The following is a 57,671-nucleotide window of genomic DNA, read 5'->3' as shown; positions in this document are numbered from 1 at the left end:
ACCTATCAAGATTTCTCAGCGCCCACATCACTTTTGGGTCAACTTCAAGGTCCAGGTTTTCATCCTTGCTTTTAAAAAGCTCATCAGCAGAAAAGTTATAAACTCTAATCAACCAATCTGCCTGGTAGAGTCTGTGTTCACGCAAAAGTGGTGGACTTTCAACTTTTAATATTCTTGGGTCGTTATTTACAGGCGTATACGCTGAATAGTATACCCTTTTGAGCTTAAACTTTTTGTAAAGATGCTGGCTTAAGTTGATTATTTTATAATCACTATCATCTGTTGCACCAATTATCATCTGAGTACTCTGACCAGCTGCCACAAAATTTTTCTCTTCCTCAGCTACTTTTGTTATAAACTCCATAGGTTTTAATATACTTTCCTTTGTTTTATTTGGGCAGAGAAGCTTTAAGCTCTTTTCAGATGGAAGCTCAATATTGACGCTCATTCTGTCAGCCAAAAATCCAGTTTTTCTTATTAAATCAAGTGATGCATAGGGAATGGCTTTAACGTGAATATATCCATTGAACTGGTATTTATATCTCAAAAGCCAAACTGTTCGAAAAAGCATTTCCATTGTCCAGTCAGGAGAATTTTTGATAGCAGAGCTCAAAAAAAGACCCTCTATATAGTTTCTTTTATAAAAGTTTATGGTTAAATCAGCAATTTCCTGGGGTGTAAATGTTGCTCTTTTTATATCATTGCTCTTTCTGTTAATACAGTAAGCACAATCAAAAATACATTCATTTGTAAATAAAACTTTCAAAAGAGAGATACAACGTCCATCATCTGTCCAGCTGTGGCAAATACCAGCAGAAAATGTTGAACCAATTCCAAAATGTTTTTCCCTTTTGCTTCCGCTTGACGCACACGAAACATCATACTTTGCAGCAGCACCAAGTACTTCAAGCTTTTCAAGTATATCCATATAAATCACTTCTTTTTTTAAAGACTATGTGTAGTTGATTTATACCTATATAATAACCGAATATATATTCTATTTCAAGAGAAAAATTAAGAGACCCCTTTCTACAGGTATAGAGAGAAAAGGGCCTCTAATATTCTTTGTGGCTTCAACCTCTAAATACTTTAGCAACAATCCATACACGTGATATCTCTATGATAAGTTATCAATGAGAACATCAACAGTTTTCAGCCTTTTAATCTTCTTAGTATCATAACCTCCTTAGGTGCAAGAGTAAATTTTCCACTTAAATTCTTCTGTGTTATAAGCTCATAATATTCATCTTCAAGTTCAATATTAACATCATAATCATTGAAATTCAAAAGAAACACATATTCATTCCCATTCTTTTCTCTTTTTGTTACTTCAATACCTTCTGGTACAGGTAATATTGGTTGTACACCAGCCTTTTCAGCATAGAACTTAACAAGATCTTCTATAAACCTTTGCTCTGGTCTTGTTCCAACATAAATCGCCTTCCCATTTCCATAATCATTTTCAACAACTGCTGGCATTCCCTTGTAATAATCCCTTTCATAGTAAGCAAGCGCCCTTGCACCTTCAAGGTGAATAACGTCGCAGATAAAATCACACTCGTATTTTCCGTCAAGCATACCTATAGGTTTTTCAAGAATAATAGCATTTTTCATATCAGGGAAAAGCGCATCAATCTCCTCAACCCAGATACCACAGAGTTTCCTAAACCAACCCGGATATCCGCCAAGAATTACTCTGTCATTTTCATCAACAAGTCCTGATAGATATGTTGTAATAAATATTCCACCGTTTTTTACATAGTTTTCTATGTTCTTTGTACTTTCTTCGTCAAGAAGATACAAAAGTGGTGCAACAACAAGCTTGTACCTTGTTAAATCTTCTTTCGGGTCAACAACATCCACATTTGTTTTCAACTTATATAGAGCTCTGTAGTACGCGTCTACATGTTCAAGATAAGATATATCATTTCTAAATCCCATATTCTCTTCAAGCGCCCACCAGTTTTCCCAGTCAAATAAAAGTGCAACCTCGCTCTTAGTTGTTGACTCCAAAATCTCATCTTGGCGCAAAAGTTCGTCGCCAATCTTTTTAAGTTCCTTGCTCACTCTGGTCTCAAGGTGTCCAACATGTGGAACCATCGCAGAGTGAAACTTTTCGCACGAAGCAACCGACTGCCTCCACTGGAAATATAGCACAGAATCAGCACCGTGTGCAATTGCTTGATAGCTCAAAAGCCTTATCATACCAGGTCTTTTTGCAGAGTTGTACCACTGCCAGTTTGTCTGGCTTGGTGTTTGTTCCATCAAAATCCATGATTGATCCCTCTTAAGTCCTCTCATAAGGTCATGTTTGAATGCAATGGTTGATGGAACATCCTTTATCGAAGGATAATTGTCCCATGATATAATGTCCATATGTTTTGCCCATTTGTGATAGTCAAGAGGCTTAAATGGTCCCATCAGGTTTGTTGTAACAGGGATATCTGGCATATATTTTTTGATAATCTCAGCTTCCATTTTATAAAGATTTAGAAGACTGTCTGACATAAACCTCTTGTAATCAAGTGAAAGTCCCTGGAATGAGCTTTTCTGCCTTCCAGGCATATATTCGTATTCTTCGTTCAGATACGATGGAACTTCTATCTCATCCCAATCATAAAATGTATGTCCCCAGAAAGCTGTGTTCCACCTCTTGTTGAGCTCATCCAATGTTTTATATCTTTCTTTTAGCCACTGTCTAAAAGCTTTTGCACAATTTTCACAGTAGCAGTAAGGACCATACTCGTTACTGATATGCCACATTATAACTGCAGGATGGTCTTTATACCTTTTTGCCATCTCTTCAACAATTCTTTTTGCTGCATTTTTGAAGTTTGGACTGTTTGGGCAGTAGTTCTGCCTTGCCCCGTGTTTTCTCTTTCTTCCATGAATATCAACAGGCAACACGTCAGGATACTTTTTAGAGAGCCACGCTGGCTGAGAAGCTGTTGGTGTTGCCAAGATGACATGAATACCATTTGAATAGAGTTTATCAATTATTTTATCAAGCCATTCAAATGTAAATTCATCTTCATTTGGCTGAAGTTGTGCCCATGAAAATATTGGCATAGAAACTGCATTTACATTATAGTATTTCATAAACTCAATGTCTTTTTCCCACACATCCTCTGTCCATTGGTCAGGATTGTAATCTCCACCGTACAAAAATTTTTTCAGCTTGATTTTGCCCATTATCAAAGCCTCCTTTTAAAATATAATGTCTACTTACCCTTGCTCAATCGGAAAACCAATAACACTCAAAAGCGCCATATTGCCAAGTCTTGTGTCAAGACGTGACATTTGAACAACAATCTCTTTGTCACTCTCAACAACAAGAGAATATGGAACTTCTTTTGGTATAATTAGACCTCCTATCAGCTCTGGCTTATTTAACCATGCATGAATTGTTCTTCGGGCTTTCACAACAAAATAGTCACTTTCTACCGGTTCTCTGTCTTCAAAAAACACAGTAAGCTTTACTTTTGCGTCGCTATCCCCTGTGTTTACTATACACAAACATTCGTGGCCAGGAATTGACATTGAACCTTCTGATGGAATGTAACCATCTGGTATCACCCAAACTTTTTTCCCCAGATGTTTCAATTTAATTACCTCCTCTAATTTGAAGATTTTATAAATTTCTTGACATAAACTCCAGAGCATCTTTTTGCATATTTAAATTAAACTCATGCCCATTTGGATAAAATTTATATTCAAATTGGGCACCACAATCAAAATTTACAAAGTAACTTTTTATCCTCTCTACAGCAGACTGCATTGCATCTTTTGGAAAGAGACTATCATACTCACACTGCATAATAAAAAGTTTTCTTGGAGCAATCAAAGCTGCAACATCAGGCAGGTCAAGAACCCTTGTAAAACCCGGAATATGAACCATAAAAGTATGTCTTGCAGTTTTGCCAAGCATTTTTTTAAACTCTGACATAAAAGCAATGATGATGCTACATTTTATTTCATCTTTGAGGCTACTTAAAAAAAGTGTCCTAAAACCTCCTAAGGAAAATCCCATGCAACCAATTCTATTTTTGTCTACATCCTCTCTTTTCAAGAGATAGTTAAGCCATGCCAAGTCTTCGTTTAACAAAATACTTGGCCAGTTTGTACCATATAGATTAATATTCTTAAACATCATAGGTTCAAGCTGTGAGGATATTTTATTGAAAATCCGTATGTACTCATACGAACCCTCTTCATAATTCAAAAGCTCATCTATTGAATTGTCATCAGCTAAAAGACCAACTAACTCAGCAGAAAGCCTTCTTTTTCCAAAATAAAATGCATCGGGAGAAAATACAGCAAATCCGTTTTTTACAAACTCTAACGCCCATGGCAATGATGAGTAAAATTTTTTCTGATATTCATTGACATAAGTCTGGGTATTGTCTTGCCTATATATTCTTTCTTTACCATAATAGTAAAATCCACCATGGTCATGCAAAATGACCAACACAGGATAAGGTGGATTCAAATCCCTTGGTTTTAAAAACACAGCTTCTGACTGAACACCATTTAAATTTCCAGCTACAATCTCTTCTTTAAACTCACCATGGTCAATCTCAAACTTTTTATCTTCCTTGAATATTAGGCTTAAATTCAGGTAAAGAAGCGACGACAATTTATCTACAATTTTTCTTTGATCTTCAAAAGCTTTCTGATTTGAAACTTCTTCACCCCACTTGGTATTTTCAGACAAGCTGTTATATTTTCCAAAGTATTTCTCAAAAATTTCTGACATCATTATCCCCTCAGATATCACTTTTTTAGGCTTTACTATTTGCATTAACATTGAACTTGTTCATATTATACTACAACTTTTCTTTGGATTGAATGATTTTTGTGTTTTGCAAATTAAGATTGATATCAATATTTTAAGATATTTAAAAAGGTTGCAAATTCATTGATTTGATTTTATAATTTAAATTGGTGTTATAAAAGGTATGCGCCCGTAGCTCAGAGGATAGAGCGTAGGACTTCGAATCCTGTGGTCGGGGGTTCGACTCCCCCCGGGCGTGCCAGATAAAATTTATATTCACCTTTTGTGAAGCCTTTTCCAGGTTAAATTCTGACAGCTATTTGACACCTGAACATTAAATAAAGATTAAAAGTAAGGAATCCTGTTCTGAATGAACATACAAAGGAATATTTATCCAAGTACTCTTTTACTTTAAATTGATTATACAGGTTTAGCTTTCTTACATAGTCGTGAGAAGTTTTGTGTTCTGATACAACCTCAATTATCATCTCAGGAGCTCCAACGCATCCCCTTTCAATGAGCTTTTTCTTATTTCATTGATTGATATATCAGGCTGGATAACGTTTGTCACTTTTGCTTTCATCCTGCTCTTTTACTATAAGGACAACATCAAATGCAGCTGTGTATACTTTGCACGGTCTATTGTTTTGTTTGATGTATAGTTGAAGATGCAGGGCTTATATTGTAAATAATGCCATCAATAAGCATTACTCTTGCGTCTTCATGAAATCCAAGATAGTCTGCATAGGTTAAAACCTGGGCATCTTGGGTTCCATCTAAATCACCTTTTTTGTAAACTATGCGGGTTATCAATTAATTACAATTAATTATCCTCTTCACTATGCTAACTCTTTATTGATGCCCCTTTTACTTTATTATAATACTAAGCAAAAATGATGGTATACAGTAATAATTAAAGTAAAGAAAAATCATTGTAAATGTATGTCTTTATTCTTAAAGCTCTTCAACCACAATGTCAAAATTTTTTTCATTTATTTTAACTTTAAAATATCTGAGAATAACCAAGTTTCTTTTAATTTCATCAATTTTTCTTTCAAATTCTGCAAGGATCTTATGTGCTTGAGTCAGTTCAACCTCTTTAAATCTTACCCTGTCACCAGGCTTGAGTTGCGCAAGTTTAGATAAGTCGGGAGAAATAACAGTTGCTATTTTAACATAACCTCCTGTTGTTGGTGCATCTTTTAACAGGATAATGGGTTCCCCATTAGGAGGTACTTGAATAGCCTCTGGAACCACCCCATCGGTGATTATGTCATGTTTCTCTTTTGCTCTTAATTCAGGTCCTTCGAGACGATAACCCATTCTGTCTGAATCTTCTGTGATTGTATATACAGAATTTAAAAAAATGTCTATGACCTCTTTACTAAAGAAATTATCTTGTGGACCTAATATAACTCGTATCTGCTCTTCATTAGAATAAGATGGCACAAAATCATCCCGAACTTTTTTATAAAATAATGACTGCTCTGCAAGATTACTCTCCAAAATATCATTTTGTTGAAGCTGCCTTCCATTTATTCCACCTAATCTGCCTCGTACATATGTAGAAACACTACCCATCACAGAGGTACCTTTAAACCCTCCAGCAACTGCTAAATAAGCTCGAAATCCTGCTTTAACGTCACCAAAAGAAATAATATCTCCTTTTTGCACAGGAAATGACGACCAAACCGGGCGAGAAAAGCCATTGACAAAGACTTCTATCTGTGCCCCGGTCACTGCAATTGTGGTATCACTTAAAACTTCAAGTATAGGGCCTATCATAGTAATTTCTAAGCATGGTGCATTTTCTTGGTTTCCTACTAAAATATTTGCAACTCTTAAAGCAAATTCATCCATTGCTCCACTTGGAGGCACACCTTGACTTTCAAATCCCAACCTGCCCATATCCTGAATGGTTGTAAATAGTCCTGGGCTTAATACCCTAAAACATTTCATCTAATCCACCACGCTCTTGAAAAAACTATTTTCAAGATTTGTAGTCATTGTAATCATATATCTTTACATGATAACGATTAAGCTGAACTTCCTTTTCTATTTTGCGATACTCATCTTCTGTTATACGCACAAACTTTATAAAATTTCCTGTCTCAAGAAGAATAGGATTTTCAGCAGTTGGATTGTATATCTTAATTGGTGTTCTTCCTATTATCCTCCAGCCACCAGGACTTGAAATAGGATAAATGCCTGTTTGGTTTCCTGCAATCCCCACAGACCCTGCTTTTACTTCTGTTCTGGGTTTTTCCAAACGCGGAGTTGCAATCTTTTCCGACATACCTCCCAAATATGCAAATCCCATGGTAAACCCAATCATAAATATTCTATATAATGGCTTTGTATGAATACTTATAACCTCCTCTACAGTTAAATTGTTATATCTTGCCACGAAATCCAAATCTAGCCCAAATTCGCCACCATATACAACCGGAATTTCATATACTTTTGCTTTAACTTCTTCTTTCTCTGTATCGTTATTATTGTACAATTCTACTAATTTTATCAATTCATAGTAAGTAATTTTAAAGGGGTCATATTTAATCAGCAATGATCTATACGTTGGAATCATCGAGATAATGCCTTCTATTTTTTTCAGCTTAAACATCCTATAAAGCTTTATTATTACCCTTTTGTTACATTCCTCACTCAATTCATCTCCAAATTCAACTGTAACAGCCTTATCACCGCATATCAGAATTTTTGGTTTTTCATACATTTGAAAGTCAGCTCCCTTTTTATAAAAACTTGCTCATAGGCATTATCCTTACCCCGTTATTTTCCAAAAGTTCTCTTATTTTCTTAGCTAGTTCAACAGCCTGTGGATTGTCTCCGTGCACACATATTGTATCCACTTTGAGTTTCACAATACTACCATCTATTGCTTCACATGTACCTTCTTTAACCATTCGAAGCACTCTTTTACAGGCAAAATCTTGGTCGTGGATTATAGCATTAGGATATTTGCGGGAAACTAAAGTTCCATCCGGATTAATATGTCTGTCAGAAAACACCTCGCAAGCAAACTTCAAACCTACCTTTTCAGCAACCATTTGCATAGCTGTGTTTACCATTCCAACAAGGATAAGATTTTGATCTACTGAAGCGACCGCCTCGGCAATTGCCAGTGCAAGTTTCTCGTCTCTTGCTGCTGCGTTATATAATTCTCCATGGACTTTTACGTGCTGTAACTTGGTTTTAAAAACTTTTGCAAATGATTGTAACGCACCAATTTGATATATGATATAATTTTTTATTTCTGAGGGGGATACATCTAAATATCTTCTACCAAACCCAAGTAAGTCAGGATAACCTGGATGAGCACCTATACTTACTCCTTTTTCAAAACACCTTGCAACAGTATTTGCCATTACACTTGGATCACCAGCATGAAACCCACATGCAATGTTTGCTGATGAAATATATTTAATTATCTCTTCATCCATCCCTATCTTGTAAATACCAAAACTTTCGCCAATATCACTATTAATATCAACCTGCCACCTCATATGGTGGCAAAAATTAATAAACGGTTTTAAACATATTAGAATTTTTAATAAAATATATTTGCCTGGCTTCTAAATTGTGCTATAGTATTTATGGGTGATATAAATATGAAAGCAAAAGAAGTTCTGGAATTATTAAAAATATCAAGACCAACCCTAACTAAGTATGTAAAAGAAGGGAAAATAAGAGTAACGGTTATGCCAAATGGATTTTATGATTACAACTATTTATGCAAGGGTTTCAACTCCAAAACTAAAGAGGGATTTAGAAAATCAAATTGAATTATTAAAACAGTTTTGTTTTAATAGTGGCTATAAAATACACGGAGTATTCTCTGAACAAGCATGGGGAATTAGCTTTGAAAAAAGAAATGAATTTTTTAAAATGCCCGATAGATATTCTTGCAGGTAAGGTACAAAGGGTTGTTATAGCCTATAAAGATTAGGTTGAGCAGAGTGGGATTTGAATTGTTTAAACGCTTATTTAGAAAATTTAGCACTGAAATAGTAGTTGCATCGGAAGTTGGAAGCAAGAAGCTTGATTCTCAGGAAATAATTGAAGAAATTATAAGTTTGCTCTACTGTTACAGTATGAAATTTTATAGCAAAAGAAAAATTCAAAAAATAAGAAAGCTTTTAGAAAGTGAGGTGTTTGAAGATAATACTCAAGAGGACAGAGCAAATACAGATAAACAAGAACCATGAGTTATGGAATTATTGTGATAAAGTGTGTTTTGCAGCAAAGAATTTATACAACTTTGCAAACTACACTGTAAGACAGGAATTTATAAAAAGTGGCAGGTGGATAAGATACAGAGAACTTGACAAAATGTTAAAAGACCATGAGAGTTATAAGAGCCTGCCAGCTCAGACTTCACAGCAAGTGCTAAGACTTCTTGATAAAAACTGGAAGTCATTTTTTAAAGCAATGAAAGAATGGGGCAAAGATAAAAGTAAATTTTTGGGTAGACCTAAATTACCAAAGTATAAGAAAAAAGACGGCAGGGCTATTTCTATTTTTACAAATCAGCAGTGCAAGATTAAAAATGGTTATTTGACTTTTCCGAAGACAGAATTAAAGCTAAAGACAAGGATAACAGACAAATTAAAAGAAGTCAGGATAATACCAAAAGGAAGCATTTATGTAGTTGAAATAGTTTATGAGAAAGAAATAGCCAAGGTAAAAAGACCACCAAAGAGGATAGCAGGAATAGATTTAGGGCTTAATAACTTTGTAACTTTAGTAAATAACATAGGCATAAAGCCTATTGTTATTAATGGCAAAGTTATTAAGTCAATAAATCAGTATTACAACAAGAAAAGAGCACAGCTTATGAGTTATGTAGGCAATAGAGGAAGTAGCAAAAGAATAGAGAAGTTGACTTTAAAGAGGAACAACAGAATTAAGGATTTTATGCACAAAGCAAGCCGTTTTATAGTCAACTGGTGTAAGCAACACGAAATAGACACCCTTGTTGTTGGTTATAATCCAAACTGGAAGCAGGAGATAGAGCTTGGCAAAGTAAATAATCAAAATTTTGTTTCTATACCATTTAATCAGTTTGTAAATATGCTCAAGTATAAGTGTGAAGAAGAAGGGATTAGTGTAATAATTACAGAGGAGAGCTACACAAGTGGCTGCAGTTTTTTAGATGGAGAAGAAATCAAAGAAATAAATTATAATCCACGTCGAAGAATAAAGAGAGGCTTATTTAGGAGCAACAAAGGGATATTAATAAATGCGGATGTAAACAGTGCGTATAATATTATAAGAAAAGTATTCCCCGAAGCATTTGCTGAGGGGATAGAGGGTGTGGGGTTACACCCAGTTAGGTTGAATGTAGCCTAACAAAGAATAGTGTTTAGCAAAATTTTAAATAGTTTTTAATACTTTAAACGCTATTCATAACCTCATTACCTCTAAGTCATCTAAACGGTTTTTAATTTTTCCCGTTTAGAATGCTGGAGTATTTCTTATCCGCCTTACCAATGGTTGTTCCATCCCCAGCAGGCGGTATTTGGAACAACCTTTTTGTTTTTTTTTTAAGATGTGTAGATTAAATTGTTCATCATTTCATTTTAACCTTATTGACAAAAAAGTGTTAATCTTGTATTATATATGAGTGTAGTTGAATATAATCATAGAATGAAGGGGGTAATTATGAATTTATCTGAAATTTTAAAAATTCTTGGTGATGAGTGTAGACTTCGAATAATCAATCTACTTTTGGAACAGAGGCTTTGTGTGTGTGACATAGAAAAAATATTGGGCACAACACAGTCCAACACTTCAAGGCATCTGACCAAATTGAAAATGGCAGGAGTTTTATCAGCTACAAAAAAATCACAGTGGATATATTACAGTATGAACGAAAGATTCTTAAAAGAAAATGAAAAATTAATTGAATTTTTAAAGGAAAAGTTTTTCCAGCAAGAGATTTTCAGAAAGGATTTAATTCGGTTAAAAGAGTTGAAAGAAAAAGGAGAAGAATGTGAGCATGTTTTAACAAAAGTGCAAAGGAGTGATATTTAAAATGAAACCAAGAGTTGCTTTTGTATGTGTTGGTAATTCATGCCGAAGCCAGATAGCAGAAGGTTTTGCCAAGCACTATGGAAAAGATTTGATTGAAGTATATAGTGCGGGAACAGATATTGCAAAAGAGGTAAATCCTCTTGCTATTGAGGTTATGAAAGAAGTTGGAATTGATATATCTTCACATTTCCCAAAGACAATATTTGATATCCCAAAAGAAGTAGACTTTTTAATCACCATGGGCTGTGGTGTTGAGTGTCCGTTTATCCCATGCAAAGTCAAAGAAGATTGGGGACTACCTGACCCAGCAGGAAAGCCTATTGAAGAATTTAGAAAAGTAAGAGACGAAATACAAAAAAAGGTATTGGAGCTACTTGAAAGAATTAAGAAAGAATACTATGGGGAGGGAAAATAAAAATGGAGCAGAAAAAAGGCTTGTCGTTTTTAGATAGATTTCTGACAGTTTGGATTTTGCTTGCTATGATTGTAGGTGTTCTGATAGGGTACTTTTTTCCAAACTTTGCAAATGTGCTAAATAGGCTTAGTATTGGAACAACGTCAATTCCAATTGCTATTGGGTTAATTCTGATGATGTATCCTCCTCTTGCAAAAGTAAGATATGAAGAGATAGGAAAGACAAAAACTGGCAAAAAACCTTTTGGAATAGCAATCTTATATAACTGGTTTATAGGACCTATTGTCATGTTTTTGCTTGCCATCTTGCTTTTGAGAGATTATCCGCATTATATGATAGGAGTAATATTGGTAGGCTTGGCTCGATGCATTGCAATGGTCCTTGTGTGGAATGACCTTGCAGATGGTGACAGGGATTTTGTTGCAGGGCTTGTTGCTCTTAATGCTATCTGGCAGGTTCTCACATATTCTGTACTAGCATATATATTTATAAAGATACTTCCTCCACTTTTTGGAGTAAGCACAACTGCAATTGCTTTGCATATTTCAATGAAAGAAATAGCAATTTCGGTGTTTATTTATCTTGGTATTCCTTTTATAGCTGGAGTATTGACAAGAATTTTCTTGGTCAGAAAAAACGGCAGGGAATGGTACGAAAAGAATTTTGTGCCCAAGATAAGTCCAATAACTTTGGTTGCACTGCTTTTTACAGTCATTGTGATGTTCTCGTTAAAAGGAAAGTATATTGTCACTTTGCCACTTCATGTATTGAGAATAGCAATACCCCTTTCGCTGTATTTTGTTATAATGTTTTTGATAACATTTTTTACTTCATACAAAAGAAAATACAACTATCCTGAAAGTGCCACTGTTGGTCTGACAGCAGCAAGCAATGACTTTGAACTTGCAATTGCAGTTGCTGTTGCAACCTTTGGTTTAGGATCTGGTGAGGCATTTGCAACAGTTATTGGTCCTCTGATTGAGGTTCCAGTTATGCTTCTTTTAGTAAATGTTGCTCTATTTTTGAGAAAGAGACTTTATTTTTATTAGAAATTACTGAGGAATGATAGTATAAAATTTAGCCAATTCCTACATCAAGCAGGAATTGGCTTTTGTTTGGTTTAAAAGAACATATGCAGTTCTTCACTATATCTTTCTTACAATAAACTTTGAAAATTAAATTTTAATGTAAAATCCTGTTCGTTTAAAAAATTCATCTGATATTTTTTCCAAAATTTCTTCATGTATTTGTTCACATACTTTTATTTTTACCTCTCTTGTTGAAGGATAGATGCTTGGATTTTTCAAGATTTCTATCTTATATTTTGATAATATTTCTTTTAGTATATTTATCATCTCAACTTGGTTTATTGACTGGGATATTTTTATATCCCATCCTGTTTTCTCTGAGATTTCTTCAATCTTGTCTTTATACTTTTCACCCACAAAAGGTGTCACAAACGAAAGTTCTATATATTTTCCTCCTTCTTTAATGCTTTTCTTATAAATCTTATCTTTTTCATTTTCAAAATAGAGGTCAATCAAAAGAAGAGCTTTGTTTTGCTCCATCCTGGGCTTTTGCAAATCTACAATTTCCTCTTGCTTTTTGCTCTCTACATCAAATATTAGACTAACTCCAGTTTCTTCTAAAAATTTCTCAGATACACTTTTCATCTCCTCAAAATTTTCTTTTATCCTTATTATAATAGCATTTATTACGGGATTATATGAAAATTTCAAAACCTTAACGTTATAATCTTTGAGAAGATTTTTAACATATTCTGAAGCATACGTCAGGTTAATATTAGGATTTATGTCAACTTTCCAGAGTGTAAACTTTTCAAATTCTCTTATTTTTTCTTCAAGCTTTTTTACAACCTGTGGGAAATTAAAATAAAATGTAACCACTTTGTTTTCAATGTCCATACCAACTTTGTATAGTCCATATTCTTTAAACATTTCAAATGCAAGATCTCGCATTTTGTTCTGCTCCATAGGCTTTGGCTTTAATCTTTCTTCAACCTCCTGGGCAGATAAAATTCTAAACAGGTATGGTTTTTTGTGATTTTGTTCAAAATAAACTGACTTTTTCAAAAGTTCAAATACCCTATTTACTTCATCTTTTTCTAAGAATTCTTTCCCATTCCAAATCAAAATGGCATGTTCAGCTGTTATGTGATTTGACTCTTGTTTATTATCTACAAGATACTGCCACAAAAGTTTCAAATTCTCTTCACTTAAAAGGTCTTGATTGCTTAGTTTCCTAACATTGAAAAATGATAACTGCTTTCTTGGTTTTTCAATTGAAATTGAATTTATCTCGCCATTTTGCGGAACAATTATGTTCGATTCAAGCTCTTTTACTGCCATATCCGAAATTTGTGAGATTGCATCTTCACTGCCATGTGCAAAAATGACCGTCCTTGGTCTGAGCGTTGCCAAAAATCCAAGAATTTTATCTCTGTCACTATGTGCTGAAAGCCCATACTTTTCAACCTTGCACTTTACTTCATATTCTTTGCCATTTAGATCAATCTTCCTTTCGTTTTCTGGAAGTTCGGCAAGTTCAAGAAGTTTTCTTCCCGGTGCTTCTTCGTCCTGATACCCTGTTATTGCAATCAGCGCATTTTGACTTTGCACAATCTTTTCAGCATAAAAAACAGAAGGTCCTCCTGTGAGCATACCAGAACTTGAGATTATAACACATGGGTCTGAAGAACAAATTATCTCCTCTCTCTGTTTTTTATCAACCACAACATTTATATTATCTGCTAAAAATATTTCCTCACCTTTTAAAACTCTCTTGTAATATCGCGAAGATAAATAAGTAGGGTTATTTCTATAAACTCTTATAACTTCTCTTACCATTCCATCAATGAACACATTAAAAGTAACCTTTCTTTTTCTCATATAGTTTCTGAGGATAAGAAGAATCTCCTGAGCTCTTCCAATTGCAAAGGCTGGAATTAAAACCTTTCCACCTTGTGATATAACTTCTGCCACTGTATCAAAAAGCCTTTCTTCTTCAAAATTTCTGTTTGTGTGAAGCCTATCGCCATATGTTGACTCACATATAACAACATCAGGTCTAATCTTGGGAACCGAAGCCTTATCAACAGTCAACTGTTTGTCTGCCGAAAAGTCGCCTGTGTAAAGTATGCTGCCTTCTTGAGTCTGAATAAATATCATGGAAGCACCGAGGATATGGCCTGCAGGGAAGAATGTTACCTTAATCCCTTCAATAGGTTCAAATGTATAGTTAAATCCATAGGTAAGAGTTCTATCAAGCAAATCTTCTACATTCTTTTCAGCATAGATAGGTATTTCATCCTCTGCAATCTCCATTATTCTCAAGCTATCATACAAAAGTACTTTTATCAAATCTTTTGTTGGTTGATTTGCATAAAAGAAAATATGCGGATACTCTCTTGCAATAAGAGGAAGGCTTCCTATATGGTCAAGATGAGCATGCGAAATAAGACAAATATCAACACCGCCAAGCTCGCGAAGAAGTTGTAAGTTTGGGAGCTTGTCTTCTTTCATTCTTATACCAGAGTCAATAAGTATATTTTTGTCGCAAGCCTTTATTAAAACGCACGAGGCCCCAACTTCTTTGGCTCCACCAAGAAATACAATCTCCATCTTTAAAGCTTCACTCCATCTCAAGATTTTTATCGAGGTTTAGCTCAGCTACAATCATCCCAATTAAGATTAAACCACATCCCACATAAGAAATCAAAGGTAAAATCTCAGTTGTGTTGTTTGGCCCAGACGGTATTATGGCAGAAAAAATTGCACCAAAAACAGGCTCAGCAGAAAAAATGAGTGCTGTATGAGTGGGTGTTGTATATTTCTGGACAAAAACTTGAGCAGTAAATGCCAATGCTGTTCCTAAAATACCAGTTACCAAAATAGTTATAATGGCTGTAAGATTTATTTTAACATCTATGGGGTTAATACCAAATATCATTGAAACAATCACATATAAGAATGCTGCGCTCATCAGCTGAAAAATTGCAACGTTTGTTGTGTTTACATTATCTTTTCCTGTAAATATGTCAATAAAGATAATTTGAAACACAAACCCAAGGTCAGCAAGAAGGGTAAGAAAATCACCAAAATTAAAATTTGAAAACTTTGCACCACTTAAAAGCCAAAGCCCAGCAAAAGCCAAAACTACACCGGCAGCAACATTAATTTTGGGTATCTTTTTTTCAATCAGAGCTACAAATACAGGAACCAAGATGACAGTCAACCCAGTTATAAAAGCTGATTTTGATGCGTATGTATATTTTAGTCCTATAACCTGCAATAGCATCCCACTAAATAGAAAAAATCCAATGATACTACCATAAAGAACTTCCCTTAATTTCAACCCTCTTAGATTTTTCCAGAATATTACTAAAACTATCAGCCAGGCAAGTGCAAATCTGACAGCCAAAAATGCCACTGGGTTTATAATTAAAACTGTGTTTTTCATAAGTACAAATGAACTTCCCCATACCATTGTAACAAAAAACAAAATGGCATCTGCTAAAATCTTCCGTTTTTCACTCAAGTTTTTCTCCCCTTTTATATAAAAATCTTCTCTGTCAAGCTAAAAAGGGCTGCCATTAATAATACAAAATAGACAGCCCTTTCTATTACTATCATCAAATTTTATTCTTTTTATCAAAATATATTGCTACAATATCTTTTGCAAAAACTGTCTTGTCCTCTCTTGCTTTGGATTTGTGAAAATCTCTTCAGGCAGACCTTCCTCAACAATCTTCCCCCTGTCCATAAACACAACCCTGTCTGCAACCTCTCTCGCAAATCCCATCTCATGAGTTACAACAAGCATTGTCATACCTTCCCTTGCCAGCTCTTTCATAACGTTTAAAACCTCACCCACAAGTTCAGGGTCAAGCGCAGATGTCGGTTCATCAAACAGCATTACTTTAGGTTTCATAGCCAAAGCTCTGGCAATTGCAACTCTTTGCTGCTGTCCACCAGATAGCTGTGCAGGGTATGAATTTGCCTTGTCCTTGAGCCCTACCTTCTCAAGAAGATTCATTCCAAGCTCGATTGCCTCTTCCTTTTTCATTTTATTCACAACAACAGGTCCTACTATCACATTCTCAAGTGCAGTCATGTGAGGAAAAAGATTAAACCTTTGAAATACCATACCTATTTGTGAACAAAATCTTGCTATCTCTTTTGAACTGTGTTTTTTATGCTTTTCGTGAAATCCTTTGTCTTCAATGACAAACCCGTCTATCTCAATATACCCTGAATTGATTCTTTCTAAATGGTTAAGACAGCGCAAGAAAGTGCTTTTCCCAGATCCAGAAGGACCTATTATAACCACAACTTCTCCTCTGTTTACCTCCAAGGACACCTTGTCCAACACGAGATTGTGCCCGAAATATTTAACAATGTCTTTTGCAATTATTATTTTTCTATTATTCCTACCATTACCGTTGTTCATACCTTCCCAGCCTCTTTTCAAGCCAATTGAATATTGTAGAAAAAACCGTTGTAAGAGCCAAATATATCACAAGCGCAGCTATATAAATCTCTGCATCCCTACCTGTTGCAGACGCTTTTAATTGTGCAGCGCGCATAAGCTCAACCATTCCTATTGTTGATACAAGTGAAGAGTCTTTCAAAAGCGCAATAAACTCATTGCCAATTGGTGGTATTAATCTTTTGTATGTTTGAGGAACAATTACATATCTCATGGTCTGAAGGTATGTCATTCCAAGAGCCTTTGCTGCTTCGTACTGCCCTTTGTCAATTGACAGAATTGCTGCCCTTATTATTTCTGCCGTGTACGCACCTGAGTTAATTATAAGTGCAATTGCACCTGCCAAAAATGCTGGCAGTGTCAGAGCAGGTATAATTTTGGGAAGACCATAGTAAATAAAGAATATCTGCAAAAGCAGTGGTGTTCCTCTAAAAAGCCATACATAAAAGCTTCCAATATAATTCAAAACCTTTATTTTTGAAATTCTAAAAAGAGCTGCAACAAGTCCAAACACCAGCCCGATTGTAACTGCAATCGCTGTAAGTTCAATCGTAACAACGCTTGCTTTCAAAAGAACAGGAAAATATTTTATTATGACTATTTCTGTCAATTCATGCCACCTCTATTTACTTTGTAATGTCTTCACCAAACCATTTTTCAGATATTTTCGCAATAGTCCCGTCCTTCTTTAACTGGTCTAAAATCTTTTGAATTTCATTGTACAGGTCCTTGTCCTCTTTTCTGAGAGCTATTCCCACAGGCTCTCTTTCGAGCTGAGCAGGTGCTATATCAAACTTTTCAGGATTTTGTTTTTTATAGTAGTAAGCAACAACACTGTCAATCACAACTGCTTTTATTCTTCCAATGTCAAGGTCGTTAAAAGCATCAGTTATCCTTTCATATCGTGTAACATCCTTTTCATAGTTTATAAACTTCATCTTTTGAACAGCACTGTCACCTGTTGTGTTTGCCTGAACACCTATCTTAATCCCTTTTAAATCTTCAAAGCTTTTGATTGAGCTGTCACCCTTTTTTACAGCAATAACTTGACGAATGTAAAGGTATGGCCCTGCTAAATTGAAAGCTTTTTTCCTCTCATCTGTGATACTAAAGCACGAAATAATAGCATCAAACTTTTTGGACTTTAAAGCACTCTGGATTCCACTCCAGTCAACAGCAACAATCTTTAGCTTTGCACCAAGCTTTTTAGCTATTTCGTTTGCTAAGTCCACATCAAACCCCACTGTGTTGTTGTTATCATCAGTAAACTCCATTGGCGGAAATGTGTTATCCATGCCAACTACAAACTCTTTTGTCTTTTTTATCTTTTCTAAGGTTGTCATGTTTTGGTCATTTAAAGTACATCCGCTTAAAAATGGGATAATAAGTACTATTAGTAAAACCAACACTATGGCCTTCTTATACATTATAAATATCCCCTTCCGTTGATTTAATTTATAAATATACCTTAATAATTATACACCCATTTTGAATTTTATCAATATCGAAATTAAGTAAAACTGCTGTTACTATTTAAATACTGTCTTGCTCAAAATATATGCAGTCCATTCTCTTGTTGCAAAGCTATTTAATCTTAAGCCTTTTATTTCGTCTGCATTTATAAGTTGATTGTCCACAAAAGCATTTATATACTGATTTGCCCACGATTTATAATCATTTTTTGAGGTAGATTTAAGCTTAAGATACCTTGCCAAAATTGCAAATGCCTGCTCGTAAGTTACCCCATCGTTCGGCTTGAAAACAAGCCTATTTTGTTTATCTTTTACCCCTGTGATAATTCCCATCTTATAAAGGGTTTCTATTTCAGATTTTGCCCAGCAGTTTTGAATGTCTGAAAAAGAATACTTTTTGATGTTGTTTTCTATTTTTATATTAAACACATTTATAAAAAGCTTTACAAACTCCTGACGGGTAACAATATTTTTCGGTCTGAAAGTACCATCTTTATACCCATCAATCTTTCCCATGCTTGCAAGAAATAGAATATGGTCTTTGTACGGTGAATTTTTAATGTCACTAAATAGCAAAGAACCATCTGAAGGCATAAGAATTACTCTAACTGGCAGGATAAACATACTCTGTGGAACCAAAACCGAATTTGATTCAGACGAAAAAGTTTTCTTGTCAGAAAAATAAACTGTCAGTTGTCTGTCTGAATCTCTTGTAAATCCCTTTACATAGTAGGTCTTGTTAGTCTTTGAATATAGCACAACTTGCATATTGTTCGTTCCATTAACGTAGTATTCAACCTTGCAAAACACATCTGCTGCAAACACTTTTTGTTGCCATAAAATGACCGCTGCTAAAATCAAGCAAATAAAAGCTTTTCGAAAACCTTTCATCTTGTTCTGCTCACCTTCTTACCCACAAAATTTATTTCATATATTCGAAACAACATGATAGAAGAATGCTAAAACATATTCTCTTGTTGCTGTCTCTTTGGGATTGAACGTAACATAGTCAAAAAGCCAACCCATCTTGTATGCTTTTTTCAACGACAACAAGTATCTGTCATCAGCAGAAAGCTTTGTCCATGCAACATCGTCTGCTGAGATTTCATTGCCAGTGTAAATCTCATAAAACTTTACCATCATATCTACAGCGGCTTCTTTTGTGAGAATAGAATTGTCCTGGGTATTTTCAATTAGCCCTGCTTTGTATGCTTTTCTAACATAATCTTCAATTATTTCAAACCTGTAGAGTCTTTTCTTCTCTGCAAAATATACCAAAAATGAGGCAAGCTCCTGTTTTGACACACTGTTCTTTATTCCTATTGTATCGCTTGTATCATCGCTGGCAATAGTCTTAAAAAGATAGTAAAGCTTTGTTGCATAGCTACTTGAAATTATATCTTTGTAAAAGCTTTTTCTTACAATCACAATTGCCTGAGGTGTTTGCAAATTAAAAGTTACACTTTTGTTGTCTCTTGTAAACACGGAGCTTTCTGGCTCTTTCCATGAAAGAGAGATCAAATCAAAAACATATGGTATCGCAGCAGACCACGGTTCCCTGTTTATGAGCGAAATTTTAATTGGCATTGAAAAATATGATATTCCTATTTGTTTTGTTGAGCTTGCAGCTGTGTACCTTATATCATAAATTTCAGAAATAGCGTCTTTCACAGCGTATTTATCCGTAGCCTTGAAAAATGTCAGCTCAGTATAGATACTTGAAGGCGACACGCCAGATACCATCAAACTATTTATAGTATCGCTATTTAGCGCAGCAAAATTGAACAGTGAAGATGCTCCATCTAATGTAACAATACAATCTTTATTGAGTTTAACAAGTGCTTTTAAAACATCGTATCTCACTTTTATTATGAATTGATAAATAGATTGGCTTGTTCTTTTTGTAAAGTCAATTAACACAGGCTTTGAATCCAAAGACTCATTGACATATCTATAGGTAATCTCTATTATCATCTTGCCACTTGCAGGGTCTTCTACTATTATAAACGGCTGAGTTGTGTCTTGCACACTATCAAACACACCTGTGTACTCGCTTATATCCTTTTTGGTAACAAAAGAGATAATTTCTGTCGACTGTGATAATTGACCATCTGAAGCCAAAGCAAAAAGTCTTGCCCAGTACCTTGTGTTGGGTTTTAAACCACTCACTTTATACTCCATTGCATCTGTGTCGGTTGTGTACTTCTGAGAGCTTGAAAATGAAATATTGTCAGCTATCTCTATGACATATTTTCTCCCTGTCTCAGCAATCTCCCAAACAAAAATTGCGTAGTCTTTCCCATAGTCTTTTATACCAAAAGCTACTGGAGTTTTCGGTGGAGGAACCTTTTGTGTTCTGCCAAAAACAGGACTGCTAAACTCTGAATACACTTTCTGATTGTCTTTGATTATGTATGCCCTTACTCTAAAATAGTAGAATGTATCAGGCTTTAAGTTTTGAACTGTGAAATAACAAAGTCCAGTGGTATAATCAACCTCTTTTATAGATGGTTTAAAACTGTCAGATGCAATCTGCCATGCATTTGCATTTTTGATATCTTCTGATACCTGAATTTCAAAATACATATTCTCAATGTAGCTCCATGAAAGCAGGGCAGAGTTATACGTTGTTGTCACGACGCTCAAGTTTTCAACAACTGGAACGGTAGAAGGCAGCGGTATTTCATACTTTATTAGCGTTGTCGCCATTACAATATTGGATGGTAGTGAATAATAAACGTTACTGTCAATCTTTCTCATCGATCTCACAAAAAATACATACCTTGTATTTGGTAAGAGATTACTTACCCTGAAAACTATAATGCCTGATTGGTCTATCTGATAGTCAGAAAGTATTACCTTTTGAAAACTTGCTATGTCAAGATTTTCTGGATTCATTATGTCCATTCCATCTTGGTACACTGCAAAATTAACCTCATAGAAAATGCTCCTGTCGACTGTCGGTGGCTGAACACCAGCTATAGTTATAGGTTGCCATGACAAAATTACAGAATTGTAAGTCGTGTAAACAACAGATAAAAGAGTTGGTGTTGTTGGTGGCGTTATATCCCCAGATAGAGTATAAGATATTGTCACAGTAGGGGTTGATTCTTTGTAGATATATGTTCCCTGTTCATAATCGTAGAACTTCTTTTTTACAACAACTTTTAAAACATAAACGGTATTTTTTTCAAGACCTGTAATGTCAAACCTGTAAAATCCTGTTGGGAGATTGTTCTCGTCCTTTTCCTCATCAGAACTTTTCATTTGATAATTGGATACAAAAGAAGTAAAGTCAGCATTGCTATCCGAATATTTTTTGTAATAAAAATCATACACAACATCTTTGTCTGTTGGTATTTTGAATCGCAAAGAGATTGTATCTTGAGACTTAGGTAAAGCTACCAAATTTTCTGCTGCAGGTGGTGCAAAAGGCAGTGTATATGGATGAACATACAAATCTCTTGACCTAATAGACACTTTCCTACCAAAACTGTCAAAAACATCAACCTGTATTCTGAAAAACACATCGTCTGTTATGCTCACAACAGCAAAAAACTCATTAGCTGAAACTGTACCAATCAGAGTGGGTATCTGGTCTTTACTACCTTTGTAAATCTCATACTCGTTTTCAGCAATTGATACCTTTGCCCATCTGAGCCACACAACATTGTCAGCAATTCTCTGAGCCTCTGCCTGAATATATGTTGCAGCTTCACCAATTAGCTTTATATTAGGCGGTGTATATGTCTGCGGGTCACGCCAGATTACCTCTTGTGGCAAATTTCTTGGCAAAACCTTTACATAGTAAAGACTGCTTGGTGAAAGCCCTGCTGCTGTGTATTTAAGTTTCCTACCTGGTAGAATTTCTACCCTTCCACCTGGTTTTTGGCTCTGGAGTAAAGTTATCCTGTCACCATCAATTTGATACTTAATTGGAGTTGTAAAGCTTATATCCTTTGATACATATATGTCATAATCTATTCTCTTGCCAGAATAGTAAACATCGTCCCAGACTATATCAATGGCATCTTCAGTGTTTGTATAACATTCAACAAAGATAGGTGTTAAAAACACAATCGTATTCGAATACGAAGAGTAATAAACAACACTTCCTGTCTGTTCCTGTAAAACTCTTACGCTTCTTACCTTGGCATAAAAAATTGTTCCGCTTGGAATCTTTTGCCCGTTTGGCAGACTTTGAACTTTATATGTATAGCTCCCGTTTGAAACTGTGAGGTTTGGGTCGTTTTTATATATTGTATATCCATAAGGAAATCTTGTAGGGTTATCGCCAAGATATAGCTCAAAGTAGTCAAAGTCAGAATAACTGTATTGCCAAGAAAAATAAAGTGTTATAGTTCCATCTTGACCTACTTCTATTCGAGGAAGACTATTTACAATTGCTATATTCAAACCTTGAGGCGAAGGAAGAATAATTGTCGGTTGTGCTCTTAGATTTTGAAGAAATAAAATGTTTAAAAATAAAAACAAAACAAAAACAACAAATACTTTTCTTCTAAAATTTTTCATTTTACCTCTCACCCATTTTCTAATATTTTAAAATTTTTTCAAGATTAACTATATAGTGAACAAACTCATCAATCTTTATAGTTTCATAGGGGTTTAAATCATTGTCTACAACTCCGAGTGACATCATGCTAAGGATAGACTTTCTGTACCTTCCATCGGGAGTAAAGGTAGTTGACTTTGTAATAAGAACATTGTCAATCGAAGATAATGTCTTTTGTTCATACACTCTTGCCAAAATATATATTGCCTCTTGCCTTGTCAGATTCCCACTTCTGACCTTTTCAGCATCAATACCAAATACTTTTGTTATAATTTCGGATGCATAATCCTGAGAAAGACTTTTATTAAAGTTACTGTAAAGCTCATTTAAGTTGTATTTTTGAGAAACATACGCTATATCGTCTTTGTACTTGCTAAGATTGTAACTTGACACAGTCTGAGTTTTCAGCACTCCAAATGTGCCAGGTCTTTCAACATTAAATGTTATACTGTTTGAAAGACTGTCGATTGAAAAACTGGTTACAAAGCTGCTATTCGAAAAATCATATACATTTCTTGTTTGGTTTGCCTGACCAGCCAAGCTTGAAAGCTTCAATGTAATATTCACAGGTTTTGCAAAGCTTGACACAGCCAGTTCATCATTTAAATAATACCTGGACGTTACCTTCAATGTTATAACATCAGAATCAATATCATAACCATATGAAGGTGGCAAAACAGAAGCTGAGGAAAGTTCTATTAATATCATCACCAATCCTTTGTCAATTCCATATCTTTTTGAAATACTCTCTACCTCAGAAACATTCAAAGCACCCGGTGGAAGTTTTAACATACTACTTTTGTATTTCAAAACAAAACTTTTCTGTAACTTCTCAAGGGCATCTGCTACCCTGTATGAGAACAAAACCTGCCCTTTAGCAGAAGAGTAAAGAGCTTTTGTAAAGTCTATTACAAACTCGTTCGAATTTGTACGCTGTATCTCATCCAAAGCATTCTGGTCATTGATGTAAAGATAATATTTATCTGAGCTATTTTCAAGTATGATAGCAACCTGTTTCTGATTCTGAATATCCCTTATTCTGTTTTGTTCTTCTTCTTTGAGCTTTTGCTGCTGATTTTCAAAATCGCTCTGGTTAAAAACTGTTCGCGCTAAAACCTCTGCAAAAATAGAAACCTTTCCAGTCGGAATATGAAAGCTTCTTACCCTGACGTAATATAGGGTATTTGAACTTAAATTTCCAATGTAATATTTATACACAGCAACTTTTGACGATGCTACAGAAACAGGCGAAATTGAGCCAGAATATACCAAGGTATACACAGTGCTATTTTCTTGCCTTACAAAAATCTGATAACCGTAATTTGGATTGCCGTTCCACTGGATTGTAAGTCCGTGTCCACTTGAATCTCTTGATATTACTGTCAAATTCTCGGGCTTTTCAATTGAAGAAGTTGTTACTGCAATGCTTCCCCAAAGCGATTCTCTGTCATTTTCTATAGCTTTTATGGAAAAATAATATAGTGTGTTTGGAGCAAGGTTCTTAAATGTCACAGGAGATGTAACATCAATATATATCTTTGCGCCAACAGGAGAGTTCTGTGAATATACATCATACACAACCTGTTCTACTATAAAAGCTGAATCAGATACTTGCTTATAGATTTCAACCTTTTGTCTGAGTATTTTAACAAAATAATCCTTCACCTCATCTAAACTGAGGTTATTGCTATCTAAAGCTTTTGAAGTTTGCAAAATGACATATGACTGACCTGGTTTTGTATCCCATCTGAGCTTAACAGAAGTTTGTGTTACTGCATCATCCTCTGGGGCAATCATGAAATTTTTAGGTATCTCAGGCTGGGAGACGATAGGTGGTACTGGCACAGGTTTTGTTAAAGCAACATATGCTCTGCTAAATTCTGAAAGATAGTCTTTGTCAATATAAACTCTTACTTTGAATCTAATATAATAAGGAGTATTACTTTTAAGGTCTGATATATCAATATAATTCGAAATACTTCCTGATGGAAGTTCAAAGTAAATTTTAACATTATTTTCATTCCAAGAAGACTCACAAACGTATACCTGATAGTACACCTTTTCAGAAACTGTCAAGTTTCCAGAAAAGTAAGCTGATTGCGATACATAATCAATTGTGGCTTGATGAATCTTTGAAATCAAATCGTCCTGATACACGTAAATCCTTATACCTGTCTCAGAAGACACAATTTGTCTAACAAAATTGTTATCTACAGGCGGCACGTTTAAAACGGCAACAGGTTTTGTTGTCCCAACAAATACAAGCGAAAAGTCAGACTTTTTCTGGTTAACAGTATTTATTACTCTAATCTTGAAATAATAAACTGTGTTCGGTAGAAGATTTGATACTTTATATCTATACCTTGTTCCATCTAAAATTAAATCACTCGGTAAAAAACCATCTTTGTTTGGATCATACGAAGTAGTACTATAAACAAGTTTGTATACAGTAGGATTTCCGCTTGAGTCAAGAACATCTTTATATTCTGTTGAAAGCCAAATTTGATAAACATAACTTGAGTCGTCTGAAACAGGCTTGTCAAACGAAACCTCTATTTCTGTCTGTGAGATAGTTTCAGCTCTACAGTTTTTAGGTGTTGGTGGAATATCACCAAGTTCTGTCACAGAAACCTTTATAAGTGCTGAAGGAATTCTGGTACCATCTGCAAAAATAGCTTCTACTCTTATGTAATAGTACTTTGTCGTCATAGAAAGGCCGGGAATGTATGCTTCGTTCTGGTTATATGAGGTTGTTGCAAAGATGTTTTGTGGTGGTAGATTATCTCTTGGAAGTTCATTCGCGCTTGTTGCGTAATAAGCTCTATATTTTATCTCATCCTGTTTGTAGTTTCCAGGGTCAACACCACGCCATTGTACTCTTACTAAAGCTAAAGTCTTTCCGTCTTTCTCAATCTCACCTATCTTTGCAGCACTGACCTGTATAAGCGTTGGACAAGCAATGTTTGAAAGAGGCTTGTAAATCACTTTTGTACTATCCATTTTCGGGTTCATAATAATGTAATACATCGTACCTGGCACAAGCTCAAATGTGTCAATTCCATCATATTTGTCATAAACAGTCATGCTTACTGTTTGGTTGATTTCCTGCGCAAACTGCTGAATACCGTCTTTATAAAGTTTTACAGGTATTGTAATATTGTTTTCCTTTTGATACTTGTAAATCTCATTTGTACTACTATCCACATAATACTGGTTAGCATCTGATGCTGTTTGGCTTTTTCCTACAAAAACGTTGTAGCCCCTAAAACCTATGTCTGATTGAAAATCATCTGATACGTTTATTTTGTTAAAAGTTATTAATAACTTGGGATGTTCTCCACCAGAACCAAGTGGAATATCCTCTTCTTTTTCTGGGTCTGGTTCTGGCTGAGCATAAAGCTTAAATTCTGTTATGGCATAAATTGACTGAGATGTTATTATCTGCTCATCTTCGTTTTTGGCAACTACAGTTATTTTATATACTGTGGCACTTTTGAGTCCTGTTACATTGCAGTATGTATTCTGGGTTACCGTTTGAAAATCTATTTGAGAATTTGAAGATGCTGCGTAGACTTCATATAAGATTGCATCTTCAATGGGATTCCATGTTATAGAAATGGAATTTCTTGTTATTTTATAAACTCCACTATTGTCTCTTTGTACAGTTATATTTAAAGAGGTTGAAAGAGTTTGTGAAAATGTCTTAAAGTTTAAGTTGGAAAGTAAAAATGAAATCATAATTAAAATTGAAGTTACTCTTTTTATGTTTTCAAACATTTTTTATCCCACCTTAAAACACGCTTAAAATTTGTGTTTTTCAAAGATATAATCGGCATTAAAGCGCTATTTTTAAACACATTTCTTACACAAACATATCGCTACCATAAAATTCCTCAGGTTTCATACTGCTTTCCCCAAAATAAAATAAAAGTGCTTTTTTTATTCTTTTTGAAGCATTTCCATCCCCGTAAGGGTTCACAGCTTTTGCCATCTTAAGATACTCTTCTTTATTTGTTAAAAGTTTTGTAACAATCTGAACTATCTTATCTTTCTGGGTCCCTGCAATTACAACTGTTCTTGCTAAAACAGCTTCTGGTCTTTCTGTTGTGTCACGCAGAACAACTACGGGTTTGCCCAAAGACGGTGCTTCTTCCTGAAGCCCACCAGAGTCTGTTAAAACCAAATAGCTTCTTGCAATGAGGTTGTGCATATCATCAACGTCAATTGGATTTATCAGTTTTATTCTTGGATGGTTTTTTAAAATCCTGTACGCAACATTCTTGACATTCGGATTTAGATGTACAGGGTATACAAAAACCACATCGTCAAACTCATTTGCAATTTTCAGCACAGCTTCAAATATATTCTCAAGTGGTTTTCCAAAATTTTCTCTCCTGTGAGCAGTGAGAAGAATTATCTTTTTTGAAAAATCTATATTGTTTAGACTTTCTTCTTTGAACACATAGTCTTCTTTCACAGTAAATTTAAGTGTATCAATCACAGTGTTACCTGTCACAAAGATGGTTTCTTCTTTTACCCCTTCTGACATCAAATTTAACTTTGCCCTTTTTGTGGGTGCAAAATGAAGGTCACACAGCGCTGCCGTGAGCTTTCTGTTCATCTCTTCTGGAAAAGGTGAATATTTGTTGTATGTTCTTAAACCCGCCTCAACATGTCCTACTTTTGTTTTAAAATAAAAACTTGCAAGAGCTGCTGCAAATGTGGTTGTGGTATCTCCATGCACAAGGACAATGTCTGGTCTTTCTTTCTCTAAAACCTTTTCAAATCTCAAAAGTACGTCAGATGTTATAGAAAATAAACTTTGGTTATGTTTCATTATATCAAGGTCATAATCAGGCTTTATATCAAAAATCTCTAACACTTGGTCAAGCATCTGTCTGTGCTGTGCTGTGACACATACTTTGACATCAAAATTAGAATCTTTCTGTAATTCCTTCACAAGTGGCGCCATCTTTATTGCCTCAGGTCTTGTTCCAAATACAATGAGTGTCTTTATCATTTAAAAGCCCATCCTCTCTTGTAGTTTTCATATGCCTTCCAAGTCAAAATCAGGCGTGTATTTGTCTGTTGCTGCTTCTTTATCCTGAATGTACCCATAGTCAAGACCATTTTCGAGCACAAAGTTTACAACTTTCTGATATTCTCTTCTTGTAATCCTTCTTGAAATTTCTTTGAATTCCTTCGATCTGTACATAGGATAATACTGGCTCATAAGGCTCAGCATAACCCTGCCTTTTAAGTTGTCTCTTATCCAGCTTAAAATCTTTATAGAATCATTTGTGTGCATTGGAAGTACCAAATGGCGAATTATAACACCTTTTTTCATTATACCATTTTCTATTACAACATCTCCAACAAGTTCAAACATTTTTAATATTGACTTTGATGCAAATTCAAAATACCGAGGAGCATTGGAATACTTTTTTGCAATCTCATCATCAAAATATTTAAAGTCTGGCAAGAATATGTCCACATATCCTCTCAAAAGTTCTATGGTTTCTGGTTTTTCATATGAAGATGTGTTGTACACAATGGGAATTCTAAGACCCTTTCCCCTTGCAATGTCAATTGCCTCAACTATATATGGAACATAAATGGTTGGCGTCACAAGGTTTATATTGTGAGCACCTTTTGACTGAAGGTTCAAAAAGATAGTAGCAAGTTTATTTACATCTATAAACACTCCAAACCTCATTTGACTTATTTCATAATTTTGGCAAAACACGCATCCCATATTGCACCCAGAAAAAAATACCGTGCCAGACCCATTTTCACCCGAGATACATGGCTCTTCCCAGAAATGCAAAAAGGCTTTGGCAACCTTTATACCACCTGCAATTTTGCAAAAACCAGTCTCGCCCTCAATTCGATTTACCCTGCACTCCCGCGGACATATGCTGCAGCTTTTTAAAAGCTGTTGGGAAAGCAAAAAGCCCCTCCCCCTTTTCAAACATCAATATTCAGTATCCTTGAAATGTAGAGTTTTATGTCAGCAGGATTAAAAACCCTTTCAATCCTGTCGCCTTCATACACAAACTTTGATACAGCTTTTGCACCACATGCATAGATATTGTGCTTTTCCTGTATTATCATCACATTGTAAAGCCCTTCAAACCCTCTTTTGCAGTATCCAACATTCTCAAAGTTCCCTATCATATTTTTCTGCCTGTACATGTAGTATGGAATGTAGCCGTGCTCCTCCAAGATATCTTGTGTCCAATCAAGAAGGCTATTTACAGTCTCCTCATCCATAAACTCATATTCATTCCATTTGAATCTCAAAAGGCTTGCCCTTTTTACAGAAAGTGTGTGAACGGTAATTGAAGCAGGAAAAAGCTTTAAAACATCTTCAATTGTTTTTTTATAATCATTCTCACCCTCACCAGGAAGCCCTAGTATCACATCACTGTTTATATTTTTAAAGCCATATTCGTAAGCTTGCGCAAATGCTCTTTTTATGTCCTCAAACGTGTGGTTTCTACCTATTATCTTTAAAGTATTGTCGTTCGAAGTTTGAGGATTTATACAAAGCCTGACATTCAAATCTTGGTTAATCTCTGCTAGATATTGCAAAAGCTTTTCGTCAATTGTATCAGGTCTTCCTGCTTCAAATGTGATCTCTCGAATATAGTCTTTTTCAAGATTCTCAAATAGATTTGTGAAAATCTTTTTTATATTCTCAATCCCCAACACTGCAGGACTTCCACCGCCAAAATAGACTGCAACAATTCTGTTCTTATTTTCATCTATTTTCTGATATGTCTTTTCAAGTTCACAAATGAGACTATCTGTATACATTCCTAATAAACTTTTTACCTGCCTTGTCATCTCATGACATGAAAAAGAACAGTAAAGACACCTAGTTGGGCATATTGGAATACCTATGTACAAACAAGCCGAAGAAGGCTCAAGTTTACTTAAAATGCTCATCTCATTCTTTGCAACCTTTAAAAGAAGTTTTGATTTCTTATCAGAAATATAATATTCTTCTTGCATGAACTTGTATATTTCTTCCTCTTTCAGACTCTGATCCAACAGAGGGTACACAATCTTCGTAGGTCTTATTCCTGTTAAAATCCCCCAGGGAAGCTCTTTTTTTGTTTCTTGCTTTAAAAGATCATAAAGGTTTTTACCAAATATCCTTTTTGACTCGTGCTCATCACTAACTAACACAAAATCTTTTTGAATGGTTTTATCCTGCGTTTGGAGTTTTAAAAATACTTTCATTTCTTCAAAATACGCCTCAAAATGAATGTCTCCGCCATGACCAAACTTTACCTGCGCACCGGGATAAAATGCCCTTATTATATGCTGAAAATCATACAAAAACCTTTGGCTGTTAGAAAAATATGTTATTTTCAAATTGTGCTCTACCCCTTTTTGTAAAAAATGATTTTTCGCACAATATTCGCACAATAAAAATAAAAAACTTATAGCATTATTTTGTGCTATAAGTCAGCAATGTATTTATTAAAAGTTTTTAAGCTCATCACCAATGGTAGTTGGCACACCGTGCCCTGGATACACTTTTGTTATTCTAGGAAGCACCAAAAGTTTTCCCTTTATAGACTCAAATATCTGATTTTCATCTCCAAGCGGAAGGTCACACCTGCCAAAAGAGTCCTTAAACAACGTGTCGCCCGAAAACAAGATGTTATCATACAAAAAACAACTCGAACCAGGTGTGTGCCCAGGGGTATGTAAAACTTTTAATGAAAAATCAGCAAATTCAAATACATCTCCGTCTTCAAAGTACCCATCACAGTTTATCTTTATTTCTGAACCAATCAGATACGAAAGGTTGTATGCTGGATTTGACAATATCTCTTTTTCAGCACTGTGCGCATAAATTGGCAGTTTAAACCTCTGTTTTAGATAAGAGCAACCTAAAAAATGGTCAAAATGTCCGTGCGTCAAAAATATGGCTTTGGGAATAAGGTCATTTTCAACAATAATGCTCTCAATTTTTGTTGCATCATCTCCCGGGTCAATAATGACAACCTCTTTTTTCCCAAACACATAACAATTTGTTACAACATCCCCAACTTCAATACATTTTAAAAACATCAAGTTCTTTACCCCCTCTACTTTCTAGAAAAAACCTTCTCAGAAAACCTTCTTGCTGTCAAGCAAAACTGTTACAGGTCCGTCATTTAAAATAGCTACCTCCATGTGCGCTTGAAAAACTCCACACTCAACCTTTTTAACCTTCTCCTTAAGCCTTTCAACTAAGTAGTTGTACAGCCTTTCTGCCTTTTCCTTTTCTGCTGCAAACATAAAGTTTGGCCTTCTTCCTTTCCTTGCATCGCCCATCACTGTAAAGTTTGAGATAACCAAAACTTCACCACCCACGTCCATCAAAGAAAGATTGAACTTTGAGTTCTCATCCTCAAATATTCTAAGGTTTACAATCTTTTCACAAAGATAATCAGCATCCTCCTCTGTATCATCCTGAGCAATCCCAACAAGCAAACAAAGACCTTTTTGGATTCTTCCAACCTCTTTGCCTTCAACTACAACAAAAGCTTCTTTAACTCTTTGCACAACAGCTCTCAAATTCTTTAGCCTCCTTTTACTCGCTGCACCTCAAATACACTGTCAATCTTTCTCAGCTTTCTTATAATCTTCTCGAGCTGCTCTGTGGAACTTATTTCAACAGTAAGATTGATATTGGCAATCCTGTCTCGCGTGGTCCTTCCCTGTATAGCCTTCACTGAAATCTTATTCTCACCAAGCAAGTTTGTTATGTCCATCAGTATTCCTGTCCTATCGTTTGCAAGAACGTTGATTGTAGCGTCAAACTTTGCATCTTTTGTCACATTCCATTCAGCCTCAACAATCCTCTCTGGCTCTTTTAAATACTGTTCAACATTTGGACAATCACGCCTGTGGATTGAAACACCTCTTCCCCTCGTGATGTATCCTATCACCTCATCGCCAGGTACCGGGTTACAACATTTTGCAAATCTAACAAGAACATTTTCAACACCTTTTACAAGTATTCCGTTACTCGATGAAGCCCTCGCAGGTTTTGGCTTTTCGATCTGAAATTCTTTTTGTTCATCTTCTTTGATATATTTCTTTATCTCATCTTTTATTCTCAGTGCTATTTTAGTAGCTGTGATGCCACCATACCCAAGTGCAGCAAACATGTCTTCAGGAGTTCTGTAGCCATATCTTTGCGAAACTGTCTGCAGCACATCCTCTTTTAGAGCAAATTGTAAAGGTAGATTTAGCTTTTTGAGCTCCTTTTCCAATATGTCTTTGCCTTTTTGAATATTTTCTTCTTTTTTTTCTTTTTTAAACCATGCGTTTATCTTGCTCTTTGCTTGAGGACTCTTGACAATCTTGAGCCAGTCCTGGCTTGGACCATGGACGTTTGGTGATGTAATAATCTCGACAATATCACCATTTTTGAGCTCATAATCAATGGGAACAAGCTTGCCGTTTACTTTTGCGCCTGCCATCTTGTTGCCTATCTCACTGTGAATTGCATATGCAAAGTCTATCGGTGTTGAACCCTGTGGTAAGCTTATAACATCACCTTTCGGAGTAAATACAAACACTTCATCAGAAAACAGATTTATCTTCAAAGATTCCATAAACTCTTTTGCGTCTTTGAGCTCTTTCTGCCACTCGAGAAGTTCTCTGAGCCAAGCAAACTTCTCATCCTCATCAGTGGATTTTATTCTTCCCTCTTTGTACTTCCAGTGCGCAGCAATACCATACTCGGCAGTCTTGTGCATATCAAACGTTCTTATCTGCACCTCAAATGGTTCACCTTCAGGTCCTATCACAGTTGTATGAAGTGACTGGTACATGTTCGGTTTTGGCATCGCAATGTAGTCTTTGAACCTGCCCGGCATGGGCTTGAATAGTGTGTGGATAATTCCAAGTACACCATAACAATCTTTTACTGAATTTACAATGATCCTGATAGCAAAAAGGTCATAAATCTCTTCTAAAGTTTTTCCCTGCTCTTTCATTTTACGATAGATGCTGTAAAAATGTTTTGGTCTTCCGTCTATCTGGCCAACCTCAATATTTGCTTCTTTGAGTTTTTCTGAGATAAGCGAAATAATTTTCTTTATATACTCTTCTCTTTCTACCCTCTTTTTTGCAATTTTTTCAACAAGATCATAATAGCCTTCAGGGTCAAGATAGCGCAAGGACAAATCTTCCAGTTCCCACTTTATTTTTGAAATTCCAAGTCTGTGGGCAAGCGGAGCATATATGTCAATTGTTTCCTGAGCTTTTTGTCTCTGTTTTTCAGGAGGAAGGTACTTTAAGGTTCGCATATTGTGAAGTCTGTCTGCAAGTTTTATCAAGATGACCCTTATATCCTTTGCCATTGCAATAAGCATCTTGCGATAGTTTTCTGCTTGTCTTTCAAGTTTACTTGTAAATTCAAGTTTACCAAGTTTTGTAACACCATCTACAAGCTCGGCTACCTCTTTCCCAAACTCACTTTCTACATCTTCTAAAGATGCAGAAGTATCCTCCACAACATCATGTAACAGTCCAGCAACAATTGATGCAATGTCAAGCTCTAAATCTGCTAAAATTAGTGCAACCTCAAGAGGATGTACTATATACGGTTCGCCAGAGTTTCTTGACTGTCCATCATGATGCTTTTGTGCAAATTCAAATGCTTTTTTTATAAGATTAATATCTTCCTCTGATGCGTACTTTTTTACCCTTTCTATCAACTCATTTAACTTATCACCCAAATCCAATTTCACCTCGATGGACCTCTTTTAGGTCCACTTTTTTATATCAAAGAAGATTCAAACTGGACAACAGACCTGACATCATACCCTTTTAAATTCTCTCTCCCATTGAGGTATGTGAGTTCAACAAGGTATGCAATACCCACAACTTCACCACCAAGTTTCTCAACAAGCTTTATGTTTGAAAGTGTTGTACCTCCTGTTGCTAAAAGGTCATCGATTATTACAACCTTCTGACCAGGTTTTATTGCATCAATATGCATCTCAAGCACATCTTTCCCATACTCAAGCTCGTATTCAACAGACACTGTTTTATATGGAAGCTTTCCTTTCTTTCTGACAAGAACAAGACCTTTGTTAAGCACGTACGCAACAGGCGCCCCAAATATAAACCCTCTTGATTCAGGTCCCACAATGAGTTCAAAGTCAAGGTCTTTGACCAAACCTACTAGAGAGTCTATAGCGTATTTGAAAGCGTCTTTGTCCTGTAAAACTGTTGTTATATCAATAAAATCTATACCCTCTTTGGGAAAATTCAAAACATGTCTGAATTTTTCTTTAAGATTCATCAAATCTTCCTCCTATTACTTTGAGATTTTTTGATTACTACGTTATTAAGTATATCAAAAAAAACTGTATTTTTTAAATACTCTAAATATCAAAAAATAAAAAGCTCTTTCAGCAAGCTAACAAAAAGCTTTGCTAAAAGAGCTTTCTGAGGTACTGACTTAATACTGAATTTGAAGTCTAAATACTCCTAAAAATTCGTTTAAACCATGCTTCTTTGTAAAATTTCGTTTTCAAAATCTCATATATTTTAAGTCTAAGCTTTACAGGTATTTTGTCTACGCTCCCATAGCTTGTTGCAATCAAATATTCTTTTTTGGAAAGTGAACTTTTGAGCTCTTTTTTAGCCTCAGCTGGAAGTTCTAACTTTGTCTCATCTACTATGCAAAGCGGCGGAAATATAACACACCACCAGTTCTTTCCTTTCCCATCACCTATAAAAACTCTAACACAGTCATAAATACCAGATGGGAAAAGAAAATTATTGTAAACTCTGTTTGGGAATAAATCTCTTTGAATACTTACTTTTACATTATAGTTTTTCCCTTTTTCTTTAATAGCCTTCTCAATGTAATCTTCAATCTGAAACTTTTTATTACTGATTTCTTTTATAACTTCATATTTACTCTTTGAAAAATCAATATTTCTCGATAAAAATTCTATTACTTTATCCCGTACATAAATTTTTAGTTTCTGGTCTTCTTTTGAGTTACTATTTGCTAATATATGAAGTCTTAAAACTGATTTTGATAGACTTTTTTGTAAATTATCAATTTGTTCAAAATTTAAATATTCAAAAATTATCGTAAATATTATTATTGAAAAAATTAATGGCAATAAATAAGGTTTAGAAAAGAAATATCTTTTTATCATATATTCTTACCTCTCGTATTTTTATTTCTATTTTTAGCATTTACTCTAAAAACACTTTTTATACATAAAATTTAAAATGCCGTCCCACTTCTACGAATTCTCACATCTGGTATTACTTCTACTTTAATTTTCTTCAGTTCAGTATCCCAGCTTTTTTTTAGTTTTTCCCATTCTTTCGGTCTGTGTTTAGATATAAAGTCTCCTATTCCCAATACATCTGCATTGTACTTTACATTTAATATATAACATAGCTGTTGCGATCTTTGCTTTATTATTCTATTTAGCTCAGTTTGTATAAACCGTCTCATAGGATCATCCAACACTTTATAACCACTTTTGAAAACAAACTCGGTAACCTCACCTTCTATCCGCAAGTTGTATATAATCCTTAATCTATCTTTATCATCCTTTATTTTTTTTCTTACCTGTATTTCTGTTGTCACAAACGGAATATACGAAGATTTGTATTTTAAATCGTCAAAAAATGCATGTTGAGCCTTCCCCATCAGAAGTTTATAAACTTGAAGCTGCTTCTCATCTATCCAACCTACAAATTTAAAATTTTTAAATACAGCAGCACCGGCTATTTTCAATGTTTCAACTCCAGGCTCTACTCTTGATATAACTGCACAATTTGAATTTATAAAACTATTCACAACTTGGCCCAATGGAGTATCAATAACCCTACCATAAATTGAAGCATTTTTGGATATTTCAAAAAGATGAATACCAGTTACAGGTTGGACAAGTGGCATGGTGTTAAGTATGTCTCTTGCAGTTGTTTCAGAAACAAGTAAATATGTGTTCTGTGGAATATCACTTTCTCTGTTAAGTCCATCCAAAACTTCTCTTACAAGTCCAGAGTCTTTAGCAAGGTCCTTTCCAAAAACAACTACTTTTAAATATCCATAATATAGTCTTTTATTTATTTCTCTTTCAAGATAGTTTCTAATTCCAACAACATTGTTTGTAGGTCTTACAAATAAAAATCTCATTTGTTCATCTGACTTTGAATCTTTTCCTATAGTTCTGAGGTTTGGGAAAAGTACTGTCACTGCAAACTTGTATTGATTTTTACTGCTTGGAAGAGGAGGCTTTACTTTTCTTTTTGTTTGGGGATCAATGCCTTTCTGGTTTGTCTTTATATCTGGCTTTTTTTGTTCAGGAGAAAATTTTTGAGTTTTTCTATCAAGATTAATATATTCACTCGTTTCGTACTTCTTCAAATCACTTGGGTCATACTTGTCAACACCAAGTGCAAGAATGTAACCCCTGTCTTCTATCTCAACCCTATCCCAGCAGCCAGATAAATAAAGCATTGAAATTACTATTAAAACGCCTAATACTGCTTTTTTACTATGTTTCATATTTCTTCACCTTCTTTTTTATTGAGACAATAACCAGGGTTACCAAAGGTAATAATAATACAGTGAAAGATGCAAAAAAATAACTAAAATAATCCATAAATTTTTGTGTTTCTGATATATTTTGTGGTATTAATGATAAAATATAAATAAATGGTAACTGAATAAAAACAAAGAAATTATGTTCTTTTGTGTTAAAAATTCTTGCCAAAATCAATCCTGTAGTCATTAAAAATATAATCTCTGTGGTGTAAGTTGTAATCATCCATAGGGCAACAACAATGCTTTCAGGTCTTTCAATAACTATTTCTAAAACTGTTACATCTCTAAAAAGATTTAGTGTCGGCCATACCATGGTTTGTACTACTTTTGAGCCAAAATCAGCTGTCGCAAAAATTACTATAATCTCATATAACAAGATTGTAACAAGAAATCCAAAAAAAGCACTCTTGATTAGTTTATCCTTTCTTCTTACATATGGCATAAAAAATAAAAATACTTCAAAACCAAGAAAGCTAAAAATTGTCGTACCAATTCCTTTAATGAGTTTTGTAAAAGGAATGTTTAAAACAGGAAGAAGATTTGAAAAGTCAAGCTTTTGATACACAAAAAAGCTTAAAACAATAATTATCAGTACAATTCCTGGCATTAAAACTTCGCACATGCGTGCAATCACTTCTATTCCATATCTTGAAATATAAGCACAAGTAAAAAGAAATGTAATAATTAAAACTTCATTTGGTGTGAGTGTAAATAAAAATTCCTTAGCTGTCTCTGTAATTAGTCTTGCTTCAAAAGCAGAAAAGATTATAAAGTAAACTACATATACAAATGAAAAAACAACTCCAAGAATCTTTCCAAATGCCTTATCTAAAAGTTCAATTATAGTCACATCAGGATTTATCATAGTGACTCTAAATATTATAAGAAAAACTAAAAAAGATAATATCCCACCAAGCATCACAACAAACCAGCCATTTTGTTCTGATGCTTTTGCAACAGATGCAGGCATAAACATTATACCAATTCCTATCATAACAGATACCAACAGCACAAAACACTGAAAACTAGAAATTTTGTCATTGTCATTTATTATCATTTTTTATCCTCACCTGCCGATGCATAATCTAGACTTCTTTCATAAAGCATCCTTATTTTCTGCTGGGTTGAAGCAAATATGGGTCTTGCCCAGAGATATCTTGTCGGGAGTCTTACAATAGCGTCCTTGTAATCCATAATCTCAAATGAGACAAATGGTGACAAATATGGTACTCCAAAACTTTTTGTTTTTACTAAATTACCGATAATTATTAGACTTAACAGTATGAATCCATAAAGACCCAAAGCAGCACAGACAAGAATATAAACAAATTTAAAAAGCCTTAGGGAAATTGAAAAATTATATGCTGGGATAGCAAATGATGCAATTGCAGTTGTTGCAACAAGTATGACCATTATTGGCGAAATAATTCCTGCTTGCACAGCAGCCTGCCCTATTATAAGCCCGCCTACAATGCCTATTGTTTGTCCTATTGGTCCTGGAAGTCTCAAGCCTGCTTCTCTTAAAAGCTCAAGCATAAACTCTAAAAAAAGTGCCTCTAAAAATACTGGGATTGGCACACCCTCTCTTGTTGCTGCAATAAACAAACCTAAGTCAGGAGGTATCATACTTGGGGTAAATGAGGATATCGAGATATAAAACCCTTGTAAGGTCATGGCTAAAATTGCTGCAAAAATCCTTAAAATTCGTATAACCGTTGCAATATGCCACCTTTCATAGTAATCCTCTGAGTGTTGTATAAATGTGGTAAATGTTGCGGGAACAATAAGTGCTAAGTTTGTATTATCAGTTAAAATAACAATCCTTCCTTCATAAAGAGCAGCAACTGCTGTATCAACTCTTTCTGTATGTTGAATTGTTGGAAATAAGCAAAATATGTCGTCTTCTATAAATTGTTCTATCATGCCAGACTCCATTATTGCATCAATATCAATTCTTGATAGTCTTTGCTTTACCTCATTTAAAATGTCCTTGTCCACAATGTCATCTACATATATAAGATACACATCAGTTTTTGACCTTCTTCCCAGTTTTAAATTTTTTACTCTAAGCCTTGTGTCCCTTACTCTTCTTCGGATAAGAGCTGTTGAAAATCTCACAACCTCATTAAAGCTATCTCGAGGTCCTCTTACTGCATTTTCTGATATTGGTTGTTGTATTCCTCTATTAGGAAAATTTCGTGTTGAAATTCTAATTATTTTATCAGATTTATCGATAAATAGAAGTGTTTCACCACATAGAAGGTCTAAAATGGCATCCTTAAAACTTGTTAACTCTTTTATATCAGATGTAGCAAGAAGGGTATTTAATATCTTGCTATAGACTTCATTCTGAGAAATATTCTTATCAAATAGTTGTATCTCTACCATAAGATGTTTTATTACATCTCTATCTATAATTTCTCTATTAACAAGCCCATCTACAAATACAGTAGCACATTTTACATCACCTGCTAAAAATTCTCTTATAACAATATCATCATTATCTATGAGTACCTCTTTCAAATAATTTAGATTATTGTCAATAGACGTATAAATTTTCTCTTGAGCACAAATATATTCTTTTGTCTCTTTCTTTTGGCTATTTCTAATTCTTTCTTTTCTTCGTTTTATTATTTCAATAAATCCCATTACTTTCACCACTTTCAGATAAAAACTCTTACTATAAACATTAAAATTCCGATGGTTATCAAAATTACTGCTGTTATTTTTGCAAGTTTGATTTCTCTTTGGAGATTTTTTGATTTCAACTCTTTTAAGTCAAGCAAAAGTATCAAGATTCCGCTGAGCACAAACATCAAAATGCTATATTTTGTTATTATATCTGAAAGCTTTATCATCTTATCCATATTCTCCTTTCTACAAGTTAATATGCAATAGAATTTTTATTTTTATACTTGAATTTTTTAAAAACATATGCTAAAATCCATTCCATAAAAACATTTGTCTTTTACAGGTGAACAGTAGTTATGCTAAAGAAAGATGCCACGTACTATATAGTCGAAGAAAGTGTTCTTCCAGAAGTTTTTTTGAAAGTTGTCAAAGCAAAAGAGTTATTAGAAAAGGGTGAAGTGAAAGCTGTAAACGAAGCTGTAAAGATGGTAGGTATTTCAAGAAGTGCTTTTTATAAATACAAAGACTGTATATTCCCCTTTTTTGAAAGCTCCCGTGGTAAGATTATAACTCTTGCTCTTGTTTTAAAAGATATCCCCGGGATTTTGTCAAAGATATTAAACATTATTTCTGAGACAAATGCCAACATTCTTACAATCAATCAAAACATCCCTCTTGGTGGGATTGCAACAGTTTCAATTTCTATCAGAACATCGGGGATGACAAAGTCTGTTAAAGATTTGATCCTTGAAATTGAAAAGGTTGATGGTGTTAAAAAGATTGAGATTTTGGGAAGAGAAGAGTACTAAAAAGGTTTTGAAAAAGGAGGGAAAAAGAGTTGGCAAAGGTTGCAATAATGGGGTTTGGTGTTGTTGGTTCAGGTGTATGGGAAGTTTTGACAAAAAATGCATCGTCAATTGCAAAAAGAGCAGGGGAAGAAATATCGGTAAAATACATTCTTGACATTCGTGATTTTCCTGACCATCCCGCAAAAGATTTGATGATAAAAGATTTTGATATTATATTGAACGACCCCGAAATTTCAATAGTTGTTGAGACAATAGGCGGGCTTGAACCTGCATACACTTATACAAAAAAGCTACTTTTGAATGGAAAACACGTTGTAACATCCAACAAGGAACTTGTTGCCAAACACGGCCCAGAACTTTTGAAGATTGCAAAAGAGAATAATATAAACTATTTCTTTGAAGCAAGTGTTGGTGGCGGAATACCCATTATAAGACCTCTTCAAAATTGCTTGGCAGGAAACCAAATTACAGAGATTGCAGGAATTTTAAATGGAACGACAAACTATATTTTGACTCAGATGAAAAAGTATTCGCTTTCGTTTGAAGATGCTCTAAAAGAAGCTCAAGAAAGAGGATACGCAGAAAGAAATCCGAGCAATGATATAGAGGGTCATGACGCATGTAGAAAGATTGCAATTCTGTCATCTATTGCATACTCTCATTATGTAAACTATGAAAACATATATACAGAAGGAATATCCAAAATAACAAAAGAGGATATGGAGTATGCTGAAGAGCTTGGCTGTACAATAAAGCTCATTGCAATGAGCAAAAAGATTGACGACAAAAGAGTATTTGCAAGAGTTTCGCCTCTTATGATACCTTACAAAAGTCCATTTGCAAACGTGGACGACGTGTTCAATGCAATTTTAGTAAAAGGGGACGCAATTGGCGATGTGATGTTTTATGGTCAAGGTGCTGGAAAGCTTCCAACAGCAAGTGCTGTTGTTGGTGACATCATAGATATTGTAAAACATATAGATAAATCTTATGTCTACACGTGGGCAATATCTGGGGATATTGAAGTTGTTGACATTGAAAATACATCTTGCAGGTTCTTTGTAAGAGTGAAATATAAAGACTACTCAAAAGCAAAAGACGCTGTGTCTCTCATATTCAATGATTGCATGATAGTAAATACACACAAACCGATAGGCACAAACGAATTTGCTTTTGTAACACATGAAATGAAAGAAAATGAGTTTAAAGAAAAGATTTCTCAATTTGAAAAGATTCCCGTTGTAGAAAAGATTTTATCTATTGTTAGATACGATGAAAACATATAAGCTAAAATGTCTGGGGGTAAGTTGAAAAAATGATTTCTGTAAAGGTCCCGGCATCATCGGCAAACCTTGGTGCCGGATTTGACTGTATGGGTGTTGCTTTAAAGCTTTACAACATCATTGAAGTTGAAGAGATTGAAAAAGGACTTATAATTACTTCATCACCGGATGACCCATCAATTGCAAAGGACGAAAACAACCTTGTGTTCAGAGCTATGAAGATGGTGTTTGATGAAGTTGGCTGGTATCCCAGAGGGCTTAGGATAAACCTTATAAACGAAATTCCTCTGACGCGTGGGCTTGGATCTTCCGCCGCCTGTATCTCAGGTGGAATTTATGCTGCGAATTTACTGTGCGGCGGAAAACTCTCTGAAGAAGAGATGATTTATCTTGCTGCAAAGATGGAAGGACATCCGGACAACTCAACACCGGCAATGATTGGCGGGCTTGTGTTTGCAGTACTGGAAGATAAAAAGGTAAACTATATCAAGTTTGTTGTGCCAGCAAGACTCAAGTTTGCAGTGTTTATTCCTGATTTTCAGCTATCAACAGAATATGCAAGAAATATTCTGCCAAAATACATTGAGTTCAAAGATGCTGTGTTTAACATTGGAAGAGCAACGCTTTTTGCAAGTGCAATCACAACAGGAAATTATGAGCTTTTACCGGCTGCAACACAAGATAGGCTTCACCAGCCATACAGAAAAAAGCTCATTCCTGACTTTGATAAAATTGTTAACCTGTCTTTAGAAGCTGGCGCAAAAGGATCATTTTTGTCTGGCGCAGGACCTTCTATAATCGCTCTTATTGATGAGAATTATGAAATCTTTGAACAAAACGTCAAAAATGCACTTGCCAGCATGAAACTTGCGGCAAACTGGGACTTTATGATTTTGGAAGCTGACAATAGCGGTGCAACAGTTTTTTCTGTTCAGAGCACTAGTTTAAAAAGATAAAGCAAAGTTCTCAAAAGTGTAATATAATAGTATCAAAATGGTCTTATTAAATTTCATTTTAGACCATTGATTTTACAAGGGAGGGAAATATCTTGGGAATAGTTGTCCAAAAGTATGGTGGAACATCTGTTGCAGACAAAGAAAGAATATTTCGAGCAGCAAGGCGGGCAATTAGCGAATATGAGAAAGGAAACAAGGTTGTGGTTGTTGTCTCAGCTCAAGGCGATACGACAGACGAGCTTATTGAAAAGGCAAAAGAGATAAACGAAAATCCTTCAAAAAGAGAGATGGATATGCTTCTTTCCACAGGTGAACAGATTTCAATTGCCCTTATGGCAATGGCAATCGAAAAGCTTGGGTATCCTGTTATTTCGCTAACCGGGTGGCAGGCAGGAATAAAGACAGACAGCCACTATTCAAATGCAAGAATCATTGAAATTGACACAGAAAGGCTTCAAAGAGAGCTTGATAAAAGGAACATAGTTGTTGTTGCAGGTTTTCAGGGAATAAATAAGTATGATGATATAACCACGCTGGGGCGTGGAGGATCTGATACAACAGCTGTAGCTTTAGCTGCCGCTTTGAAAGCTGACAAATGCGAAATATATACAGATGTTGACGGTGTTTATACAGCAGACCCAAGAATTGTTCCAAACGCCTCAAAGCTCAAAGAAATTTCTTATGATGAGATGTTAGAGCTTGCCACACTTGGTGCAAAGGTACTTCATAACAGGTCTGTTGAGCTTGCAAAAAAATACAATATTCCTCTTGTTGTTAGGTCATCTTTCAACGACATTGAAGGAACAATTGTAAAGGAGGTAAACTCGGTGGAAAAGCTTTTAGTATCCGGCGTTGCGTGTGACAAGGATATTGCAAGGGTTGCGGTGATTGGAGTTGAAAATGTTCCGGGCAAGGCATTTCAGATATTTTCACTTTTGGCAAAAGAAAATATAAATGTTGATATAATTTTGCAGTCAATTGGGAGAGAAAAAACAAAGGATATATCCTTTACAGTATCAAAGAGCAATTTAAAGCAGACACTTGATGTTTTGACAAAGAATCTGCACGTAATTGGCGCAAAGGATATAACATATGCAGACAATGTTGCAAAGGTATCTATAGTTGGTGCTGGAATGGTCAACAATCCAGGCGTTGCTGCAAAGATGTTTGAAGCTCTTTATGATGCAGGTATCAACATCGAGATGATTTCGACATCTGAGATAAAGATATCAGTCTTGATTGACGAAAAGGATGCTGAAAAGGCTGTTAGAGCTATACATGACAAGTTCAAACTTCACCTTTTGAACAGTAATGGTAAATAAAATAAGCAAGAGGGGCTGTCCAAAGTTGTTAATTTACCAGTCCCCTCTTCTTTTTTATTTCATCATCTTTTTGATTCTATTGATAAACTCCAAAAACACAATTCCTGGCTCTTCAAGGTCAGAAAACCATCTTTTCACCCACTCAAAAGAAAGATAACCGCTATAGCCTTGCCGCAAAAGAAGATTTATCGCCTTTTCAATAGGCACATCACCCTCGCCTATCATCTTAAATACAAGTTTGCCATTCTCAACTTTTGAGTCTTTCACATGAACATGCTTTATAAAATCTTTCAAGTTGTTAACAGTTTTCTCAACATCTTCATTAAAAAACCTATAAGGATGATGAATGTCCCACACAACACCAACATTTTGATATGGCACCTTTTCAAGCAAATCAGCAAGCCTTTTTGACTCTGCCCAAACGCCATTTGTCTCAATTAAAATGTCAACATCATACTCCTTTGCCATGTCGCACAGCTTGCAAAGCATCTCTTTTACAAATTCTCTATCGACATCCTCCCCAGGTGTTATCCATCTATCTCCCAAAACCCTTATGTATTTGCATGAAAGACCCTTTGCAAGTTCTATGTACGCTTTTGCAGACTTTAATATATTTTCTTGGTAAGACTTATCGAATATATAACATGATGTTGCCAAACATGAAATCTCCAAATTCAGTTCTTTTAACCTCTTTTTTGTCAGTGGCAAGTTCTCAGGAGTAAAAGGTTCTGTTTTATATACTTCAAGTTCATCTCCAAGTCCTCTCAGTTCAATACCGTCATATCCAAAGTCTTTGGCAGCAGCTAAGATTTCATCCCAGGTAAAGTTAGGACATCCTACTGTTGAAAAGCTAATCTTCATTAAATGGTATTTCCTCCTTTGCAAAAATGCTGTTTTTAATATTTTACTACTTTGTTTTTGTTATGAAAAGGCATTTGTAAAATTCTATTGACATTTGATTTTGAAGAAATTTATAATTAAACTAAAGTTGTTTTTTTAGGAGTGAAAGATGTTGAAGGATATCTTTATAGACGATTTCCAATACGTCGTTGATGACCTCTTGATACGAAACAAAAGTATACTTGACAGTTTAACAAAGTTTTCTGAGTCAGCAGCGCGTGTCAACAGAAGCATAATAAAATCAGTCACAAACTGTGGATGTATAAGAATAAACGCTAAAAAACAGGAAATTCCTATAGATGTAAGCTTGAAAGAAGCAAAAAAGTACCTCAAAACACATGTTGAAGGTCAGCTTTGTGAAAACTGCAGAGATTTGATTGAAAAAGAGATTGGAAGCACATTATTTTATTTGGCTTCAATCTGCAATACTTTAGATTTGAACTTGTATGATATTATAATCAAAGAAATTGAGAGAATGAAAACACTGGGAGAATTTAACTTAAGATAAGATTCCAGTTTTTAAAAGGACAAAATATACAAGCCGCCATATCAACAAACAAAATATGGCGGCTTTAAAAGTAAAAAAGGAGTGGAAAAAGATGTCTGATGAATTTAACGAAATACACACCCTTGCCCAAAACAAGCTTATTCTTTTGTTCTTCTTAAGCAAAATAAAAATTCCTATTCCTATTCAGCAGGTTGACGAGTTTGTTCTTTCAACAAAATACATGAACTTTTTTGAATACCAGCAGTATCTCAAAGAACTTGAAGCTCAAAAGCTAATCCATAAATATGATGATGAAATTAGAACATATATCGAAATATCACAAACCGGTAGAGATGTTTTAGATATTCTATTGGATTTACTCCCAAAATATACTGTCGAGGAAATAGAAGAATACATAAAGAAAAATTATAGAAAGATTAAGCTTAATACAGAAGTTTATTCTGATTACAAAATACTCAGCCCTACCGAATACATAGTTATATGCTCTCTGCGTGAAGGAAATAGTATATTGTTTGAAATAAAAGTAAACGTACCGCATGTTGAAATTGCAAAAAGAATTTGTAAAAATTGGAATAAAAATGCTGAGACGGTATACAGACTGCTTTTTGAAAATTTAGCACGTAATCATGAAGAGCCTGAAAAAAATCAAGAATGAAACAAAAAAAGCAAGTCTTTTTAAAGACTTGCTTTTATTTTTGAAATTGGTGGGCCCTTAGGGATTCGAACCCCAGACCAACCGGTTATGAGCCGGCCGCTCTACCAGCTGAGCTAAAGGCCCTTAATAAAATTGGCTCCCCGGGTAGGATTCGAACCTACGACCCTCCGGTTAACAGCCGGATGCTCCACCGCTGAGCTACCGAGGAACCTCTCTTTCTTTTTGTCTTCGGCGATTTCTATCTCTCGCCGTCGACATTATTTATTATACTTATAAAAGACTTTTTGTCAATATCCTTTTTTAAAAAATTTTTTGCTGTTACATTTTGGAAAATGACTACCTACAAAGCTTTTAATTTTACTTTCTTTTTTCTTTAAAAGTGGGTATAATTTAAATAACAACAACAGAAAAACATTTAAAAAAGATTTATTATTTCAGCAAGGTGAGCCGTATGATAAGATGTGCAAAGTTCTCTGACCTTCCCCAGATAGCGCAAATTTTCAGAGAAGCTTTTTCTGACAGCATTGAATTCTATTTTGAAAACAAAATAAAAAACTCTGCTATAGAAGACATATTCAAAGTGGTGATCATTGCAGAACCTCACGGTTTCTTAGTCTACGAAGATGAAGAAAATAAAAAAATTGCAGGGTATATATGTGTTGTTAGAGACATCAAAAGGGTATGGATAGCTGCAATTTTAACTCTTTCGTTTTTAAAGTGGACAATCAAATGGTTTTTGGGACTATATGGGTTTGGTATAAGACCTATATGGAAAATTCTTTCTAACAAGCTTGACTTTTTCAGATTTCAGACAAGATATGCAAATGAAATCTCTGCACAAATTCTTTCTATTGGAACGTTAAAAAATTACAGAGGAAAAAGTATTGGAACAAAGCTTGTTGAGGCGGGACTTGAATTTTTAAAGTCAAAAGGAGTAAAAGAAGTAAAATTAGAAGTTCGACCTGACAATCTGCCTGCGATAAGACTATACAAAAAATTTGGATTTCATCAAATTGGCATGTCACGAGACCCTCAAGGCAAATGGATTGTAATGAAAAAAAGTTTTAAACAATAAAAAGGGCAGCCTTTTAAAACTATAGGCCTGCCCTTTAAACAAAGGTTTTTACATCGAAACCATTTGGATGTTATTCTGAATTGTTTGAACATCTCTCTGAGCCTTTGTAATATCTTCTTGCTTTGCCATTTCAACAGGATACCAGCCCTTTTGCGAGAGGAAATCAAAAATCTGTTTTTGATGGTCAAAAACTCTGTTTAAAACAGACATAGCTTCTCTTCTGAGAGCATTGTTTGTACTTTCTAAAACTAAGTTTGTTAAAGCTGTTGCTTGAAGCTTTAAAGAGTTCAAAAGCGAAAATGCAATATCCCTGTCTGAAAGTGTCTTCATAGTTATCACTCCCTTTTTTTGTTATTGAATGTTTGGATTTTCAATAAATCTTGACAGGATGTTTATGTCACTTTTGTAGTGGTTTACACACTGCTGGCACAGGTTTTTTAAAGATACATCTGTAATCTGGTCAGACACACCTGCAATAAAGTTGATAGAATTTTGCATCATTTTGATATTGTCTTCTAAAAACATAAGTTCTTTTGAGGTAATATTAGCCATTTTCTTCAAACCTCCTTTTTTGAAGTTTTACACTTTTATGCTTTAAAATCTACACAAATTATTTTTTAATTTTTAAGTCTTTTTTATTCAAATAAATAAAAACCCATTTTCCTTAGCAAATAAGGTGTAATTTTGTTGGTTATAGGAAGCTTATTTTTCTTTTGGTATAAATTTACTGCGTATTCAAGTGCTGCTCCATACTTACCATCGATACTCCCTGAATAAAATCCGAGTTTTTTGAGCTTTCTTTGAACTGCCATAACATCCTCGCCAGTATCACCAGGGTATATTGTTCTAAAACCGTTTCTAAATTCTCCATATATACCTTCTGAAATCACTACCGTTGTCCCAATTGGAATATATGAAAACAATTCCTTCACATCCTTGTTCAGCATTCTGACACAGCCTTTGCTTACATGAGCTCCTATGTAACTCTCATATATTGTTCCATGAATTCCATATTTGCCATATGGGACATTTAGCCCCATCCACCTTCCTCCAAATCCTTCACCCCAGTAGTCTTTTGATATTATCTTAAAGGTCCCAACTGGAGTTGGAGTCGAAGGTTTCCCAGGTGAAATTGGGTATGACTTGTATAAAATTCCTTTTTTAAATACATACAATTTGCTGTCATCAATTGAGACATAAATAAGATATGGATTATTGTGTAATATGCTTGAAATGGCTACTAAAGGTAGCAAAATAATGATAATTGAAAATATAAACTTGAGAGAATTTTTTCTTCTCATTTTAGTAATTTAAATCTTCACACTTCAATAGATATAGTTTATGCAAAGGTTAGAAATTTTATTAAAAATTAAAGGTGGGGATTAGAAATTAGGTTTCACCCCACCTTTATAAAACTAAAATTAGTTTAACAGATACATTCTGATTGATTCTCTGTGTCCGATAATCTTATAATTTTGTTTTTATCATCTACAAATACAATTTTGGGCTTATAGTTATAATACTCTTCCATGGTAAGAAGACAGTACGCCATTATAATTATCTTATCACCCACTTGCACAAGACGAGCTGCTGCTCCGTTTAGGCAAATTGTTCCGCTACCTTTTTCACCTCTTATCACATAAGTTTCAAATCTCTCACCGTTGTTTATATTCACAACCTGCACCTTTTCATTTTCAAATATTCCAGCAGCTTTCATCAATTCCTCATCAATTGTGATACTCCCCACATAATTTAGATTTGCCTCTGTGACGGTTGCTCTGTGAATCTTAGATTTTAAAACTTCAATCAGCATCTTTGCTACTTCGCCTCCACCACAATGTTGTCTATAAGTCTTGCCTTTCCAACAAAGACGGCAAGAGCTATCAAAACCCTTCCTTCAATCTTTGAGATTATCTCAAACGTGTCATAGTTTACAAATTCAATGTAGTCAATCTTTGTGTGCTTCTCTTTTAAAATCATCTCTTCCATAGCTTTCTTTATTTTTGATACCTCTTTTTCGCCATTTTCAATCATCTCTTTTGCCAAATTCAAAGCCCTGTACAAAATGGTTGCAGATTTTCTTTCCTCTTCAGAAAGATATACATTTCTCGAGCTCATTGCAAGACCATCTTGCTCACGAACAATCGGGCATGGAACTATTTCAACATCAAGATTTAGGTCTTTTACCATCTGCTTTATGACTGCAAGTTGCTGAGCATCCTTTTGCCCAAAGTATGCTCTGTCAGGGTTCACAATGTTAAACAGCTTTAATACGACTGTTGCAACACCGTCAAAATGACCTGGTCTTGACTTTCCGCACATTATCTCTGTTATTTTCTTCACTGATACAACTGTTTTAAAATCATTAGGATACATCTCTTCCACAGATGGATAAAATATATAATCAACACCTTCTTTTTGGGCAAGGTTTTTATCTCTTTCAAAGTCGCGCGGGTATCTGTCATAATCCTCATTAGGTCCAAACTGAATAGGATTTACAAATATGCTCATAATAGTGATATCATTTTGATGTTTAGAAAGCCTTACCAAACTCAAATGCCCTTCGTGCAGATACCCCATTGTTGGAACAAAACCTATTGATTTGCCTTCTTTTTTAAGTCTTTTTACAATCTCTTTCATTTCTTGAATCTTTTCTATTACAACCATCAGTAACTGTGCTCCTTTCCTGGAAATTCTCCTTTTTTTACCTCTTCAATGTACCTTGTTACAGCATCTTTGATTATATTCCCTACCTCAGCATATCTTTTTACAAACCTTGGCTTGAAATCTTCATACATACCAAGCATATCATAGCACACAAGTACCTGACCGTCACAGTATGGTCCTGCTCCTATTCCAATTACAGGTACTTTTACGCTTCTTTGAACCTGTCTTGCAACATGAGCTGGTACCTTTTCAAGCACAATTGCGAATACCCCAGCTTTCTCAAGTTTTTTAGCATCTTCCACAAGCTTTTGTGCTTCATCTTCCTCCTTTGCGCGAAGGTCATAGCCACCAAAGATGTTGACAGACTGGGGTGTCAACCCCAAATGTCCCATAACAGGTATCTGGGCTTTTATGACAGCTTCTATCTTTTCATAGACATCGTCGCAGCCTTCCATCTTGACTGCATAAGCACCTGCACGAATTAACCTTCCTGCGTTTTTCACAGCATCTTCTGTTGTGGTGTGGTATGACAAAAACGGCATGTCGGCAACAACCATAGAATATTTTGCCCCTCTGCTAACTGCCTTAACATGGTGCTCCATATCATCCATTGTGACAGGAATTGTAGAGTCATAGCCAAGGATCACCATACCGAGAGAATCGCCAACAAGCAGGATATCAACAAAGCAGCTATCAAATATTTTTGCAAATGTATAGTCATAAGCAGTAAGCATGGTAATCTTTTCGCCCTTTTGCTTTTTTTCAAAAAGCGTCTTGGTTGTCACCTTGTTCATTTTTTCACCACCTTACATAATTTATAAATTGCTGAAGTTTTTTGTAGACATCTTCATCGCCCTTTTCAAGTATCAGATCTGCCGCAAGCTTTAAAAGTTCTAAAAAAGTAGTTTTCTTTTCATCTGGCAAAGCATTATAGTGTTTTTGAAGTGTCAAAACATCGCCTCTTGCGGCAGGTCCTGTCAAACAGTTAAGTCTATCCTTTGAAAAATTTTCAAGTGATGCAGAAGAAAGAGGCTTTATTATAGAAAAAATGACCTCATCTTCGAGTCCAATTTTTTTATAAAGCAAATATGAAAAGTTCAAAAGAGCTATAAGGTAATTTGAAGCAACTGTTGCTGCAAGATGATAAACTACTTTGTCCTCTTTTTTGAGCTCTATATATTTATTCCCTATTTTCTGCAAAATTATCTTAGCAATCTTTTTACCTTCATCATCGCCTTCTAAAGAAAATACCGCTTTTTTTAAGAGCTGGACATCTTCAGGCTGCCCTCTCAGAGTCTGAATAGGATGAAGAGAAAATTTCCCTTTGCACTTGGCTTTAATAGCATCAGAGGTCAGCGCACCTGACAAGTGTCCGAGCACCTTTTGTGACAAATACGGTGAATAAAGGTTTTTAGAAACTTCTTCTATAAATGTATCAGAAATAGCTATAAAAATCACATCAGAAGCCTCTACAAGATCTTCAGGATTTTCAAATACCTGCGTTTTTGTCATAGAAGAAGCTTTTGTGGCTTTTTCATAGGTTCTGTTATAAAACCCTGTAATCTCAAGCCCATGCTCTTTGAAATAAAGCGCAAGAGAAATTCCGGCTTTAGATGCCCCATAAAAACCTATTTTCACTTCAAAATACCTCCATATAAAACTAAAAAAGGCAGAACAGAGTCTGCCTTTTCTTTGCTTGAAAAAATTTTGTCTTCAAATTCATATGCAGTCCCTGTTCTTTAAAAATCAGGGCAGCTTTTTAATTTTTTTGATCTTAAACTTTCAAATATTAAGGAATCTTAAAAGTATGGCTCGACAATCTTGTCGATGCCATCTTTTCATAATTAATTATACCACAACTTAGCAAAAAATATAGTGTTATTTTTTATATTTGAAAGGGTATTAATATGATTGAAAATCAAAATTTAAAATATGAGAGGTGCAGTCCAAATGAGAAATGAAAAAATCCTTGAGATGTTAAATGAACAGTTAAACAAAGAACTATTCTCAGCATACTTTTATACAGCAATGGAAGCGTATTTTGCCTCACAAAATTTAGATGGTTTTGCTCACTTTTTTATGGTCCAGACAAAAGAAGAGCTTGACCATGCAAGATTGATATTTGACTATATAAACAAAATAGGCGGAAGAGTAATTTTAAAAGAACTCAAACAACCAAAAATAGATTATTCGTCGCCTACAGAAGTTTTTGAACTTGCACTTTCACATGAACGGTTTATAACCTCTTCCATTCATGAGATTGCTAAGGCAGCTTTGGATGAAAAAGACCTCACTACACACAATTTTTTGCAATGGTTTATAAACGAACAAGCTGAGGAAGAAGAAACAATGGACAAGATTTTAAGAAAGCTGAAATTCATAAAAGAAGACCCAAGCGGACTTCTATTTCTGGATAAAGAACTTTCAACAAGAGTGTACACACCGCCATCTATTCTGCAGGAAAATTAGGATGTATCCTGTTTTTAGCCCTATTGATTTTAAAGTCCTTTTGCACTATACTATATTAGATAGCAAAAATTTTGGATGAAGGTGACCAAAGAGATGTTTTACACATTCGTTTGCAACAGCTGCCAAGAAGTTTTTGAAATAAGAACGTCCATTTCAGAAATCTCAAACGGTCTTAAAGTTAGGTGTCCAAAATGTGCATCAAATGATGTCACAAGAGATTATTCAAAAATAAACATTGGGCTATCTGCAGGAAGCGGTGCAAAAAGTAGCAGTTGTAGCACCTGTTCAGGCTCAAGAGGTTGTTGTGGAAGTTAGATAAATCCCAGTCCCTTTCAAAGGAACTGGGATTTTTACTTTATTACCCCATTACATAGACATTTTGATTTTGTTCATCTTCCCATCTTTTTAAAAGCATGTTGTAAGGAAGGTATTGCAGAAGTGTCAAATATGGCAAAATAGCAAAGTAAACCACCATTAAGATTACAGAAAATATTCCCACTGAGAGCATATGAGTTTCTGTCAAATCTTTTGCCATAAAATCTATCACAGTTAATGGAATTTGTAATATTGCGTTGATGCCTGTTGTGTACAAAATTATAAGTAAAATGAATCCTACTTTTTTATTCGTAATTTCTACACTAAACTTTAAACTTTCCATAACACCAAATCTCTTGTCAATCAAGGAAGTTTGAGAATACAAAATTCTTATCATAACATAAAACATAAAGATAACACCAACTATGCACAGGATAAAAAGAATAACTTTTATAATTGCGATATCTACTTTTGTAGCTGCAAATCCTAAAAGCCCTACAACAACTACAATAGGAAGCAGTATTATCATTATCAAAATCTGCAAACCTATTAATCTCAAGCCCACAGTAAAATTCTTTTCTTTTATAGCTTGAAAGTATATTTCAAATGGACGTTTGACTATTTGCTTGTCGCGCGTAATTTCAATCATGGTCTTTATAAAAGGATACTGAACAAATACTATAAGCAAAAACATCCACACGAGAAACAGTATAAAAGATAGCACTATAAAACCTGCAACTGCACCCGAAAAAGTAGAAAAGTCTGAATTAAATGATTTATTAAAATTTACTCCCAAAAACATTCCAAATAGCATAATTAGGATAGCAAGGGGTATCATACTAACAGCTGCAATTATCATATTCAAAGTAATCAACCCGAAAATGTAAGCATAATATTTTTGGGCAAAGTAGAATGAGTCTTTAAAAAATTCTCTGAACATCTTCCTCCTCCTTTTAGAAGTTTTTATCCTTGCATAATAATCATACCACAAATTTGAATTTTTTAACAAAACAAATGTTAAAGGTTTTAATAAATATCCACTATTGGTTCAAATGGATTATATTATGGACAATAAAACAACCAATGACCAAGTCTTCGAAAGGTTCTGATTTGTAGATTAAAAGATTCAAATCTGAAAAATGTTATTGACAAACTCAAAAGTGCCCTTTATAATATATATTGCAAAGTCGATGAGGTGCCGAGATGGTGGAATTGGCAGACACGCTACTTTGAGGGGGTAGTGGGCGTTATGCCCGTGCGAGTTCGAGTCTCGCTCTCGGCACCAGTTAAAAAGCAAATAAGGCCCTGTAAAAAAGGGCTTTATTTTTTATCTAACAATTGAAAAGCAGATGCGCGCCCATAGCTCAATTGGATAGAGCATCAGACTACGGATCTGAGGGTTGGGGGTTCGAGTCCTCCTGGGCGCGCCAGTTGTTTTCAAGGGTTTTGAGGTTTGGAATAATGTTTGGTAGGCATTTTATAACACCTCTTTTATTTGAGCAAAGTCTATTATAAGGTCTTCAAAGATACCAACTTTGACTTTATCATTGAATGTGTAAGCTTCTGGTGGCAGATAATCTTCATTGTCTTTAAGTCTATATACCAAGATTGTTTGATTCTTAGGGTTGACAATCCAGTATTCTTTGACCCTAAATTGTGTATAAAGATTGAGTTTTCGGATATAGTCATGCGAAAAATTGCTCTCAGATACAACCTCAATTATCATCTCAGGAACTCCAACACAGCCTTTATCAGTAAGCTTTCTCTTGTCGCAAATAATTGAAATATCAGGCTGAACAACGTTTGTTGCTTGCTTTTCATCCTGCCCTTCCTCTATTAGGACTACATCAAATGGGGCTGTATATATTTCGCAAAACTTTTTACTTGCTTTAAGATAGTTATTTATTACTGTTGTCAACTCCACCACTATTTTCTGATGTGTTCTTGAAGGTGCAGGGCTCATATCATAAATAACGCCATCAATGAGCTCTACCCTTGCGTCTTGTGGCAGCTGAAGATAGTCTGCATACGTGTATATTTTAGGTATTCTGGCTTCCATTGGATTCACCTTCTTTAATAGATTTTAAATCTTTATTTTGGGAAATTTGCCAAAGTACTCCTACAGTCATTAATAGTTTTTCTTGTAAATCTGTAATATTTTCATAGAAAAAATTGTATAGTGCATAACTATTATCTGAAATTGCTTTTGACTTACCACTCAACTGTTCTACAAACATCTTTACTATTTCGTGTGTTTCGTTAATCAATGTTGGTATATCAAAAATGAAAAATTTTGATTTTTTATCTTTTAAAAACAAAAGCGCATCATCAAATACATTTGTGTTTAGTATAAAAGGATAACTCTTTTTATAAGAAATTATTAATAAAGCCTCTAACATATCCAAAATTGGCATAAAAAGATCTAAAAAGTTTTTCTTTATTTCATCATATTTATCAACTAAAATTTTTTCGTCTTCATAAATAGAAATTACTTTTAATAGAGGTTCAAACAATGAAACTATATATTCAAAATAAGCTTTTACGTTTTCCTTATTCTTAAAAAAGTCTTTCAGTTCTTTAATGTTTTCCTCTTTTGTAATTTTCCCCAATGAATTTAAAAAATCTCTTTTCTTTATTGAGGAAATTCCAAGAAGATAATCGCTTGAAACATCAAAATACATAGCTATTTTTTGCAAAGTATCAATATCTGGCTTTCTCACGCCAAGTTCATAATTACTTAAAGTAGCTCTTCCTATACCAAGCTTTTCTGCTAATTCGTTTTGAGTTAAATTTGCTTTTTCACGCAACTCTTTTAAACGCATAGCAAAAATATTTTCTTCCATCAAGTTAATCACCTCCATAATGTTTCTTTTTAATACATTATAACATTGAACAAATAAAAATGAAACATTTTTATTGACAAAAATTATATGAAACATTATAATTAATATTGATGAAGAATGAAACGTTATTTTGATTATTATTGAAACATAAAGGAGGCAATTCTGATGGAAATCTACAATCCCCAACCACAAAAAGAAAAGATAGAGAAGTTCACCATAAGCATTAAAGAAGCTGCCCAAATGCTGGGAATAAGCTACAATGTAATACTTACTTTGGTACACAGAAAGGACTTTCCCAAAATCTTAGCTAGGCAGCGACGAATTCTAATACCCAAAGAAGCTTTTATAAAATGGGTCAATGAACAGGCTTGCCAGAATAAATAGCAGGTACTTACCATGTTGGCTATCCCCTTTCTTCTCTGTAATCGCTATTCTGTGCGGTCATCGGCAGAATGGCTTAATAGGAATGGTAGAGGTTGTAAGTATTGGTGGCTTTGTAACAAAAGGAGGAACAAACAATGATAAAACAATACAAGAATATAGATTTAGATAAGCATATAGACTATGAAAGATTTGGCACGTGGTGAAGACATATTTACCACCTAATTTGTTACAGAATAGAGAATAAAAAGTTTCCACTTTCTTTAGTAAGTCTTCAAGAAGTAAAGTAGGAAATTGAAATACATGGGAGAAAACCAAAGTTTTAGAATCATTGAATTTTTCAAATGGTGTCCTCCCATTCATTCCTTTACCATTATGAGGTTTGAAGAAATTCCATGTATCCTGCCATCTTTGAGCTTTTAACATAAATTCATCTTTTGTTTTACATCTTTCAGCATGAATCATCAAAAAATACTCGTCATCAGAACTATGTGAGTTTTCAATTATACCCATTAGATGTTTTGCCTTAGGTGGAATAGGATTAAGCTCTACTTCAAGAAATGACAGCATCTCATTCCACTCCTTTAACTTTTTTTCGCTTCCTCCACAAAATTCTGCTCCATTATCTAATCGGATTTTTATTTGATTTCTTACATTATGAGTTCTTAACCATAATGCAACTAAAGATATGAACATGAAGCCAAAAGTAGATGATGGTTCATAGGAGTAAGCTGTAGATCTTGCTCTTGTTGCAACATCTATCATGTTCCATTCATAACACGGTAGATTGTATTTTTTCATGTGTTCATATACTTCTTTTGGAAGACTGTCTTTATCTAAAAGATGTTTTGTATCAAGCTGGAATTCAGAAAACGGAATGAGGGCTTCATAATCGTACAAACTTCTTTTTCACCCTTTTTTGTCTTTCTTGATTTTCTTGGTATAGCATTTCTTTTGAGAATTGACTTTATCGTGTTTTCACTTATTTTAACTCCGCATTTTCTGAACAAATAAAGTGAAAGACGTATGTATTCTTGAATCCTGTTCTTTTAGCCTCTTGGGAAATAGGCTTTTCAAGTTCAGAGGAAAGTTTTCTTGGACAAGTTTTAGGTTTTCTGGATTTATCCTCAAGAGGACCGTAAATTGCCCTTCTTACAGTTTGTCTTGATACACCTAATATTTTAGCAGTTTTTGATAGGTTTTTGTTGTTCACCACAAAGACTTTCCGGACTAATTCTCTTGCTTTTTCGGGAGATATTTTCTTATTTCGTGATATGGTTAATATTCATAGCAGGCTGTCCTCCCATCCTGGTAGTTTTTTGATTTTTCTTTTGAATGGTATATTACACTTTTTAATTATATTCATGTCAGGATGGAGGCAGCCTCAATTCTTTTTATGAGTTTCTCCTTACTATTTTCGCACATTCTTTCGCTATGGTAAATATCTCTACACCTATTCGAGTGTTCATTTGAAAAACTGGCTTTGGTGGTTGAGAGGGTGCAGAAAGGACAGAGGCTTGCTCTTGGACTTGATGAGAAAAACTCAAATCAACCGCAGATTGAAGATAGTATTAGAGAACTTATCAAAGCACTTCATGAACCAGATGAGCCTTCTGTTTTAAACTAAGCTTGCAATAAAAGGAGTGGCAATAAACAAATGCAGCAAACAGCTTTACCGCAGCTTACAGAATCCCAGAGACAGCTTCTAATTGTCGACAACTTAAAGCTTGTGTATCATGTTGCAAATAAATTTATGCCATGTCCAAATGGCTATTACTATGAAGTGGATGACCTTGTCAGTGAAGGGTATATTGGTCTTGTTGTTGCAGCAAAGAACTATGACCCTGCCAAAGGCAGTTTTTCTACCTATGCTTGCAAGGTGATTGAGAGCAAGATAAAAAGAAGCTTGCCAAAATACAAGTTATCTTATGCCATCTCTTTGGACAGTCCAGTATCAAAAGAACCAGAGGAAGATACATCTACAGTTGCAGATATAATCTCAGATGGTTATTCAGTTGAAAGAGAAATGATTAGAAAAGACACTATTGATAAGCTGCAAAGGTATTTTGATACCTTGACTGATGAGGAAAAAGAGAAGGTTTTATATTACATCTCCACAGGAAAGAATCCACCTGCCAGTGATAAGGTGTTCAAAAAAGCAAGAAGAAAGATAATAGCCAAGATGAGACAAGAACAGTTTGAAGCAGATCTTGACGACTTGACAGTGTTTATATCCTGCCCAGCTGTGCACATAGCAAGTGGTAGTAATTTTGGCTATTCACCAGTTGAGGCAACTGTTATTGATAGAGAGGAGAAAAGAAAACAGCTTGAGGTTTTGTCTACAATACCACAGTTGGACAAGCTGAGGGTCTTAAAACAACAAGGTGAACAGGACAGAATGAAGCTTCTTGCTGCCAAGTGGGAAGTAGAAGAGTTTATTGAACGCAACTGGGATAATCTCACA

Annotated in this window: 54 protein-coding genes, 5 tRNA genes and 3 pseudogenes (2 of these 62 only partly in view); 20 read left to right on the top strand and 42 right to left on the bottom strand. The window is 34.8% G+C overall.

The window, feature by feature from the left end; translation table 11 throughout:
• The 4 genes from CaldiYA01_RS03130 to CaldiYA01_RS03115 form a co-directional block, all read right to left on the bottom strand.
• Window positions 1–928 carry the 5' portion of a putative DNA modification/repair radical SAM protein gene (locus tag CaldiYA01_RS03130; protein WP_207181254.1) on the bottom strand. Its footprint begins 320 nt before the window's first position, so only the first 928 of its 1,248 coding nucleotides appear in the window; the start codon lies at window positions 926–928; its stop codon lies beyond the left edge, outside the window.
• 224 nt (window positions 929–1,152) lie between these two features.
• Window positions 1,153–3,192, bottom strand: a complete 2,040-nt coding sequence (locus tag CaldiYA01_RS03125) for a beta-galactosidase (RefSeq protein ID WP_207181253.1) — start codon at window positions 3,190–3,192, stop codon at window positions 1,153–1,155.
• A 33-nt stretch (window positions 3,193–3,225) separates the two neighbouring features.
• Window positions 3,226–3,603 carry a sensory rhodopsin transducer gene (locus tag CaldiYA01_RS03120; RefSeq protein ID WP_207181251.1) on the bottom strand — a complete coding sequence of 126 codons (378 nt, stop codon included), beginning with the start codon at window positions 3,601–3,603 and terminating at the stop codon, window positions 3,226–3,228.
• Window positions 3,604–3,631: 28 nt separating this feature from the next.
• Window positions 3,632–4,756: an alpha/beta hydrolase family protein gene (locus CaldiYA01_RS03115; protein WP_207181249.1), complete on the bottom strand. Its 1,125-nt coding sequence runs from the start codon at window positions 4,754–4,756 to the stop codon at window positions 3,632–3,634.
• A 204-nt stretch (window positions 4,757–4,960) separates the two neighbouring features.
• On the opposite strand from CaldiYA01_RS03115, the gene CaldiYA01_RS03110 reads away from it, so the two are divergent.
• Window positions 4,961–5,036 (top strand) — tRNA-Arg (locus tag CaldiYA01_RS03110).
• Between the two features lie 136 nt (window positions 5,037–5,172).
• On the opposite strand, the pseudogene CaldiYA01_RS03105 reads toward CaldiYA01_RS03110, so the two are convergent.
• The 4 genes and pseudogenes from CaldiYA01_RS03105 to CaldiYA01_RS03090 all read right to left on the bottom strand — a co-directional run.
• Window positions 5,173–5,482: pseudogene (locus tag CaldiYA01_RS03105) on the bottom strand (Uma2 family endonuclease); the annotation flags it as partial.
• A gap of 246 nt (window positions 5,483–5,728) precedes the next feature.
• A complete protein-coding gene (locus tag CaldiYA01_RS03100) occupies window positions 5,729–6,733 on the bottom strand; it encodes a 5-oxoprolinase subunit C family protein (protein WP_207181247.1) in 1,005 nt (334 codons plus the stop codon).
• Between the two features lie 31 nt (window positions 6,734–6,764).
• Window positions 6,765–7,508, bottom strand: coding sequence for a 5-oxoprolinase subunit PxpB (pxpB, locus tag CaldiYA01_RS03095; protein WP_207181245.1), 744 nt, complete (start codon window positions 7,506–7,508; stop codon window positions 6,765–6,767).
• A 19-nt stretch (window positions 7,509–7,527) separates the two neighbouring features.
• The gene (locus tag CaldiYA01_RS03090; protein ID WP_207181237.1) at window positions 7,528–8,298 is read right to left on the bottom strand and encodes a LamB/YcsF family protein; all 771 of its coding nucleotides are present in this window, start codon (window positions 8,296–8,298) and stop codon (window positions 7,528–7,530) included.
• Window positions 8,299–8,403: 105 nt separating this feature from the next.
• On the opposite strand from CaldiYA01_RS03090, the pseudogene CaldiYA01_RS03085 reads away from it, so the two are divergent.
• From CaldiYA01_RS03085 to arsB, 5 genes and pseudogenes are all read left to right on the top strand, one after another.
• A pseudogene (locus CaldiYA01_RS03085) lies at window positions 8,404–9,000 on the top strand (IS607 family transposase).
• Complete coding sequence (locus CaldiYA01_RS03080) at window positions 8,948–10,144, top strand: RNA-guided endonuclease InsQ/TnpB family protein (protein ID WP_207179635.1); 1,197 nt, start codon at window positions 8,948–8,950, stop codon at window positions 10,142–10,144. The pseudogene CaldiYA01_RS03085 and the gene CaldiYA01_RS03080 overlap by 53 nt, the downstream one beginning before the upstream one ends.
• Window positions 10,145–10,456: 312 nt before the next feature.
• On the top strand, window positions 10,457–10,828 hold the full coding sequence (locus CaldiYA01_RS03075; protein WP_207181235.1) for an ArsR/SmtB family transcription factor: 372 nt from the start codon (window positions 10,457–10,459) through the stop codon (window positions 10,826–10,828).
• Window position 10,829: 1 nt separating this feature from the next.
• Window positions 10,830–11,243, top strand: coding sequence for an arsenate reductase ArsC (locus tag CaldiYA01_RS03070; RefSeq protein WP_207181233.1), 414 nt, complete (start codon window positions 10,830–10,832; stop codon window positions 11,241–11,243).
• Window positions 11,244–11,245: 2 nt separating this feature from the next.
• Window positions 11,246–12,292 carry an ACR3 family arsenite efflux transporter gene (gene arsB / locus CaldiYA01_RS03065; protein WP_207181231.1) on the top strand — a complete coding sequence of 349 codons (1,047 nt, stop codon included), beginning with the start codon at window positions 11,246–11,248 and terminating at the stop codon, window positions 12,290–12,292.
• A 126-nt stretch (window positions 12,293–12,418) separates the two neighbouring features.
• Here the strand turns inward: arsB and CaldiYA01_RS03060 are convergent, their stop codons facing one another.
• From CaldiYA01_RS03060 to CaldiYA01_RS02965, 20 genes are all read right to left on the bottom strand, one after another.
• Window positions 12,419–14,884: an MBL fold metallo-hydrolase gene (locus tag CaldiYA01_RS03060; RefSeq protein ID WP_207181229.1), complete on the bottom strand. Its 2,466-nt coding sequence runs from the start codon at window positions 14,882–14,884 to the stop codon at window positions 12,419–12,421.
• A gap of 10 nt (window positions 14,885–14,894) precedes the next feature.
• Window positions 14,895–15,800: a DMT family transporter gene (locus tag CaldiYA01_RS03055; RefSeq protein WP_207181227.1), complete on the bottom strand. Its 906-nt coding sequence runs from the start codon at window positions 15,798–15,800 to the stop codon at window positions 14,895–14,897.
• A gap of 126 nt (window positions 15,801–15,926) precedes the next feature.
• On the bottom strand, window positions 15,927–16,712 hold the full coding sequence (locus CaldiYA01_RS03050; protein WP_307729590.1) for an amino acid ABC transporter ATP-binding protein: 786 nt from the start codon (window positions 16,710–16,712) through the stop codon (window positions 15,927–15,929).
• Window positions 16,699–17,361, bottom strand: coding sequence for an amino acid ABC transporter permease (locus tag CaldiYA01_RS03045; protein ID WP_207181225.1), 663 nt, complete (start codon window positions 17,359–17,361; stop codon window positions 16,699–16,701). The genes CaldiYA01_RS03050 and CaldiYA01_RS03045 overlap by 14 nt, the downstream gene beginning before the upstream one ends.
• A 16-nt stretch (window positions 17,362–17,377) precedes the next feature.
• Window positions 17,378–18,178 (bottom strand): ABC transporter substrate-binding protein, encoded by an 801-nt coding sequence (locus CaldiYA01_RS03040; protein WP_207181223.1) that lies wholly within the window; start codon window positions 18,176–18,178, stop codon window positions 17,378–17,380.
• A 102-nt stretch (window positions 18,179–18,280) separates the two neighbouring features.
• Entirely contained in the window at window positions 18,281–19,114 is an 834-nt protein-coding gene (locus tag CaldiYA01_RS03035; protein ID WP_207181221.1) for an S-layer homology domain-containing protein, read from the bottom strand.
• A gap of 36 nt (window positions 19,115–19,150) precedes the next feature.
• Window positions 19,151–22,756 carry a fibronectin type III domain-containing protein gene (locus CaldiYA01_RS03030; RefSeq protein WP_207181219.1) on the bottom strand — a complete coding sequence of 1,202 codons (3,606 nt, stop codon included), beginning with the start codon at window positions 22,754–22,756 and terminating at the stop codon, window positions 19,151–19,153.
• 19 nt (window positions 22,757–22,775) lie between these two features.
• Window positions 22,776–26,573, bottom strand: coding sequence for a fibronectin type III domain-containing protein (locus CaldiYA01_RS03025; RefSeq protein WP_207181217.1), 3,798 nt, complete (start codon window positions 26,571–26,573; stop codon window positions 22,776–22,778).
• Between the two features lie 85 nt (window positions 26,574–26,658).
• On the bottom strand, window positions 26,659–27,816 hold the full coding sequence (wecB, locus tag CaldiYA01_RS03020) for a non-hydrolyzing UDP-N-acetylglucosamine 2-epimerase (protein WP_207181215.1): 1,158 nt from the start codon (window positions 27,814–27,816) through the stop codon (window positions 26,659–26,661).
• 27 nt (window positions 27,817–27,843) lie between these two features.
• On the bottom strand, window positions 27,844–28,746 hold the full coding sequence (locus tag CaldiYA01_RS03015; RefSeq protein ID WP_207181213.1) for a radical SAM protein: 903 nt from the start codon (window positions 28,744–28,746) through the stop codon (window positions 27,844–27,846).
• Between the two features lie 17 nt (window positions 28,747–28,763).
• On the bottom strand, window positions 28,764–30,179 hold the full coding sequence (locus tag CaldiYA01_RS03010) for a coproporphyrinogen III oxidase (protein ID WP_238480581.1): 1,416 nt from the start codon (window positions 30,177–30,179) through the stop codon (window positions 28,764–28,766).
• A gap of 108 nt (window positions 30,180–30,287) precedes the next feature.
• On the bottom strand, window positions 30,288–30,884 hold the full coding sequence (locus CaldiYA01_RS03005; RefSeq protein WP_207181198.1) for an MBL fold metallo-hydrolase: 597 nt from the start codon (window positions 30,882–30,884) through the stop codon (window positions 30,288–30,290).
• A gap of 39 nt (window positions 30,885–30,923) precedes the next feature.
• Complete coding sequence (gene dtd / locus CaldiYA01_RS03000; protein WP_207181196.1) at window positions 30,924–31,373, bottom strand: D-aminoacyl-tRNA deacylase; 450 nt, start codon at window positions 31,371–31,373, stop codon at window positions 30,924–30,926.
• Between the two features lie 5 nt (window positions 31,374–31,378).
• Window positions 31,379–33,559, bottom strand: coding sequence for a RelA/SpoT family protein (locus tag CaldiYA01_RS02995; protein ID WP_207181195.1), 2,181 nt, complete (start codon window positions 33,557–33,559; stop codon window positions 31,379–31,381).
• A gap of 29 nt (window positions 33,560–33,588) precedes the next feature.
• Entirely contained in the window at window positions 33,589–34,116 is a 528-nt protein-coding gene (locus CaldiYA01_RS02990; protein ID WP_207181192.1) for an adenine phosphoribosyltransferase, read from the bottom strand.
• A gap of 178 nt (window positions 34,117–34,294) precedes the next feature.
• Window positions 34,295–34,987, bottom strand: a complete 693-nt coding sequence (gene spoIIR, locus CaldiYA01_RS02985; RefSeq protein WP_207181190.1) for a stage II sporulation protein R — start codon at window positions 34,985–34,987, stop codon at window positions 34,295–34,297.
• Between the two features lie 71 nt (window positions 34,988–35,058).
• Window positions 35,059–36,354 (bottom strand): Ger(x)C family spore germination protein, encoded by a 1,296-nt coding sequence (locus CaldiYA01_RS02980; RefSeq protein WP_207181189.1) that lies wholly within the window; start codon window positions 36,352–36,354, stop codon window positions 35,059–35,061.
• Window positions 36,344–37,450, bottom strand: coding sequence for a GerAB/ArcD/ProY family transporter (locus tag CaldiYA01_RS02975; protein ID WP_207181187.1), 1,107 nt, complete (start codon window positions 37,448–37,450; stop codon window positions 36,344–36,346). Before CaldiYA01_RS02975 ends, CaldiYA01_RS02980 begins: the two co-directional genes overlap by 11 nt.
• Window positions 37,447–39,042: a spore germination protein gene (locus tag CaldiYA01_RS02970; RefSeq protein ID WP_207181186.1), complete on the bottom strand. Its 1,596-nt coding sequence runs from the start codon at window positions 39,040–39,042 to the stop codon at window positions 37,447–37,449. The genes CaldiYA01_RS02975 and CaldiYA01_RS02970 overlap by 4 nt, the downstream gene beginning before the upstream one ends.
• Before the next feature lie 14 nt (window positions 39,043–39,056).
• The gene (locus tag CaldiYA01_RS02965; RefSeq protein ID WP_207181184.1) at window positions 39,057–39,251 is read right to left on the bottom strand and encodes a CLC_0170 family protein; all 195 of its coding nucleotides are present in this window, start codon (window positions 39,249–39,251) and stop codon (window positions 39,057–39,059) included.
• A 129-nt stretch (window positions 39,252–39,380) separates the two neighbouring features.
• Here CaldiYA01_RS02965 and CaldiYA01_RS02960 point away from each other — a divergent pair, with 129 nt between their 5' ends.
• The 4 genes from CaldiYA01_RS02960 (at window position 39,381) to CaldiYA01_RS02945 (ending at window position 43,394) form a co-directional block, all read left to right on the top strand.
• The gene (locus tag CaldiYA01_RS02960; RefSeq protein WP_013402750.1) at window positions 39,381–39,833 is read left to right on the top strand and encodes an ACT domain-containing protein; all 453 of its coding nucleotides are present in this window, start codon (window positions 39,381–39,383) and stop codon (window positions 39,831–39,833) included.
• A gap of 29 nt (window positions 39,834–39,862) precedes the next feature.
• On the top strand, window positions 39,863–41,119 hold the full coding sequence (locus CaldiYA01_RS02955) for a homoserine dehydrogenase (protein ID WP_207181182.1): 1,257 nt from the start codon (window positions 39,863–39,865) through the stop codon (window positions 41,117–41,119).
• Window positions 41,120–41,148: 29 nt separating this feature from the next.
• A complete protein-coding gene (gene thrB / locus CaldiYA01_RS02950) occupies window positions 41,149–42,072 on the top strand; it encodes a homoserine kinase (protein WP_207181180.1) in 924 nt (307 codons plus the stop codon).
• A gap of 92 nt (window positions 42,073–42,164) precedes the next feature.
• Window positions 42,165–43,394: an aspartate kinase gene (locus CaldiYA01_RS02945; protein WP_207181178.1), complete on the top strand. Its 1,230-nt coding sequence runs from the start codon at window positions 42,165–42,167 to the stop codon at window positions 43,392–43,394.
• Between the two features lie 54 nt (window positions 43,395–43,448).
• Here the strand turns inward: CaldiYA01_RS02945 and CaldiYA01_RS02940 are convergent, their stop codons facing one another.
• Window positions 43,449–44,255 (bottom strand): sugar phosphate isomerase/epimerase family protein, encoded by an 807-nt coding sequence (locus CaldiYA01_RS02940; RefSeq protein WP_207181177.1) that lies wholly within the window; start codon window positions 44,253–44,255, stop codon window positions 43,449–43,451.
• A 148-nt stretch (window positions 44,256–44,403) separates the two neighbouring features.
• On the opposite strand from CaldiYA01_RS02940, the gene CaldiYA01_RS02935 reads away from it, so the two are divergent.
• A complete protein-coding gene (locus CaldiYA01_RS02935; protein WP_207181174.1) occupies window positions 44,404–44,802 on the top strand; it encodes a nucleoside triphosphate pyrophosphohydrolase family protein in 399 nt (132 codons plus the stop codon).
• 91 nt (window positions 44,803–44,893) lie between these two features.
• Window positions 44,894–45,457, top strand: a complete 564-nt coding sequence (locus tag CaldiYA01_RS02930; RefSeq protein ID WP_207181173.1) for a DUF4364 family protein — start codon at window positions 44,894–44,896, stop codon at window positions 45,455–45,457.
• Window positions 45,458–45,504: 47 nt separating this feature from the next.
• On the opposite strand, the gene CaldiYA01_RS02925 is transcribed toward CaldiYA01_RS02930, so the two are convergent.
• Together CaldiYA01_RS02925 and CaldiYA01_RS02920 are read right to left on the bottom strand one after the other, a co-directional pair.
• A tRNA-Ile gene (locus CaldiYA01_RS02925) sits at window positions 45,505–45,580 on the bottom strand.
• Between the two features lie 10 nt (window positions 45,581–45,590).
• Window positions 45,591–45,665 (bottom strand) — tRNA-Asn (locus CaldiYA01_RS02920).
• A 243-nt stretch (window positions 45,666–45,908) separates the two neighbouring features.
• Between CaldiYA01_RS02920 and CaldiYA01_RS02915 the strand changes: the two genes are divergently transcribed.
• A complete protein-coding gene (locus CaldiYA01_RS02915) occupies window positions 45,909–46,532 on the top strand; it encodes a GNAT family N-acetyltransferase (protein WP_207181171.1) in 624 nt (207 codons plus the stop codon).
• 48 nt (window positions 46,533–46,580) lie between these two features.
• Here CaldiYA01_RS02915 and CaldiYA01_RS02910 read toward each other — a convergent pair whose 3' ends face one another.
• The 7 genes from CaldiYA01_RS02910 to CaldiYA01_RS02880 form a co-directional block, all read right to left on the bottom strand.
• Entirely contained in the window at window positions 46,581–46,862 is a 282-nt protein-coding gene (locus CaldiYA01_RS02910; RefSeq protein ID WP_013402743.1) for a spore coat protein, read from the bottom strand.
• Between the two features lie 21 nt (window positions 46,863–46,883).
• A complete protein-coding gene (locus CaldiYA01_RS02905) occupies window positions 46,884–47,084 on the bottom strand; it encodes a hypothetical protein (RefSeq protein WP_013402742.1) in 201 nt (66 codons plus the stop codon).
• An 83-nt stretch (window positions 47,085–47,167) separates the two neighbouring features.
• Window positions 47,168–47,833 carry a L,D-transpeptidase family protein gene (locus CaldiYA01_RS02900; RefSeq protein WP_207181169.1) on the bottom strand — a complete coding sequence of 222 codons (666 nt, stop codon included), beginning with the start codon at window positions 47,831–47,833 and terminating at the stop codon, window positions 47,168–47,170.
• Between the two features lie 125 nt (window positions 47,834–47,958).
• Window positions 47,959–48,345, bottom strand: a complete 387-nt coding sequence (gene panD, locus CaldiYA01_RS02895; protein WP_207181167.1) for an aspartate 1-decarboxylase — start codon at window positions 48,343–48,345, stop codon at window positions 47,959–47,961.
• A 5-nt stretch (window positions 48,346–48,350) separates the two neighbouring features.
• Window positions 48,351–49,199, bottom strand: a complete 849-nt coding sequence (gene panC, locus CaldiYA01_RS02890; protein ID WP_207181160.1) for a pantoate--beta-alanine ligase — start codon at window positions 49,197–49,199, stop codon at window positions 48,351–48,353.
• The gene (gene panB, locus CaldiYA01_RS02885) at window positions 49,199–49,993 is read right to left on the bottom strand and encodes a 3-methyl-2-oxobutanoate hydroxymethyltransferase (RefSeq protein WP_207181158.1); all 795 of its coding nucleotides are present in this window, start codon (window positions 49,991–49,993) and stop codon (window positions 49,199–49,201) included. The genes panC and panB overlap by 1 nt, the downstream gene beginning before the upstream one ends.
• A gap of 4 nt (window positions 49,994–49,997) precedes the next feature.
• Window positions 49,998–50,837 (bottom strand): Rossmann-like and DUF2520 domain-containing protein, encoded by an 840-nt coding sequence (locus CaldiYA01_RS02880; protein ID WP_207181156.1) that lies wholly within the window; start codon window positions 50,835–50,837, stop codon window positions 49,998–50,000.
• 312 nt (window positions 50,838–51,149) lie between these two features.
• Between CaldiYA01_RS02880 and CaldiYA01_RS02875 the strand changes: the two genes are divergently transcribed.
• The gene (locus CaldiYA01_RS02875; RefSeq protein WP_207181153.1) at window positions 51,150–51,668 is read left to right on the top strand and encodes a ferritin; all 519 of its coding nucleotides are present in this window, start codon (window positions 51,150–51,152) and stop codon (window positions 51,666–51,668) included.
• 93 nt (window positions 51,669–51,761) lie between these two features.
• Entirely contained in the window at window positions 51,762–51,983 is a 222-nt protein-coding gene (locus tag CaldiYA01_RS02870; protein WP_207181152.1) for an FmdB family zinc ribbon protein, read from the top strand.
• A gap of 43 nt (window positions 51,984–52,026) precedes the next feature.
• Here the strand turns inward: CaldiYA01_RS02870 and CaldiYA01_RS02865 are convergent, their stop codons facing one another.
• The gene (locus CaldiYA01_RS02865) at window positions 52,027–52,923 is read right to left on the bottom strand and encodes a hypothetical protein (RefSeq protein WP_207181150.1); all 897 of its coding nucleotides are present in this window, start codon (window positions 52,921–52,923) and stop codon (window positions 52,027–52,029) included.
• Between the two features lie 257 nt (window positions 52,924–53,180).
• On the opposite strand from CaldiYA01_RS02865, the gene CaldiYA01_RS02860 reads away from it, so the two are divergent.
• Both CaldiYA01_RS02860 and CaldiYA01_RS02855 read left to right on the top strand, forming a co-directional pair.
• Window positions 53,181–53,268: transfer RNA gene (locus CaldiYA01_RS02860), tRNA-Leu, on the top strand.
• A 68-nt stretch (window positions 53,269–53,336) separates the two neighbouring features.
• Window positions 53,337–53,413 (top strand) — tRNA-Arg (locus CaldiYA01_RS02855).
• A gap of 47 nt (window positions 53,414–53,460) precedes the next feature.
• On the opposite strand, the gene CaldiYA01_RS02850 is transcribed toward CaldiYA01_RS02855, so the two are convergent.
• The gene (locus CaldiYA01_RS02850) at window positions 53,461–54,042 is read right to left on the bottom strand and encodes a Uma2 family endonuclease (RefSeq protein WP_207181148.1); all 582 of its coding nucleotides are present in this window, start codon (window positions 54,040–54,042) and stop codon (window positions 53,461–53,463) included.
• Window positions 54,023–54,826: a helix-turn-helix domain-containing protein gene (locus tag CaldiYA01_RS02845; protein ID WP_207181146.1), complete on the bottom strand. Its 804-nt coding sequence runs from the start codon at window positions 54,824–54,826 to the stop codon at window positions 54,023–54,025. Before CaldiYA01_RS02845 ends, CaldiYA01_RS02850 begins: the two co-directional genes overlap by 20 nt.
• A 165-nt stretch (window positions 54,827–54,991) precedes the next feature.
• Between CaldiYA01_RS02845 and CaldiYA01_RS02840 the strand changes: the two genes are divergently transcribed.
• Window positions 54,992–55,210, top strand: coding sequence for a helix-turn-helix domain-containing protein (locus CaldiYA01_RS02840; RefSeq protein WP_207181144.1), 219 nt, complete (start codon window positions 54,992–54,994; stop codon window positions 55,208–55,210).
• A gap of 192 nt (window positions 55,211–55,402) precedes the next feature.
• On the opposite strand, the pseudogene CaldiYA01_RS02835 reads toward CaldiYA01_RS02840, so the two are convergent.
• Window positions 55,403–56,492 (bottom strand): annotated as a pseudogene (locus CaldiYA01_RS02835) (IS481 family transposase); the annotation flags it as partial.
• A 213-nt stretch (window positions 56,493–56,705) separates the two neighbouring features.
• On the opposite strand from CaldiYA01_RS02835, the gene CaldiYA01_RS12400 reads away from it, so the two are divergent.
• Together CaldiYA01_RS12400 and CaldiYA01_RS02830 are read left to right on the top strand one after the other, a co-directional pair.
• Window positions 56,706–56,834: a hypothetical protein gene (locus CaldiYA01_RS12400; protein WP_256970511.1), complete on the top strand. Its 129-nt coding sequence runs from the start codon at window positions 56,706–56,708 to the stop codon at window positions 56,832–56,834.
• Between the two features lie 30 nt (window positions 56,835–56,864).
• Window positions 56,865–57,671, top strand: partial view of a sigma-70 family RNA polymerase sigma factor gene (locus CaldiYA01_RS02830; RefSeq protein ID WP_207181142.1) — the 5' portion only. Its footprint extends 126 nt past the window's final position; 807 of the gene's 933 nt are visible here — the first part of the coding sequence; the start codon lies at window positions 56,865–56,867; the stop codon falls past the right edge of the window.

The sequence above is a fragment of the Caldicellulosiruptor diazotrophicus genome (assembly GCF_017347585.1).
Lineage (GTDB): Bacteria > Bacillota > Thermoanaerobacteria > Caldicellulosiruptorales > Caldicellulosiruptoraceae > Caldicellulosiruptor > Caldicellulosiruptor diazotrophicus.
Note: the sequence above shows the minus strand (reverse complement) of the source record. Positions and strands in the feature narration are given on the sequence as shown.

Bases quoted from the DNA above. Each gene is read 5' to 3' on its own strand.
- CaldiYA01_RS02845 (WP_207181146.1), bottom strand. From the start codon at position 54,826: ATGGAAGAAAATATTTTTGCTATGCGTTTAAAAGAGTTGCGTGAAAAA.
- thrB (WP_207181180.1), top strand. From the start codon at position 41,149: ATGATTTCTGTAAAGGTCCCGGCATCATCGGCAAACCTTGGTGCCGGA.
- spoIIR (WP_207181190.1), bottom strand. From the start codon at position 34,987: ATGATAAAAAGATATTTCTTTTCTAAACCTTATTTATTGCCATTAATT.
- CaldiYA01_RS02940 (WP_207181177.1), bottom strand. From the start codon at position 44,255: ATGAAGATTAGCTTTTCAACAGTAGGATGTCCTAACTTTACCTGGGAT.
- CaldiYA01_RS03005 (WP_207181198.1), bottom strand. From the start codon at position 30,884: ATGTTTTTAAAATGTATTGAAGTTGGGGATGTTGTAACAAATTGTTAT.
- CaldiYA01_RS02980 (WP_207181189.1), bottom strand. From the start codon at position 36,354: ATGAAACATAGTAAAAAAGCAGTATTAGGCGTTTTAATAGTAATTTCA.
- CaldiYA01_RS02915 (WP_207181171.1), top strand. From the start codon at position 45,909: ATGATAAGATGTGCAAAGTTCTCTGACCTTCCCCAGATAGCGCAAATT.
- panC (WP_207181160.1), bottom strand. From the start codon at position 49,199: ATGGTTGTAATAGAAAAGATTCAAGAAATGAAAGAGATTGTAAAAAGA.
- CaldiYA01_RS02905 (WP_013402742.1), bottom strand. From the start codon at position 47,084: ATGGCTAATATTACCTCAAAAGAACTTATGTTTTTAGAAGACAATATC.
- CaldiYA01_RS03070 (WP_207181233.1), top strand. From the start codon at position 10,830: ATGAAACCAAGAGTTGCTTTTGTATGTGTTGGTAATTCATGCCGAAGC.
- pxpB (WP_207181245.1), bottom strand. From the start codon at position 7,508: ATGTATGAAAAACCAAAAATTCTGATATGCGGTGATAAGGCTGTTACA.
- CaldiYA01_RS03050 (WP_307729590.1), bottom strand. From the start codon at position 16,712: ATGAACAACGGTAATGGTAGGAATAATAGAAAAATAATAATTGCAAAA.
- CaldiYA01_RS02935 (WP_207181174.1), top strand. From the start codon at position 44,404: ATGTTGAAGGATATCTTTATAGACGATTTCCAATACGTCGTTGATGAC.
- panD (WP_207181167.1), bottom strand. From the start codon at position 48,345: ATGCTGATTGAAGTTTTAAAATCTAAGATTCACAGAGCAACCGTCACA.
- CaldiYA01_RS03075 (WP_207181235.1), top strand. From the start codon at position 10,457: ATGAATTTATCTGAAATTTTAAAAATTCTTGGTGATGAGTGTAGACTT.
- CaldiYA01_RS03125 (WP_207181253.1), bottom strand. From the start codon at position 3,192: ATGGGCAAAATCAAGCTGAAAAAATTTTTGTACGGTGGAGATTACAAT.
- CaldiYA01_RS03030 (WP_207181219.1), bottom strand. From the start codon at position 22,756: ATGAAAAATTTTAGAAGAAAAGTATTTGTTGTTTTTGTTTTGTTTTTA.
- CaldiYA01_RS02870 (WP_207181152.1), top strand. From the start codon at position 51,762: ATGTTTTACACATTCGTTTGCAACAGCTGCCAAGAAGTTTTTGAAATA.
- panB (WP_207181158.1), bottom strand. From the start codon at position 49,993: ATGAACAAGGTGACAACCAAGACGCTTTTTGAAAAAAAGCAAAAGGGC.
- CaldiYA01_RS03060 (WP_207181229.1), bottom strand. From the start codon at position 14,884: ATGGAGATTGTATTTCTTGGTGGAGCCAAAGAAGTTGGGGCCTCGTGC.
- arsB (WP_207181231.1), top strand. From the start codon at position 11,246: ATGGAGCAGAAAAAAGGCTTGTCGTTTTTAGATAGATTTCTGACAGTT.
- CaldiYA01_RS02930 (WP_207181173.1), top strand. From the start codon at position 44,894: ATGTCTGATGAATTTAACGAAATACACACCCTTGCCCAAAACAAGCTT.
- wecB (WP_207181215.1), bottom strand. From the start codon at position 27,816: ATGATAAAGACACTCATTGTATTTGGAACAAGACCTGAGGCAATAAAG.
- CaldiYA01_RS02975 (WP_207181187.1), bottom strand. From the start codon at position 37,450: ATGATAATAAATGACAATGACAAAATTTCTAGTTTTCAGTGTTTTGTG.
- CaldiYA01_RS03100 (WP_207181247.1), bottom strand. From the start codon at position 6,733: ATGAAATGTTTTAGGGTATTAAGCCCAGGACTATTTACAACCATTCAG.
- CaldiYA01_RS02840 (WP_207181144.1), top strand. From the start codon at position 54,992: ATGGAAATCTACAATCCCCAACCACAAAAAGAAAAGATAGAGAAGTTC.
- CaldiYA01_RS03025 (WP_207181217.1), bottom strand. From the start codon at position 26,573: ATGTTTGAAAACATAAAAAGAGTAACTTCAATTTTAATTATGATTTCA.
- CaldiYA01_RS02875 (WP_207181153.1), top strand. From the start codon at position 51,150: ATGAGAAATGAAAAAATCCTTGAGATGTTAAATGAACAGTTAAACAAA.
- CaldiYA01_RS02990 (WP_207181192.1), bottom strand. From the start codon at position 34,116: ATGAATCTTAAAGAAAAATTCAGACATGTTTTGAATTTTCCCAAAGAG.
- CaldiYA01_RS02910 (WP_013402743.1), bottom strand. From the start codon at position 46,862: ATGAAGACACTTTCAGACAGGGATATTGCATTTTCGCTTTTGAACTCT.
- CaldiYA01_RS02850 (WP_207181148.1), bottom strand. From the start codon at position 54,042: ATGGAAGCCAGAATACCTAAAATATACACGTATGCAGACTATCTTCAG.
- CaldiYA01_RS02965 (WP_207181184.1), bottom strand. From the start codon at position 39,251: ATGATAAAGCTTTCAGATATAATAACAAAATATAGCATTTTGATGTTT.
- CaldiYA01_RS02865 (WP_207181150.1), bottom strand. From the start codon at position 52,923: ATGTTCAGAGAATTTTTTAAAGACTCATTCTACTTTGCCCAAAAATAT.
- CaldiYA01_RS02900 (WP_207181169.1), bottom strand. From the start codon at position 47,833: ATGAGAAGAAAAAATTCTCTCAAGTTTATATTTTCAATTATCATTATT.
- CaldiYA01_RS02970 (WP_207181186.1), bottom strand. From the start codon at position 39,042: ATGGGATTTATTGAAATAATAAAACGAAGAAAAGAAAGAATTAGAAAT.
- CaldiYA01_RS03115 (WP_207181249.1), bottom strand. From the start codon at position 4,756: ATGTCAGAAATTTTTGAGAAATACTTTGGAAAATATAACAGCTTGTCT.
- CaldiYA01_RS03035 (WP_207181221.1), bottom strand. From the start codon at position 19,114: ATGAAAGGTTTTCGAAAAGCTTTTATTTGCTTGATTTTAGCAGCGGTC.
- CaldiYA01_RS03090 (WP_207181237.1), bottom strand. From the start codon at position 8,298: ATGAGGTGGCAGGTTGATATTAATAGTGATATTGGCGAAAGTTTTGGT.
- CaldiYA01_RS03040 (WP_207181223.1), bottom strand. From the start codon at position 18,178: ATGTATAAGAAGGCCATAGTGTTGGTTTTACTAATAGTACTTATTATC.
- CaldiYA01_RS02960 (WP_013402750.1), top strand. From the start codon at position 39,381: ATGCTAAAGAAAGATGCCACGTACTATATAGTCGAAGAAAGTGTTCTT.